This is a genomic window from Burkholderia contaminans, from assembly GCF_029633825.1.
Classification (GTDB): domain Bacteria; phylum Pseudomonadota; class Gammaproteobacteria; order Burkholderiales; family Burkholderiaceae; genus Burkholderia; species Burkholderia contaminans.
The window spans coordinates 2,520,846-2,577,700 of sequence record NZ_CP090640.1 but is presented as its reverse complement, the minus strand read 5'-3'; the positions used below and the strand labels follow the sequence as shown (position 1 = coordinate 2,577,700).

The 56,855-nt window shown below is 69.3% G+C and carries 46 protein-coding genes and 3 pseudogenes (1 of these 49 only partly in view); 14 read left to right on the top strand and 35 right to left on the bottom strand.

Annotated elements, in window-relative coordinates; all coding sequences use genetic code 11:
• Positions 1-92: 92 nt before the first annotated feature.
• Positions 93-1,442: a cytochrome-c peroxidase gene (locus tag LXE91_RS11995; RefSeq protein ID WP_039347451.1), complete on the bottom strand. Its 1,350-nt coding sequence runs from the start codon at positions 1,440-1,442 to the stop codon at positions 93-95.
• A 221-nt stretch (positions 1,443-1,663) separates the two neighbouring features.
• Between LXE91_RS11995 and LXE91_RS11990 the strand changes: the two genes are divergently transcribed.
• Positions 1,664-3,250, top strand: coding sequence for an acid phosphatase (locus LXE91_RS11990; RefSeq protein ID WP_039347454.1), 1,587 nt, complete (start codon positions 1,664-1,666; stop codon positions 3,248-3,250).
• Between the two features lie 113 nt (positions 3,251-3,363).
• Here LXE91_RS11990 and LXE91_RS11985 read toward each other — a convergent pair whose 3' ends face one another.
• The 6 genes from LXE91_RS11985 to LXE91_RS11960 are packed head-to-tail and all read right to left on the bottom strand — an operon-like array spanning position 3,364 to position 9,068.
• Positions 3,364-4,902: an alginate export family protein gene (locus LXE91_RS11985; RefSeq protein WP_039347456.1), complete on the bottom strand. Its 1,539-nt coding sequence runs from the start codon at positions 4,900-4,902 to the stop codon at positions 3,364-3,366.
• Positions 4,899-5,597 (bottom strand): YoaK family protein, encoded by a 699-nt coding sequence (locus LXE91_RS11980; RefSeq protein ID WP_039347459.1) that lies wholly within the window; start codon positions 5,595-5,597, stop codon positions 4,899-4,901. Before LXE91_RS11980 ends, LXE91_RS11985 begins: the two co-directional genes overlap by 4 nt.
• Positions 5,594-6,508 carry a VOC family protein gene (locus tag LXE91_RS11975; protein ID WP_039347461.1) on the bottom strand — a complete coding sequence of 305 codons (915 nt, stop codon included), beginning with the start codon at positions 6,506-6,508 and terminating at the stop codon, positions 5,594-5,596. Before LXE91_RS11975 ends, LXE91_RS11980 begins: the two co-directional genes overlap by 4 nt.
• A gap of 26 nt (positions 6,509-6,534) precedes the next feature.
• Positions 6,535-6,987: a DoxX family protein gene (locus LXE91_RS11970; RefSeq protein ID WP_039347465.1), complete on the bottom strand. Its 453-nt coding sequence runs from the start codon at positions 6,985-6,987 to the stop codon at positions 6,535-6,537.
• Between the two features lies 1 nt (position 6,988).
• Positions 6,989-8,881, bottom strand: a complete 1,893-nt coding sequence (locus LXE91_RS11965; RefSeq protein WP_039347467.1) for an amidohydrolase — start codon at positions 8,879-8,881, stop codon at positions 6,989-6,991.
• A gap of 19 nt (positions 8,882-8,900) precedes the next feature.
• Positions 8,901-9,068: a DUF1427 family protein gene (locus LXE91_RS11960; RefSeq protein WP_039347470.1), complete on the bottom strand. Its 168-nt coding sequence runs from the start codon at positions 9,066-9,068 to the stop codon at positions 8,901-8,903.
• A gap of 99 nt (positions 9,069-9,167) precedes the next feature.
• Between LXE91_RS11960 and LXE91_RS11955 the strand changes: the two genes are divergently transcribed.
• The gene (locus LXE91_RS11955) at positions 9,168-10,091 is read left to right on the top strand and encodes a LysR family transcriptional regulator (protein WP_039347858.1); all 924 of its coding nucleotides are present in this window, start codon (positions 9,168-9,170) and stop codon (positions 10,089-10,091) included.
• A gap of 99 nt (positions 10,092-10,190) precedes the next feature.
• Here LXE91_RS11955 and LXE91_RS11950 read toward each other — a convergent pair whose 3' ends face one another.
• Positions 10,191-10,877 carry a hydrolase gene (locus LXE91_RS11950; protein WP_039347475.1) on the bottom strand — a complete coding sequence of 229 codons (687 nt, stop codon included), beginning with the start codon at positions 10,875-10,877 and terminating at the stop codon, positions 10,191-10,193.
• A 287-nt stretch (positions 10,878-11,164) separates the two neighbouring features.
• On the opposite strand from LXE91_RS11950, the gene LXE91_RS11945 reads away from it, so the two are divergent.
• The 4 genes from LXE91_RS11945 to LXE91_RS11930 are packed head-to-tail and all read left to right on the top strand — an operon-like array spanning position 11,165 to position 14,398.
• A complete protein-coding gene (locus tag LXE91_RS11945) occupies positions 11,165-11,425 on the top strand; it encodes a XapX domain-containing protein (protein ID WP_039347478.1) in 261 nt (86 codons plus the stop codon).
• 25 nt (positions 11,426-11,450) lie between these two features.
• Positions 11,451-13,031, top strand: coding sequence for a Na+/H+ antiporter (locus LXE91_RS11940; RefSeq protein ID WP_039347480.1), 1,581 nt, complete (start codon positions 11,451-11,453; stop codon positions 13,029-13,031).
• A 58-nt stretch (positions 13,032-13,089) separates the two neighbouring features.
• Entirely contained in the window at positions 13,090-13,482 is a 393-nt protein-coding gene (locus LXE91_RS11935; protein ID WP_039347482.1) for an OsmC family protein, read from the top strand.
• A gap of 31 nt (positions 13,483-13,513) precedes the next feature.
• The gene (locus LXE91_RS11930) at positions 13,514-14,398 is read left to right on the top strand and encodes a pirin family protein (protein WP_039347484.1); all 885 of its coding nucleotides are present in this window, start codon (positions 13,514-13,516) and stop codon (positions 14,396-14,398) included.
• A 75-nt stretch (positions 14,399-14,473) separates the two neighbouring features.
• Here LXE91_RS11930 and LXE91_RS11925 read toward each other — a convergent pair whose 3' ends face one another.
• The 9 genes and pseudogenes from LXE91_RS11925 to bcsB all read right to left on the bottom strand — a co-directional run bounded on the left by LXE91_RS11925 (position 14,474) and on the right by bcsB (position 29,145).
• Positions 14,474-14,671, bottom strand: a complete 198-nt coding sequence (locus LXE91_RS11925; protein WP_039347487.1) for a hypothetical protein — start codon at positions 14,669-14,671, stop codon at positions 14,474-14,476.
• Complete coding sequence (gene bcsG / locus LXE91_RS11920; protein WP_039347491.1) at positions 14,653-16,209, bottom strand: cellulose biosynthesis protein BcsG; 1,557 nt, start codon at positions 16,207-16,209, stop codon at positions 14,653-14,655. Before bcsG ends, LXE91_RS11925 begins: the two co-directional genes overlap by 19 nt.
• A 27-nt stretch (positions 16,210-16,236) precedes the next feature.
• A complete protein-coding gene (gene bcsA / locus LXE91_RS11915; RefSeq protein WP_039347861.1) occupies positions 16,237-18,774 on the bottom strand; it encodes a UDP-forming cellulose synthase catalytic subunit in 2,538 nt (845 codons plus the stop codon).
• Positions 18,771-19,551, bottom strand: a pseudogene (bcsQ, locus tag LXE91_RS11910) (cellulose biosynthesis protein BcsQ). The gene bcsA and the pseudogene bcsQ overlap by 4 nt, the downstream one beginning before the upstream one ends.
• Positions 19,548-19,766 carry a hypothetical protein gene (locus tag LXE91_RS11905; RefSeq protein WP_039347498.1) on the bottom strand — a complete coding sequence of 73 codons (219 nt, stop codon included), beginning with the start codon at positions 19,764-19,766 and terminating at the stop codon, positions 19,548-19,550. Before LXE91_RS11905 ends, bcsQ begins: the two are co-directional and overlap by 4 nt.
• Positions 19,763-21,730 carry a cellulose biosynthesis protein BcsE gene (gene bcsE / locus LXE91_RS11900; RefSeq protein ID WP_039347500.1) on the bottom strand — a complete coding sequence of 656 codons (1,968 nt, stop codon included), beginning with the start codon at positions 21,728-21,730 and terminating at the stop codon, positions 19,763-19,765. Before bcsE ends, LXE91_RS11905 begins: the two co-directional genes overlap by 4 nt.
• A 17-nt stretch (positions 21,731-21,747) precedes the next feature.
• A pseudogene (locus tag LXE91_RS11895) lies at positions 21,748-25,627 on the bottom strand (cellulose synthase subunit BcsC-related outer membrane protein).
• Entirely contained in the window at positions 25,612-26,832 is a 1,221-nt protein-coding gene (gene bcsZ, locus LXE91_RS11890) for a cellulose synthase complex periplasmic endoglucanase BcsZ (protein ID WP_278068082.1), read from the bottom strand. The pseudogene LXE91_RS11895 and the gene bcsZ overlap by 16 nt, the downstream one beginning before the upstream one ends.
• 3 nt (positions 26,833-26,835) lie before the next feature.
• Entirely contained in the window at positions 26,836-29,145 is a 2,310-nt protein-coding gene (gene bcsB, locus LXE91_RS11885) for a cellulose biosynthesis cyclic di-GMP-binding regulatory protein BcsB (protein ID WP_039347507.1), read from the bottom strand.
• Between the two features lie 480 nt (positions 29,146-29,625).
• Here bcsB and LXE91_RS11880 point away from each other — a divergent pair, with 480 nt between their 5' ends.
• Positions 29,626-30,648, top strand: a complete 1,023-nt coding sequence (locus LXE91_RS11880; RefSeq protein ID WP_039347510.1) for a sensor domain-containing diguanylate cyclase — start codon at positions 29,626-29,628, stop codon at positions 30,646-30,648.
• A gap of 80 nt (positions 30,649-30,728) precedes the next feature.
• On the opposite strand, the gene LXE91_RS11875 is transcribed toward LXE91_RS11880, so the two are convergent.
• The 4 genes and pseudogenes from LXE91_RS11875 to LXE91_RS11860 form a co-directional block, all read right to left on the bottom strand.
• Complete coding sequence (locus tag LXE91_RS11875; RefSeq protein ID WP_039347512.1) at positions 30,729-31,181, bottom strand: hypothetical protein; 453 nt, start codon at positions 31,179-31,181, stop codon at positions 30,729-30,731.
• A pseudogene (locus tag LXE91_RS11870) lies at positions 31,181-32,591 on the bottom strand (phosphatase PAP2/dual specificity phosphatase family protein). The gene LXE91_RS11875 and the pseudogene LXE91_RS11870 overlap by 1 nt, the downstream one beginning before the upstream one ends.
• Complete coding sequence (locus LXE91_RS11865) at positions 32,588-34,357, bottom strand: bifunctional alpha/beta hydrolase/class I SAM-dependent methyltransferase (protein ID WP_039347516.1); 1,770 nt, start codon at positions 34,355-34,357, stop codon at positions 32,588-32,590. The pseudogene LXE91_RS11870 and the gene LXE91_RS11865 overlap by 4 nt, the downstream one beginning before the upstream one ends.
• A gap of 81 nt (positions 34,358-34,438) precedes the next feature.
• Entirely contained in the window at positions 34,439-35,044 is a 606-nt protein-coding gene (locus tag LXE91_RS11860) for a CDP-alcohol phosphatidyltransferase family protein (protein WP_039347518.1), read from the bottom strand.
• Between the two features lie 456 nt (positions 35,045-35,500).
• Here LXE91_RS11860 and LXE91_RS11855 point away from each other — a divergent pair, with 456 nt between their 5' ends.
• Entirely contained in the window at positions 35,501-36,133 is a 633-nt protein-coding gene (locus LXE91_RS11855) for a lysophospholipid acyltransferase family protein (RefSeq protein WP_039347521.1), read from the top strand.
• Between the two features lie 37 nt (positions 36,134-36,170).
• Positions 36,171-37,100: a phosphatidate cytidylyltransferase gene (locus LXE91_RS11850; RefSeq protein ID WP_039347524.1), complete on the top strand. Its 930-nt coding sequence runs from the start codon at positions 36,171-36,173 to the stop codon at positions 37,098-37,100.
• A gap of 42 nt (positions 37,101-37,142) precedes the next feature.
• Here LXE91_RS11850 and LXE91_RS11845 read toward each other — a convergent pair whose 3' ends face one another.
• The 5 genes from LXE91_RS11845 to LXE91_RS11825 all read right to left on the bottom strand — a co-directional run bounded on the left by LXE91_RS11845 (position 37,143) and on the right by LXE91_RS11825 (position 42,263).
• Positions 37,143-37,946, bottom strand: a complete 804-nt coding sequence (locus tag LXE91_RS11845; RefSeq protein WP_039347865.1) for a hypothetical protein — start codon at positions 37,944-37,946, stop codon at positions 37,143-37,145.
• A gap of 62 nt (positions 37,947-38,008) precedes the next feature.
• Positions 38,009-38,680: a DUF1266 domain-containing protein gene (locus tag LXE91_RS11840; RefSeq protein WP_039347868.1), complete on the bottom strand. Its 672-nt coding sequence runs from the start codon at positions 38,678-38,680 to the stop codon at positions 38,009-38,011.
• Positions 38,681-38,693: 13 nt separating this feature from the next.
• Positions 38,694-39,914 carry a hypothetical protein gene (locus LXE91_RS11835; RefSeq protein WP_052760101.1) on the bottom strand — a complete coding sequence of 407 codons (1,221 nt, stop codon included), beginning with the start codon at positions 39,912-39,914 and terminating at the stop codon, positions 38,694-38,696.
• On the bottom strand, positions 39,911-41,587 hold the full coding sequence (locus tag LXE91_RS11830; protein WP_278068081.1) for a hypothetical protein: 1,677 nt from the start codon (positions 41,585-41,587) through the stop codon (positions 39,911-39,913). Before LXE91_RS11830 ends, LXE91_RS11835 begins: the two co-directional genes overlap by 4 nt.
• Before the next feature lie 22 nt (positions 41,588-41,609).
• Positions 41,610-42,263: a hypothetical protein gene (locus LXE91_RS11825; RefSeq protein WP_278068080.1), complete on the bottom strand. Its 654-nt coding sequence runs from the start codon at positions 42,261-42,263 to the stop codon at positions 41,610-41,612.
• Positions 42,264-42,478: 215 nt separating this feature from the next.
• Here LXE91_RS11825 and LXE91_RS11820 point away from each other — a divergent pair, with 215 nt between their 5' ends.
• Both LXE91_RS11820 and LXE91_RS11815 read left to right on the top strand, forming a co-directional pair.
• Entirely contained in the window at positions 42,479-43,276 is a 798-nt protein-coding gene (locus LXE91_RS11820; protein ID WP_039347530.1) for a response regulator transcription factor, read from the top strand.
• A 176-nt stretch (positions 43,277-43,452) separates the two neighbouring features.
• The gene (locus tag LXE91_RS11815; protein ID WP_039347532.1) at positions 43,453-44,274 is read left to right on the top strand and encodes a carbon-nitrogen hydrolase family protein; all 822 of its coding nucleotides are present in this window, start codon (positions 43,453-43,455) and stop codon (positions 44,272-44,274) included.
• Positions 44,275-44,304: 30 nt separating this feature from the next.
• On the opposite strand, the gene LXE91_RS11810 is transcribed toward LXE91_RS11815, so the two are convergent.
• Genes LXE91_RS11810 through LXE91_RS11800 form a run of 3 tightly spaced genes read right to left on the bottom strand, consistent with a single transcriptional unit; the run spans position 44,305 to position 47,313 of the window.
• The gene (locus tag LXE91_RS11810; RefSeq protein ID WP_039347535.1) at positions 44,305-44,616 is read right to left on the bottom strand and encodes an AtuA-related protein; all 312 of its coding nucleotides are present in this window, start codon (positions 44,614-44,616) and stop codon (positions 44,305-44,307) included.
• Positions 44,616-45,974: an acyclic terpene utilization AtuA family protein gene (locus LXE91_RS11805; RefSeq protein WP_039347538.1), complete on the bottom strand. Its 1,359-nt coding sequence runs from the start codon at positions 45,972-45,974 to the stop codon at positions 44,616-44,618. Before LXE91_RS11805 ends, LXE91_RS11810 begins: the two co-directional genes overlap by 1 nt.
• A gap of 40 nt (positions 45,975-46,014) precedes the next feature.
• Entirely contained in the window at positions 46,015-47,313 is a 1,299-nt protein-coding gene (locus LXE91_RS11800) for a CitMHS family transporter (protein WP_039347541.1), read from the bottom strand.
• A gap of 97 nt (positions 47,314-47,410) precedes the next feature.
• Here LXE91_RS11800 and LXE91_RS11795 point away from each other — a divergent pair, with 97 nt between their 5' ends.
• A complete protein-coding gene (locus LXE91_RS11795; protein WP_039347543.1) occupies positions 47,411-48,307 on the top strand; it encodes a LysR family transcriptional regulator in 897 nt (298 codons plus the stop codon).
• 42 nt (positions 48,308-48,349) lie between these two features.
• Here LXE91_RS11795 and LXE91_RS11790 read toward each other — a convergent pair whose 3' ends face one another.
• Entirely contained in the window at positions 48,350-48,934 is a 585-nt protein-coding gene (locus LXE91_RS11790) for a flavin reductase family protein (RefSeq protein ID WP_039347547.1), read from the bottom strand.
• A gap of 132 nt (positions 48,935-49,066) precedes the next feature.
• Entirely contained in the window at positions 49,067-49,492 is a 426-nt protein-coding gene (locus LXE91_RS11785; protein ID WP_039347550.1) for a VOC family protein, read from the bottom strand.
• A 112-nt stretch (positions 49,493-49,604) separates the two neighbouring features.
• Here LXE91_RS11785 and LXE91_RS11780 point away from each other — a divergent pair, with 112 nt between their 5' ends.
• Positions 49,605-50,480, top strand: a complete 876-nt coding sequence (locus tag LXE91_RS11780; protein WP_039347553.1) for a LysR family transcriptional regulator — start codon at positions 49,605-49,607, stop codon at positions 50,478-50,480.
• 15 nt (positions 50,481-50,495) lie between these two features.
• Here LXE91_RS11780 and LXE91_RS11775 read toward each other — a convergent pair whose 3' ends face one another.
• Genes LXE91_RS11775 through LXE91_RS11760 form a run of 4 tightly spaced genes read right to left on the bottom strand, consistent with a single transcriptional unit; the run spans position 50,496 to position 55,469 of the window.
• On the bottom strand, positions 50,496-51,275 hold the full coding sequence (locus LXE91_RS11775) for a hypothetical protein (protein ID WP_039347556.1): 780 nt from the start codon (positions 51,273-51,275) through the stop codon (positions 50,496-50,498).
• 55 nt (positions 51,276-51,330) lie between these two features.
• Positions 51,331-53,916, bottom strand: a complete 2,586-nt coding sequence (locus LXE91_RS11770; protein ID WP_039347559.1) for a TonB-dependent siderophore receptor — start codon at positions 53,914-53,916, stop codon at positions 51,331-51,333.
• Positions 53,917-53,969: 53 nt separating this feature from the next.
• Complete coding sequence (locus tag LXE91_RS11765) at positions 53,970-54,956, bottom strand: FecR domain-containing protein (protein ID WP_039347562.1); 987 nt, start codon at positions 54,954-54,956, stop codon at positions 53,970-53,972.
• A gap of 3 nt (positions 54,957-54,959) precedes the next feature.
• Positions 54,960-55,469, bottom strand: a complete 510-nt coding sequence (locus LXE91_RS11760) for a sigma-70 family RNA polymerase sigma factor (protein ID WP_039347565.1) — start codon at positions 55,467-55,469, stop codon at positions 54,960-54,962.
• 564 nt (positions 55,470-56,033) lie between these two features.
• Between LXE91_RS11760 and LXE91_RS11755 the strand changes: the two genes are divergently transcribed.
• Positions 56,034-56,855: the 5' portion of a porin gene (locus LXE91_RS11755; protein WP_039347568.1), read on the top strand. It continues 339 nt past the right edge of the window; only the first 822 of its 1,161 coding nucleotides appear in the window; it begins with the start codon at positions 56,034-56,036; its stop codon lies beyond the right edge, outside the window.

Sequence of the window (56,855 nt, the reverse complement as noted above, 5' to 3'; positions counted from 1 at the left end):
GTGCATGCCGGCAAACCGGGGGCCGGCCATCCGGCACGCACACTGCGCCTGTCAGCGAGCGAGGATAGCATGCGTGCCGTCGACGCCGCCTTCTAGTGGCCGGCCGGCGCGGCCGTCTGCTGATATCCGTCAGTCAGCGTACCCAGGAACGCGATCACGTCCTTGATCTCGGCCGCGTTCAGCGCCGGCTGGTCGCCGCGCTTGCGATCGAACGGCGCTTCGCGGTTGATGTTCGGCCAGTAGCGCTTGGGCAGGTCGTCGTAGATCTGCACCTTGCCGTTCACGACCGGATAGAACTTCTCCGGATGGATGTCGCGCTCGACGTAGAAGCGCATCACGTCCTCGAGCGAGTGGTACACGCCGTTGTGGAAGAACGTCTTGCGCAGCGCGACGTTGCGCAACGACGGCGTGCGGAACAAGCCGCAGAATTCGTCGCGGCCCTTCAGATCGGTACGCTCGGGGCCGCACGCGCCGAGATCGTGGAAACGCGGGTCGTGATTGACGGGCAGCGCGCGGTTGCGCGGCACCGCGATCGCGATCAGCCCGAAATCGCTGAACTGCGGCGGCCCGCCTTCGAGCGTGCGCTGACTGATGTGGCAGCTCGCGCAGTTGCCCTTCTTCTCGTCGTTGAACAGCTGCAGCCCGCGCAGTTCAGCAGGCGTGAGCTGCGCGTGGCCGGCCAGATACGCGTCGTACTTGCTCGTGTACGGATCGAACAGCGCCGGCTGTTGCTGGAAAGCGTCGAGCGCACGCAGCACCGCGTCGAAGGTCGCCTGGTCGTTGCCGAGTACCTGGTCGCCGAATGCCTTGCGGAACGCATCCGCATAAGGTGCGGCGCGAACCGCCTTCGCGACCCTTGCCGGCGAGCTGCTCATCTCGAATGGCGACGTGAGCGGAATGCGCGCCTGCGCATCGCGCGTGTCGACGCGACCGTCCCAGGTCAACCCGCCGGTCGGACCCGCGTCGATGCTTTCGTCACCTTCGTCCGGCGAATCGTGGAAGTGCTCGCTGAACGGCGGGATACCGCGCAGGTACTTCAACGACGGCACGGCACGAAAGCCCGTGCGGTGCATGTCGTCGCCGCCGAGCTGTACCGACAGCGCGTTCGGCGGCCCGAACGCATGCTCGGCGCTATGACACGACGCGCATGCGAGCTTGCCGGACCCGGACAGCGAAGGATCGAAGAACAGCTGCTTGCCGAGCGCCGTCATCTGCTTGACGCCCTCGAATACCTGCGCACGCGTCTGCGGCTGGCTGGCCGGCGCGACCGCGGGAGCGGCCGGAGCCGCTTGCGCCGCCGGCACGACGGACGCGGCCGGCGTATTCGCGCCGGGACGCGCATCGCAACCGGCGAGCGCCGCGAGCCCTGCGGCCAGCGCCAGCGCGGCCGCGGCAGGGGTCAACGATCGCGCGAACGCGAGGGGTTTCAGAAGGCTGTGCATCGTCGTTCTTCTTGTAGCGGTGGGCAATCGGCCGGAGCTTATGTCAGTTCCATGACCGTTGCATGACGTTCAACCGACAGTCAATTGAAAGCGCCCCTACACCCGGCTGTCAAATCGGTTCCAGATAATGCGCGCAGCCGGTCGGTGTCTCGCAGTGCCTGCACCGGCCGTACGTCAACCCGGTTCCCACACGCGACAAACAACGAAAGAGAGAACATCGCATGAAGAAGCACGCCTGGATTCGCTATACGCCGATCGCCCTCGCGGCCGCGCTCAGCCTGACCGCCTGCGGCGGCGACGATGTCACGCAGCAAGGCCTGTCGGCCGTCAAGAACGTTGTCGTGATCTACGCGGAAAACCGCAGCTTCGACAACCTGTATGGCAACTTCCCCGGCGCGAACGGCCTGCAGAACGCGACGGCCGCGAACTCGGTGCAAAAGGATCGCGACGGCTCGACGATGGCGACGCTGCCGAAGATCTGGGGCGGCCTGACCGCGACCGGCATCACGCCGGCGGTGACCGAGGCGATGACGGCGAACCTGCCGAACGCGCCGTTCGCGATCGACGATCCGAACGGCTTCAACCAGTCGATGAGCATCGCGACGCGCGACATCGTGCACCGCTTCTATCAGGACCAGATGCAGATCAACGGCGGCAAGAACGACATGTACGCCGCATGGACCGACGCGGGCGGCCTGACGATGGGTCACTACACGGCCGATCCGTCGAAGCTGCCGCTGTGGAAGATCGCGCAGCAGTACGTGCTGGCCGACAACTTCTTCATGGGCGCGTTCGGCGGCTCGTTCCTGAACCACCAGTACCTGGTCTGCGCGTGCGCGCCGTACTACCCGAACGCCGACAAGAGCCCGGCGGCCGGCAAGATCGCCGTGCTGAACGCCGACGGCAAGTCGCTGAAGGTCGCGACGAACTCGCCGGCCTCCGCGCTGAGCGGCCCGCCGAAGTTCGTCAACGACGGTGCGCTGACGCCCGACTTCTACGGCATCAACACGATGCAGCCGGCGTATCAGCCGAGCGGCAACAAGGCGGCTACGGGCGGCGACCCGCTGCTCGCCGACCCGGCCAATCCGTCGACGATGCCGCCGCAGACGGCGACCAACATCGGCGACCTGATGACCAACGCGGGCGTGTCGTGGGCATGGTATTCCGGCGCGTGGGGCCAGGCGCTGCAGGCGAGCCAGAACGGCACGTCGAACGTGATCTACGGTGCCGATCTGTCGACGCCGAACTTCCAGCCGCACCACCAGCCGTTCAACTACTTCGCGAACCAGGCGCCGGGCACCGCAAGCCGCGCGCAGCACCTGCTCGACGGCGGCGCGAACGGCGCCGAGTTCATCAAGGCGATCGATGCGGGCACGCTGCCGCAGGTCACGTTCTACAAGCCGCAGGGCAACCTGAACGAGCACCCGGGCTACACGGACGTCACCTCGGGCGACCAGCACATCGCCGACGTGATCGCGCACCTGCAGGCAAGCCCGCAGTGGAAGAACATGGTCGTGGTCGTCACGTACGACGAAAACGGCGGCTTCTGGGATCACGCGACGCCGCCGAATGCCGACCGCTGGGGCCCGGGCACCCGCATCCCGGCGCTGATCGTGTCGCCGTACGCGAAGAAGGGCTTCGTCGACCATACGCAATACGACACGGGCTCGATCCTGCGCTTCATCACGCGCCGCTTCTCGCTGCCGCGCCTCGCGGGCCTGCAACAGCGCGACGACGCGCTGAAGGCGAACGGTGCGCAGCCGATGGGCGACCTGACGAACGCGCTGCAACTGTCGCCGAACCTGTAACCGCATCGCCATCACCGCAAACGGGCCGGCCACGTCGCCGGCCCGGACGAACGAAGGGCAGCCCCGCGGGGCTGCCCTTTTTCATGCCGCGTGCGGGTTGCCGCGCGCCGCCGTCACCAGCCGTACTTCAACTCGACGCCGACGTAGTCGGCGTTGTGCCCGCCCGCCTGGCGGATCGCGTCGCCGACCTGGAAATGCACGGCCTCGATCGCACCGATCAGATTCGCGGCGATCGTCCAGTCCGCGCGCAGCTGCACGTACATCCCGGTCCACAACCCGCCCTTGCCCGCCGTGCCCGGCACCGGGATGTTCGGCTGCTGATAGACGGCGTCGCCGGTCGTCTCGCGCCACTGGAAGCCGAGCGCACCGAGCAGCGACAGGTTCGCCGACGGCTTCAGCGTCACGGACGGCTTCACGTGAATCAGGTTCGCGTAACTCGTATAGCTGGCCAGCGTGAAGTAATAGCCGTTCGGAAACAGCGGGTTGAAGGTGCTCACACGGCCGTCGTGCGGATGCCGGTCGCCCGACGCCGCGTCGACCTGCAGCGCGATGCGCGGCGACCACGGCGCATCGAGCTTGTAGCCGGCGATCGAACCGACGGCCCACGCCCCGATCGTCGCGTTGCCGATCTTGCCGGTCTGCAGCATCGTTTCGAGATCCCAGTCGAAGCGCCCCAGTGTGCCCGTGTAGCGCACGTCCCACACGTCGCGATGCTCGGGACCGCTCGCGTCGAGGAACCGCGCGTTGTTGCGGTTGTAGCGCGACCAATAGCCGGACAGGTCGCCCGGCCCGACCGACTGCCGCTCGACGCGCACGCCGCTGAACGTGAGATCGCGATTCGACACGTCGTCGAAATCGGACGCGTTGCGGTTCTGCACCGGCTGCGTCGCATAGCCGATGAAGCGCCACTTCTGGTACTCGTACACGGCCCAGACCGCATCGAACGCCTGCCGTACGTTCGGGCCGTCGCGCGTGGCGATGAAACGCTGCAAGTCGAACGCCATCTCCTGCCGGCCGACGCGGAACTTGAACGTGCCGCCGCCGAGCGCGCCCGTGTAGGTCGCGAACGCCTGCTCGAGATCGAGCGGGTTCTTGTCGACCGGCGACACCGTGTTCTTGCCGAACGCGCGGGCGTCCTGCAACTGCACGAAGAACTGCCAGTGCTGGCCGAGATGCGCATCGGCATGCACTTCGATTCGCTGGATCAGGTAGGTATCCGATTGCGCGGAGCCGATCCCGAACAGCGGCGCGTCATTGGTCTCGAGACGCTCGCGCAGGTTCACGCCGAGCGACAGATAGGAGGCCGGATCGTTGCCGAGCGGAATGTATTTCAGGCCGTCGAGCGGCGCGCGCGGCACGCACGGATTCGCGAGCACCGACCAGTCTTCCTGCCAGCGGTTGAACAGCACCACGGGGCGCTTGGCCGTGCAGGTCGATGCGGCGGCAGCGGTTGTCGTTGCCGATGTCGTTGGCGTTGCCGATGACGCGGCCGGCACCGGCTCCTGCACCGGCGTGGAAGCCGGCGTCGATGCCGCCGCCGTTTGCGCGCATGCCGCGTCGGCGCCCGCGAGCAGCAGCCCCGCGACGATCGACACGCGCGCGGCCCGTGCGGTATGCCGACCGTGATGTCTCCTCCCGCCCCGCTCGATCATGCGCGCTCCTGTGTGGTGGTACCCGCCGTTGGTGCCGCGCACAGGGCAAGCGTCGCGAGCGCGCCGACCGGCGCGAGCAGCGCGAGGAACCCGACGAAGCGGAATCCGAGCGCGCCGCATGCGGCGCCGAGCGCGAACGCGACGATCGCCGGCAGCATCTTGCCGAAGCGCGCGCGTGCCGCCGCGCGCGCGGCATCGGCGGTGCCGGCCGACAGCAGGTCGACCGCGTCGAGGATCGCCTGCGTCACGTTGCCGGTCATCACCGTGTTCGGCACGCCGCCGGCGCGCGCAATCACGCGCGGATGCGCGTTCTGCACGCCCATCGCGAACGTGCCGACGATGCCGGCCACGAGCGCCGAAAGGCTGTCGGGCTGCGTGACGGGCGTCGCCCACACGCCCGCCGCACAGAAGCCGAGCAGCAGCACGGCCTGGACCGCATGCAGCGCGCGCGTGCCCTGCCAGGCGGGCCGCCCGGACATCGACCGCGCGATCAGGCTGCTCGCGATTACGCCGCACACGAATGCGGGAAACACACTGAGCTTCAACACGACACCCTGGCCGAAGCCCGCGATGCCCGCGCCGATCAGCACGAAGTTGCCCGTCACGTGTGCCGTGAACAGCCCGAACAGCGCGACGAAGCTCAGCGTGTCGACGAAGCCGGCCACCGCGGCAAGGATCGTGTCCTCGTGCTTCATCGCGCCGCGCTCGCGTGGATTTCGGCGACGTAGCCGCCCGGGAACTGCACGAGCGCCGCGTCGCGGCCGTCCGACGTGAACGGCGGCACGAGCACGGTCACGCCGGCTGCCTTGGCCTTCTCCAGCGTCGCGCCGAGATCGTGCACTTCGTAGCCGGTCATTTCGCGGCCGAACGGGTAAGGCAGGTGGCCGTCGTTCACGAGCACGGTCATCTTGCCGAAGCCCGATTCGATGCGGATGCGGCGGTACGTGTCGTTCGGCCGGCCGATCTCGATGCCCGGCGCCTTGAGGGTGTCGGACACCACCTTGCCGTTCGAGAATTTCACGAAATCGTGCACCAGCTTGTGCACGCTTTCCGGCGATACGTACACGCGGTTCTCGGGCACCGTCTCGAGCACGTCGTAACGCGGCGCTTCGGTATGCCAATAGAGTTGCATGTTCAGGGTGCCGGCCCAGCGGACGATCGCGTCGCGCCCGATCGGATCGGGAAACGTGTCGACGATCACGTCCGCGCCGTGCGCGCGCGCCGTCTTCATCGCGACGTCCATGTCGGTGACGAGATAACCGGTGCGCTCCGAGCAGAACGGATACGGGATCGGCGTCTTGAAGCCGAACACCGAGATCGTGCCGACCGGTGTGAGCACGAGCTGCGACATCGTCTGGCTCGGCGTGGGCGTGACCTGGAACACGCCCTGCTTCGATTTCCTGCCGCCGAACGTCGCGACGAAGCTGTCGGTGAAGCGGTCGAAGTCTTCCGGTGCCACGCACACGTGCGTCGTGTCGTATTGCGGGCCGACGGCCACCGTCGGCGTGGCCGCCGGCGGCACCGGCGGCTTCGCGAACGCCACCGGCGCGACGGCAAGACCGCCCGCGAGCAGCGCGGCGAGCAGCACGGAACGAATGGATTTCATCACGGGATTCCCTGGTTGTTGCATTGTCATCGGATGGAGCGGCCGTCATCGGCCGGTTGCCGTGCATCGTCGAGCACGGTCGCAAGCACGAGGGCCGCGATCAGCCCAAGATGCTCGAAAAAGCTGTTGAGCGCCATGAAATTTTCGGCACCCGAATGGTTCCAGAAATCGTTCGCCACGACCATCGCGACCAGCGTCAGCATGCCGAGCGCGCCGGCGCCGAGCCACGTGAAGCGGCGAAACACCACGCACAACGAGCCGACGATCTCGACCACGATCGCCAGCGCCGCCCACAACGCGGCCGGCTGCAGGCCGAAATGCGCCTGCTCGGCCACCGCGTCGCCGAAGTGCATCGCCTTGTTGACGCCGCCGATGAGGAACGCGGAAACGAGCGCCAGACGCGCGAGCGGCAGGACCCACGGCTGCGACAGCAGCGCGCGGATCCATGCCGGGTTGCCATGGGCTGTGCGCGCCGTCATGTCAGACCGCCCAGCACGAGCAGCCGAACGCGCCCCAGAAACCCTTCGCGTCCGACGTCGGCAACGCGCGGCTCCACGCACTAGCATGCGCATGGCCGTGCATGCCGCACGCGCTCGCGCAACCGCACATCGCCGCGGCGGCCGCCGCGCGCTGCAGCGGTGCGCCATCGCGCTGCGTCGCGCCCCAGCCACCGTAGCCGCCGTAGGCGCGCACCGGCGACCAGTCCGGCATCGCCGGCGGAATCGGCGCGTCGTGCGACGCGAACGGCCCCGCCCCCCACACGATCCGGCCGCCCACCACCGTCAGCAGCGCCGTCGTATCGACGATATCGTCCTCCGCGCACGTGAAGAAATCGCGATCCGGGACCATCAGGTCGGCCAGTTGCCCGACCGCGATACGCCCTTTCTTGCCCTCTTCGTTCGAGAACCACGTCACGTACTCGGTCCACATGCGCAGTGCAGTTTCCCGATCGAGCAGGTTGCGCTGCGGATACAGGCGCATCCCGCCCACCGTCTTGCCCGTCACGAGCCACGCGAGCGACACCCACGGGTTGTACGACGCCACGCGCGTCGCGTCGGTGCCGGCCGACACCTTGAGGCCTTTCGACAGCATCTTCGCGACCGGCGGCGTCGCTTCGGCCGCCTGCGCGCCGTAGCGCTCGACGAAGTACTCGCCCTGGTACGCCATCCGGTGCTGCACCGCGATGCCGCCGCCCAGCGCCGCGATCCGGTCCATCGACTTCTCGGAGATCGTTTCCGCGTGATCGAAGAACCAGTTCAGCCCTTCGAGCGGGATGTCCTCGTTGACCTTCTCGAACACGTCGAGCGCGCGGCTGATCGTTTCGTCGTAGGTCGCATGCATGCGCCACGGCCAGCGGTTCTGCGCAAGCACGCGCACCACGCCTTCGAGATCGTCTTCCATCTGGGCCGGCAGGTCCGGGCGCGCGACGCGGAAATCCTCGAAGTCGGCTGCCGAGAACACCAGCATCTCGCCCGCGCCGTTGTGACGGAAGTAATCGGTGCCGTCGTGGTACTTGCTGCTCTTCGTCCAGTTGACGAAGTCTTCCTTCTCCGCATTCGGCTTCTGCGTGAACAGGTTGTACGCGATGCGGATCGTCATCTCGCCCGCGTCATGCAGCTTGCGGATCACTTCGTAATCGTCCGGGTAATTCTGCGAGCCGCCGCCTGCATCGATCACGCCCGTCACGCCGAGCCGGTTCAGCTCGCGCATGAAGTGACGCGTCGAGTTGTATTGATACTCGAACGGCAGCTTCGGGCCTTTCGCGAGCGTCGCGTAGAGGATCGTCGCGTTCGGGTTCGCGAGCAGCAGGCCCGTCGGATTGCCCGCGGCATCGCGCAGGATCGTGCCGCCCGGCGGCTCGGGCGTGTCCTTCGTATAACCCACGACACGCAGCGCGGCCGCGTTCAGCAGCGCACGGTCGTACAAATGCAGGATGAACACCGGCGTATCGGGCGCGACCGCGTTGAGCTCGTCGATCGTCGGCAGGCGCTTCTCGGCGAACTGGTGTTCGGTGAAGCCGCCGACCACGCGCACCCACTGCGGCGCCGGCGTGATCGCGACCTGCTGCTTGAGCATCTCCATCGCGACCGCGAGCGAGCGCACGCCGTCCCAGCGCAGCTCCATGTTGTAGTTCAGGCCGCCACGGATCACGTGGCAATGGTTGTCGGTCAGGCCCGGCAGCGCCGGGCGGCAGCCGAGGTCGACCACCTTCGTCGCACGGCCCGCGAGCGGCACGATCTCCGCGTCGCTGCCGACCGCGACGAAGCGGCCGTCCTTGATCGCGACCGCGGTGGCGACGGGGTTCGCACGGTCGAGCGTCGTGATGCGGCCGTTGTGCAGGATCAGATCCGGCTGATTATCAGTTGCACTCATTAAAATGTCCTCGATACGATCAGAAGCCGAGCCAGTGCCGGATGGCGCCGATGGCCTGCGAGCCGATCAGCATGCCGGCGAGGCCGATCAGCGCAATGAGCGGCGGCGCCGGCGAGCGCACCTTGATCACGCTGTACACGACGCCGACCAGCACGCCGGCCGACAGCGACAATAGATAAGATTCCATAACGATTATTCTCCCCGGCCGGATTAGAATGAGCCGCATCGCGCCGGCCGCATGCTGCGCCGCCGTATCCACCTCGCTTCCCTGCCACTCTGCCCGACCATGCAACACCTTCCTGATCTCGAAGCCTGGGCCATCTTCGCGCGCGTCGCGGAGCTCGGTTCGTTCGCCAAAGCCGCTGAGCTCCTCGGCGTGTCGCAACCGACCGTCTCGAAGGCGATCGCGCGGCTCGAAAAACGCCTCGGCGCGATGCTGCTGTACCGCACGTCGCGCAAGCTGTCGCTCACGCCGACCGGCGAACTGCTGCGCGACCGTGCGATCCGCCTGCTCGCCGATGCGGAACTGATCGAGAGCGAGGCGTCCGCGCAAGCGCTCGAACCGCACGGCCTCGTGCGCGTGAATGCGCCGATGTCGTTCGGGCTGCACCACCTGTCGCCGGTGCTGCCCGCGTTTCTCGAACGCTATCCGCGCGTCGACATCGACCTCGTGCTCACCGACCACATCGTCGACATCGTGTCCGGCGGGTTCGACGTCGCGATCCGGATCGCCGAGCTGAGCGATTCGTCGCTGCGCTCGCGCCGCCTGTGCGCGGTGCGCCGTCCGCTCGTCGCGTCGCCGGCGTATCTGGCCCGGCATGGCCGGCCCGCGCATCCGCGCGACATCGAGAAGCACGTGTGCCTCACCTACACCAACCTGCCGACGCCCGAGCACTGGCGCTTTCGCCACCCGGCCTCGGGCGACGAATTCGGCGTGAACGTGCACGGACGCATCCGCACCAACAACGCCGACGTGATCGTCCCCGCACTGATCGCCGGCCACGGCCTCGCGCTTCAGCCCGAGTTCCTGGTGTGGGACGAACTGCAGCGCGGCATACTCGAAGAAGTCATGCATGACTGGAGGATCGCCGACGTCAACGTCAACCTGATGACGCCGCCCGGCATGCTGCGTGCCGCGCGCGTGACGGTGCTGCTCGATTTCCTCGCCGAACATTTCTCGCACGCGCCGTGGGCGCTGCCGGAGGCCTGAGCGGGCGGCGGCCGGCGGATCGCCGCGCGCCGCCGCCTGCATCGGAGGCATCGCGCGCAGCCGGTCGCCCGCCGCCGGTCGCGCGCAGCCGGTCGCCCGTTACTTCGCCGGCACGGCCGGGATCGACTCGTGCGGCGTCGCGGTACGCTGCGCGGCCTTGTGAACCATCGTGTACGCGTAGTCGACGCCCATCCCGTACGCGCCCGAATGCTCCCTCACGACCGCCATCACCGCGTCGTACGTGTCGCGACGCGCCCAGTCGCGCTGCCACTCGAGAATGACCTGCTGCCAGGTCACGGGCACCGCGCCGGCCTGCACCATCCGCTGCATCGCGAAATCGTGCGCGGCCTGCGACGTGCCGCCCGAAGCGTCGGCCACCATGTAGATCTCGTAACCGCCTTCGAGCATCGCGCACAGCGCGAACGTCGTATTGCAGACTTCGGTCCACAGACCCGACACGATCACCTTCTTGCGGCCGTTCGCGGCCAGTGCGTCGCGCACCTTCTGGTCGTCCCACGAGTTCATCGACGTGCGTTCGAGCGTCTTCTGGTTCGGAAAGACGTCGAGCAGTTCGGGATAGGTATGACCGGAGAACGCCTCGGTCTCGACCGTCGTGATCGTGGTCGGGATATTGAACGCCTTCGCGGCCTTCGCGAGGCCGACCACGTTGTTCTTCAGCGCCTGGCGATCGATCGACTGCACACCGAATGCCATCTGCGGCTGCTGGTCGATGAAGATCAGCTGGCTGTTCTGCGGAGTAAGTACTTCGAGCTTCGGGTTGCTCATGGCGTGATCATCCTTGGAACGGGAAGGGGAATCTTGCCTCGCCGCGAACGCGGGAGGATTCGAGTTGGGTACGACGCTTGATCTGCTTCGTCCGTCTCGATTCATTAAAACCGCAATCCGCTGACACGAACATCCAAAAAATGGAATCACATGGATTCCAGAATAGGTGGTCGCCCAAGGGCAATCCGCCCTTTTTTTCTGCACGTAAACCCGATACGCTTCGAGTGACCTCGACGATGCACTCGTCGCCATCCGTCGTTCGATCACGAGACCACGAGACGCCCATCATGAAAGCCTATGCCCTGTCGCTGCTCGCCGGTGTCCTCGCCGGCGCCATCTACGGCACGATCGGCGTGAATTCGCCGGCCCCGCCGATCATCGCGCTCACCGGCCTGCTCGGCATGCTCGCCGGCGAACAGATCCTGCCGGTCGCGCGACGCATGCTCGCGGGCCACCGGCTGAACACCGCTTGGCGCGACGCGAAGTGCAGCCAGCACATGTTCGGCGCGCTGCCCGGCGGCACCACGAACGACCGCAAGCCGTCGTGATGCAATCGCTCATCACCTCCCGCGCATGACCAACGTCGAGCTGTTCCATTACCTGCTGCTGTTGATCTGCGGTGCCGGCGCGCTCACGTGGCTCGCCGAACGGATTTCGATTCCACCGGCCGTCGTGCTGCTGCTCGGCGGCTGCGTGGTCGCGGTGGCCGGCAAGCGCGTGCCCGACATGGACCCGGCGCTGCTGCTCGCGGCCGTGCTGCCGCCGCTGCTGATGTCGAGCGGGTTCTACACCGCGTGGAAGGAATTCCGGCAGGAGCTTGCGTCGATCGCATCGCTCGCGCTCGGCGCGGTGGTGTTCACGACCGTCGCGGTCGCGTTCGCCGTGCATGCGGTGAACCCCGCGCTGCCGTGGGCCGCGTGCTTCACGCTCGGTGCGATCGTGTCGCCGCCCGATGCGGTCGCCGCGAAGGCAATCCTGCAGCGCCACCCGCTGCCCGCGCGGCTCGTCGCGGTGCTCGAAGGCGAAAGCCTCGTCAACGATGCGTCGGGCCTGCTGCTGTACCAGATGGCCGTATCGGCCGCGCTCGCCGTGTCGATCACGGCCGCAAGCGCCACCGGCCTGTTCTTCTCGCTCACGCTGATCGGCATCGCGGTCGGTCTCGCGTGCGGCCATGCGATGAGCTGGGTGCTGCCGCGCCTGCGCGATCCGATGCTCGGCATCGTCGTGACCTTCGCGATGGCGTGGGGCAGCTACGGGATCGCGGAAGCCGTCGACGGCTCGGGCGTGCTGTCGGTCGTCACCTGCGGCCTCGTGCTCGGCGTGCGCCAGCATCGCGTATTCGACGCCGACATGCGGATCAAGGCGAAGGCGACCTGGGAAGCGATCGTGTTCGTGCTCGACGCGCTCGTGTTCATCCTGATCGGCCTCGCGCTGCATGCGATCCTCGCGCGCGTGAACCACGAAGGCGCGGTGCTGATGGCCGGCCTGCGCGTCGCACTGCCCGCCACCGCCGCGGCGATCGCCGCGCGCATCGTGTGGGTGTTCGTCGCGATGTGGCTGCCGGGCCGCCTGCGCGCGCCGCGTGCCGGCCGCGCGCCGTGGTCGTGGCGTGAAGCCGTCGTGCTCGGCTGGTCGGGCATGCGCGGTGTCGTGAGCCTCGCGGCCGCGATCGCGCTGCCCGCCAATTTCCCCGGCCGCGACCTGATCCTGTTCAGCACGTTCCTGCTGATCATCGCCACGCTCGTCGTGCAGGGCGGCACGCTCGCGCCGCTGATCCGCGTGCTGAAGCTGCGCCCGGCCGCGCGGCACACGATGTCGGAGCATGCGGTGCGCGCGCATACGTTCGGCGCGGCGCTCGCCGAGCTCGACGCGCGCGAGCAGCGCGGCTCGACCCTAGAACGCGCATCGCTCGACCGGCTGCTGACCGAGTACCGCAGCCGCGTCGCGTTCAACGAACGCGCGCACCGCGACGGCGCGCAGCCTGCGGACGTGCGCGCGCGAATGCTGCGCGTCGAGCTCGAGCTGGTGGGCGTGTCGCGCGACGCGCTGCTCGACCTGCATCGCGACGGCCGGGTCGACGACGCAGTGCTGCACCGCATAGAATCCGAGCTGGATTTCGAGGAACTGCGGCTGCAGCGCCTGCTCGAACCCTGAGCGTGCGGCCATGCATGGCCGCACGCCAGCCGATCCCCCTTCCCCACATGGAATTGCAATGAGCGAACTGTCCGTCGAAGCGAGCATCGGCTCCGTCGATTACCTGGTCCATTTCACCGACGGCGTCCATCAGTGGCGTGCCGACGAACCCGTATCGCTCGGCGGCGGCGATACCGCGCCGACGCCCGTCGCGCTGCTGCTGTCGAGCCTCGGCGCATGCACCGCGATCACGCTGAAGATGTACGCGCAGCGCAAGGACTGGCCGCTCACCGAAGTGCACGTGAAGCTCGCGCACGAATCGGGCAGCGCGGGCAGCACGATCGTGCGCCGCATCACGCTCGAAGGCGACCTGTCCGGCGAACAGCGCGAACGCCTGCTGCAGATCGCGAACGCGTGCCCGGTGCACAAGATCCTCACGCACCCGATCACCATCGACACGGCGATCGCCTGACGCGCGCCGCCCCGACCACAAGACCCCCACCATGTCCGTTTCGATCAAGACCCTGCTCACGCCGCGCGAAAGCGACATCGGCAACCTCGTCGTGCGCCGCGTGCTGCCCGCGCGCGCCGCCCGCCTCGTCGGCCCGTTCATCTTCTTCGACGAGATGGGGCCGGCCGTGCTGCCGGCCGGCAGCGGCATCGATGTGCTGCCGCATCCGCACATCGGCCTCGCGACCGTCACCTACCTGTTCGACGGTTCGCTGATGCACCACGACAGCCTCGGCTTCCGGCAGAAGATCGTACCGGGCGACGTGAACTGGATGACCGCCGGCCGCGGCATCGTGCACTCGGAGCGCTCGCCCGACGAAGACCGGCCGCGCGATCAGCCGGTCCACGGGATCCAGACCTGGGTCGCGCTGCCGGTCGAGCATGAAGACACTGCGCCCGCGTTCGTCCATCACGCGGCCGACACGCTGCCGTCGTTCACGCGCGGCGGTGCAAGCGTGCGCGTGATAGCGGGCACCGCGTTCGGGCTCACGTCGCCGGTCGCCGTGTTCTCGCCCACGCTCTATGCCTATGCGGAATTCGCGGCAGGCGGCACGCTGGCGCTCGATGCGGAACATGAGGAGCGCGGCGTGTATCTCGTCGACGGCGATCTCTCGATCGACGGTACGCCGCTCACGGCCGCGACGATGGCCGTGCTGGAGCCGGGCGCGACCGTGGCGCTGGCGAGCACGAACGGCGCACGCGTGATGCTGCTCGGCGGCGCGCATCTGCCGGGCGAGCGGTTCATCGAATGGAATTTCGTGTCGAGCGCGCGCGCGAAGATCGATGCGGCCCGTGCGGCGTGGGCCGATCAGACCTTCGGCAAGGTGCCGGGCGAAGAAAACGAGTGGACGCGCCAGCCGGAACGCAAGGCGCAGTAACGTAACGAGGCGCAGCAAGCGTTCGCCCGCAGGCAAGCAACGCAACGGCCGGCCCGCATGCCGGCCGTTGTGCGTTTACCGCTTCAAACCCATCAGCTTCGCGAGCGTCGGCCAGCGGTCGAGCGATTCGATGAACGCGCGGCGCGCCTGCTCGTCGACGTAGCGCTCGGGATCGAGCGCGGGCAGATGCCGCGCGAGGCCGAGCACGTCGTTCGGTTGCGACAGGCGATCATCGTCGCTTTCGGCGGGAAGAATTACTGTTCGTCGATCCATACGCCATCCGGAGTTTTCACCGAGTAGCCCGCGGCCGTCTGCATCGTCACCGTGCCCTCGTTCTCGCCCACCATCCGCGTGCGCGGCAGGTCGGCCGCGTACTGCGCGAGCGTCGTGCCCGGCTTGAACGGGCTGTTCGACACGAGGTTCGACAGCAGTTGCGCGAGCGCGAGGAAGCTGGTCGGCTGGTCGATCACGGTCGTCGCGCCGTGGTTGCCGGCAAAGCCGACGAGCCGCACGCCGACCGGCCCGTGCACGATGCGCGGCGTCGGAATCTCGCGCAGCCCCGCGACCTGGTTCTTGTCGCCGCGCAGCGCGGCGCCGTGCTCGGGCACGAACACGATCACCGCGCGACGGCCCGACTGCGCGATCAGGTCGGCGAGGTGATCGAAGTCGTCCATCAGCTTTGTCACGCGCTGCGGATACGAGTCGATGCTCGTCAGCGCGCTGCCGACGACGCGGTTGCCGTCGTGCAGGCTGATCGTGTTGTAGTACAGCGCGACCGGGCCCGGCACCGACGCGCGCTGCGCATACCAGTTCGCGAGCGTCGCGTAGTCGCTCTTGATCTCCGAGCCGTCGAACGCGTGCATCGCGACGGGCGCGGCCGCGTTCGACACCGGCGGCGCGTCGGGCACGCCGATGTTGTCGTGGATCACCTGCAGGAAGTTGTCGAAGTGACCGTCGTGGTTCAGCAGCGACTGCACCTTGTAGCCCGCGCTCGCCAGTTGCGAGAACAGGTAGCACTGCTGCGGCGCGGGCTTGTACAGGTCCGCATGAGCCTCCTGCCCGCAGCTCGCGCGCAGCACGCGGATCGCGGCCGGCCCGCTGTAGCTCGCGGCCGTGCTGAAGTTGTTGAACAGGTAGTCGAAGTGACTCAGCATCGGGTGGTTGCGCGCCTTTGCGGCGTCGAGGTCGTCCCACGACAGCGAGCAGATGTGCAGCACGATCACGTCGAACTGCGCGGCCGGATCGTTGCCGAGATGGCCGAACGCGACCTGCCGCTGCGATTCCTGCGTGCGGAACGTCGCGAGCGCGGCGTTGTGATCCTCCGGCTGGCCGGCGAGCGTCGTGCCCGTCGCGTTCGCCTGCTGCGGCAGCGGTGCGACGACGCGCGCCATCAGCCCGCTGCCGGCCTGCCACAGCGGCATCACGATCAGCACGGCCAGCACGAACGTCGCGACGCGCAGCCAGCGATTGACGATGAAGTAGACGATCAGCGCGCCGGCCACCGTCAGCAGCAGCACCGGCGGCAGCAGGCGCGGCAGCAGCTCCATCCAGTACTCGAGGCGGAACGTGCTCACTTCGCGCGCGGCCTCGGCGAGCCGGGCGAGCGGCGGCGCATGCATCTCGCGCGCGAGCAGCGGCACCGCGATCGCGATCGCCACGACTTGCCGGACGATGCGCCACGCGCGCCGCCGGATCGGTGCGCTCGCCGCGAGCGCCACCGCGAACGCGAGGTTCGCGAGCCAGAAAGGCTGCAGGTGCCCGGTCGCGAACAGCGCGAACTTCAGGATGAAATACAGATTCCAGAACGTCATCTAACCCACTCCATGATGAGCGCCGCGTCAGTCGCGCGCCCGATCGAGTTTCGGCGCCAGCATGGCCAGCAGGCCGCGCGCCGCACCCTTCCACATCCGTACGTTGCCGTCGAGGCCGATCCGCAACACTTCCTTCAGCCCGCCGAGCGGCGTGTCGACCCGCTGGCCTTCATTCCAGTCGAGCCACGCGTCCGCGCGGCCGAACGTGCATTGCACAAGCTGGCGCTCCTGTTCGAGCGTGAGTTCGTCGAAGCTCACGCCGACATGGGTCGGCGTCACGCGGCTCACGCGCACCGGGAACGGGAACGGCCGGTCGCCGCGCGTCACGCACACCGTCAGCGTGTCGCCGACGGCAAGCGGGAGCCCCGGCACCGCTTCGAGGCCGAGGCCGCCGGTCGAGTAGTCGCTCGTGAAGCACGCGGCCGTCGAGCCGTCGGCGAGCAGCAGCATGGCCGGCACGCGCATCGCGATCCGGTGCGTGACGCGCACCTGCCTGGTTTCGCGCGCCACGGCCAGCGCCGCGCCGAGCATCGCGAGGTTGTACACGGTCCACCCGAGCGTGATCAGGATCGTCGATGCCTCGTCGCCCTGGTCGACCGCGAGCCGCCACAGGCCGGCGAGGATCGCGAGCACGTTCAGCCCGAACAGCACCAGGTACGGCTTCGACGTCGACCAGTCGACGTAGCCTTCGTCGATCTTGCCGCCCTTGTCGGTCACGTTGAACTTGCCGTGCTTCGGGCTGAAGAACGCGACGGTGGTCGGCAGCGCGATGTACCACGCGAGCACCGACTCGTAGACTTCGGCCCAGAACGAATGGCGGTAGCGCCCCTGCATCCGCGAGTTCGCGACGTTCGCGAGCACGAGATACGGGATCACGTAGCTCGCGAGCGCGAGCGCCGATGCGTTGATGAAGTACAGGTGGAAGAACAGGTACGCGAGCGGGATCGTCAGGAACACCAGCCGCGGAATCCCGTAGAAGAAGTGCAGCATCGCGTTGCCGTAGCAGATCCGCTGGATGAGGCCAAGCCCGCGCCCGAGGAACGGGTTGTCGATGCGGAAGATCTGCGCCATCCCGCGCGCCCAGCGCGTGCGCTGCTTCACGTGGCCCGCGAGGCTTTCGGTCGCGAGGCCTGCCGCCTGCACGGTCGGCAGGTACGCCGACGTATAGCCGCGCCGGTGCAGCTTGAGCGCCGTGTGCGCATCCTCGGTCACGGTCTCGACCGCGACGCCGCCCACCTCTTCCAGCGCGCTGCGCTTGAGCACCGCGCACGAGCCGCAGAAGAACGTCGCGTTCCACAGGTCGTTGCCCGACTGCACGAGGCCGTAGAACAGGTTGCCCTCGTTCGGGATCTCGCGGAACGTGCCGAGGTTGCGCTCGAACGGATCGGGCGAGAAGAAATGGTGCGGCGTCTGCACGAGCGCGCACTTCGGGTCGCGCAGGAACACGCCCATCGTGGTCTGCAGGAACGAGCGCGTCGGCACGTGATCGCAGTCGAAGATCGCGATGTATTCGCCATGCGTCTTCGGCAGCGCGCGGTTGATGTTGCCGGCCTTCGCGTGGCGGTTGTCGTCGCGCGTCACGTAGTCGATGCCGGCCGCGCGCGCAAACGCCTCGAATTCGGGGCGCTTGCCGTCGTCGAGCAGATACACGCGCAGCTTCGCGCTCGGCCAGTCGATGCTCTGCGCGGCAAAGACGGTCGGCTTCACGACCGACAGCGGCTCGTTGTAGGTCGGGATGTAGATGTCGACGGTCGGCCAGGTGTCGGGATCGTCGGGCAGCGGCACGATCGGCCGGTCGAGCGGCCAGGCGGTCTGCACGAAGCCCAGCAGCAGGATCATCCACGTATAGGCTTCCGCGCCGTACAGCAGGTAGCCGGCGACGGCCTCGACCGGGCTGCGGAAATCGAGCGTCTGCGAGGTGCGCCACCACATGTAGCGCAACGTCGCGAGCAGTGCGAGCGACGCGAGCGCGAGCGTCGGCAGATGGCCCGGCAGGCGGCGCAGCGCGAGCGCCAGCACCGCGACGATCGCGAAGAACGCGAACTGCGCGCCCGGCATCAGCGGCGACATCCCGGCCGCGGCCCACAGCAGCGCGCCGGCGACCAGCAGCAGCGGCGCGAGCCAGCGGCGCCGGCCGACGCCGTTCGCACGCGCATCGAGCCAGCCGCCCCAGCGCACCCACGGCAGGCGCGCGAGCATCGCATCGATGCGTCGGCCGACCGCGCGCCCGGCCACGTAAACCGGCACGACATACTTGTCGAACCACGCGAGCGGATCGCGCGCGGGCCGGCCGTCCGCCGCACGCGGCGCACGCACGATCGCGCGCCACAGCCATTCGCGCGGGCTGAGCGGCTGCAGCACGCCCCACTCCTGCGCGAGCCGCAGGGACGCGACGCGCACCCAGCGGCGCACGTGATCCGGCCGGCCCGGCGGCGGCGCATGGAAGAACAGCCGCACGACCCAGTCGACCAGCGTGCGTTGCGCCGGCAACCCGATGCCGCGCGCGAGCCAGTCGGCCGCACGACGGCCGAGCGCACGCAGGCGCAGCGCGAAGCCCGCGTTCATCGCGCCGCTCCACGGCGACCGGCGGCGCCTGCCGCCAGCCACGTATCGACCCAGTTCGCGACGCCGTTCAGGTCGTGCGACGCCTGCGAATACGGCGCGTCGTCGAAGATCCAGCTGCCGCGCGCGAGCGCTTCGGGCACGGCCGCATCGACGTGGATGCGCTGCTCGAGCATCGACGTCGGCCCCGCGACCGCGCGCAGCATGCCGAGCGCGTCGCGCTGCATGTCGCGCGCCGGATTCAGCCGGTTCACGACGATCTGCAGCTCGCCGCCGCCGGCGCGCAGCGCACCGAGCCGCGCCGCCGTCGTCGCACACGCGGTCGGCTCGGGCGGCACGACGACGAGCGTCAGGTCCGCGCGGCGAATCGCCTGTTCGGCCTGCGTCGACGGATAGCGCGCGGTGTCGATCAGCACGACACCGTCGGCCGGCAGCCCGATCTCGTCGAGCGCGCGCGACAGCCACGCAGGATCGGCCGCGAGCCGCGCATCGCACGCGGCGGCGCCGGCCGCATCGACCTGCCCGTACGGGACGAACAGCACGCCGTCGGCGTTGCGCCAGGTATGCGCATGCCACGGCTCGCCGCCGCCGAGCAACACTCTGCGCGAGGCCATGCTCGGCCAGCGAGTCGAGGCCGAGCGTCGCGCCCATCAGGTTCTGTGCATCGAATTCGATGGCGACGACCGGCCGGCCGCGGCGCGCGAGCAGCACCGCGAGCGCGGCCGTGAGCGTCGTGCGGCCTGCGCCGCCCGTCGTCGACGTAATGGCGATCGTCTTCATCGGGCCGCCTCGCTGCCACGCTCGCCGCGCTCCGCATCGGGCAGCAGCCGCCCGCGCAGCGCGACAGGCACGAGTTCGCAGGGCACCGCGTCACGCCGGTCGATGCCGCGCGGCGCATGAAAACCGCGGCCGATGCCGAGGTGCTGCGCGACGATCCACACCGGCACCGCGATCACGATGCCGACGATGAAACCGATGACGATTTCGGCAATCATGCGACTCCCTCCTTGCGCAGCGGCATCGCGCTGCGGACGGCGCTGCGCTTGCGCGCGGCGGAAATGACGGGTTCCGGCGCCGATGCATCGACAGCCGCGGCCGTCGGTGTCGCACCGATCGCCTCGAGCGCGACGATCGTATCGATCGCGTCGATCGCGCGGCTCACTTCGCTCGCGTCGGGCAACGCCGCGCCGAGGTCGGTGCGCGCGGGCGATGTACGCGTCGCGCCCGCCGGCTGCGTGGCCGCGAACAGGTCACTGTAGTCGGCAATCGGCGCGCGCCGGTTCTCCGCCTTCAGCGCATTGAGCTCGGTGTCGATGCTGCCGTGCCCGAGGCATACGACGCGGTCGGACAGCGTGTCGACCGGCACGTCGAAGATGCGCGCGAGCGCGTCCTCCGCATCGGCCGGTTCGCATGCGAACAGGAACACGTACAGGTGCGCGGCATCGGCCGTCACGACGTCGCCCGCGCGGCGCGGCTTGCAATGGCGCAACGCGTCGACGTGCGACACGCCCGGCAGCAGCGCGATCTTCGCGAGCGTGTGCGGCAGCGCGAGCACGGCGCCGCGATCGAGCACCGCGCGAATCCGCAGGCAGAACGCGCCGACCGGCAGGTAGCCGAGCACCGAATCGCCGAGCGCGGCCGCGAGCGCCGCACGATAGTCGGCCGCGACGGGCCGCGCATAGAGCTGGCCGCGCAACGCGTGCACGGCGGCCTGCATGCGCGACACCGGCAAATCGCGCGCGACGACGCGGCTCGCGCCGACGCTCAGCACGAGCACCTCGAACTGCTGGCGCAGCACTTCGCCGCGCTCGACGACCGCGATCTTCAGCGCACCGCCGCACTGCCGGCGCAGCGCGTGAACCTCTGCGCACAACGCTTCGAGCTGCGCATGCGAGCGGAACACGAGCACCGCGGTAGCCGCCTGCGCATGCGCGCATGCGGCGACGACGGCCGCGTTGTCTTCGACGATCTCCCAGCCGTCCGGCGCGCGGTTCGTGCCTTCGAGCACCGCGCGGCTGACGACGACGCGATCCTCGTCGCTCGCGATCTTCATCCGGTGCGCGGGCTCGGTCGCGCCGCCGTCGACGTTCGCCGACAGACGGCCGCCCGGCGCGAAGCGCAGCGGCCGCACTTCGCCGGCCGCTAGCGTGTCGCCCGCCCGCCAGAAATCGACGACCCACAGCAGCTCGCCGTGCGTGCGCTGCAACTGCGCGACGCCCGAGCAGATACCGTGGAAACCGCTGCGCGGCGTGCGATCCGCATCGCGGACGAGCGGCGCATCGTCGGAGCGCGCTTCACCGCCCGCACGGGTCGCTTCGGGATCGAGCAGCAGCACCAGCGCGATCCGGCGCGTGCGGCACCAGTCGGCGAGTGCGTGCGCCTCGTCGGCGAGCGCGATCGGGTCGTCCCAGCTGAACCAGCGCTGCGCGCCCTCGATGAAATACAGCGAGCGCGCGCGAAAACCGTAGCGCTTCAGCGCGCGCAGGCCGCCGGTCAGCCGTGCGAACGGACCCGGCGCCGCGCGGCGCGGTGCGTCGGCAATCACGCCGGCGTTGGCACCGTCACCGCCGGCCGGCTCGGTCACCGGCGGCATCGCCAGCACGTTCAGGTTGCGCGGCCAGCCGGCCGGCTGCGCGCCGCCTGCAAAGCCGCGCGCCTGCATCTGTTCGGCGACGTGCACCGCGTCGCGTGCGAGGACGACCGTCACGTCGCGCGTGCGCGCCTGTCGCGCGCTTTCCCACACGAGCGCATCGCAGGCCGGCGTGCCGCCGGCCGCATAGATTGCGTACAGGCCGCCGGCTTCCAGTTGCGTCCACGTATCGGGCAAGCCGTCGATCGCGAGCCGGCTCACCGTGCCGGCGCGGCCGCCGGCCGGCCCCGTGCCCAGCAGCGCACGCAGGCGGCCCAGCAGGCCGGCGGTGCCGAGCGCGGGACGAGTGGCATCGAGTTCCGTATTCACGGCGTTCCCCTGGTAACCTAGTAATCCGAATAAAGCCGCACCGGCGTCGGCGTGACGAGCCAGCTGCGTTGCGCGCGCGCGTCGAACGCATAGCGCAGGTACACGAGCGCCGAACTCGGCGCGTAGTCGTGCGACCGGTCGACCTTCAGCTGCGCGCCCACGCTCAGGTGCGGGTTCACGCGGTACTCGACGATCCCGTTGATCCCGTACGAGAACGACACGCCGCGCGTCGAGCTGCCCGCGTACACGAACCCGGCCGCCACCTGCGCGGCCCGCTGGTCCGCCGACATCGGGTAATACAGCGAATCCTTCTCGTAGCTGTTCGAGATCCCGCCCGTGACGGTGAGGTCCCACGACAGCGCATCGTGCCGCCCCGCCCATTCGATCGGCACGCCGAGCGACAGGTAGCGTTGCGGGCTGTAGTAACCGCCCTGCCCGTACGTGTAGTAGCGCAGGTTCTCCGCGTAGTGCCACGCGTTGCCGACGAGCCCGGTGCTGACCTTCATCGTCGCGCGCTCGTACACGGGCACCGTGAAGCCCGTGCGCAGCGTGACTTCCGCGTTGCGTTCGACGTTGCGGCCGGACAGCACGCCCGCGCCGAGTTCCGCGAACAGGTTCGTGCGGCCGACGTCGACCGACGCGCGCAGGTTCACGCCGTCGCGGCGCACGCCGCCCCAGACCGCGCCCGTCCAAGGGTCGCGCATCCCCGAGTACGACAGCACGCTGCTCGTTTCCGGCCGCCGCGACGCATTCACCGAGAAGCTGGCCGGGCCCGCGTCGAAGCGATAGCGCACGCCGCCGACCAGGTAATGCACGGGGAAACCGAGCGGCGACGTGCCGAGATCGAAGCGCCATGCGTCGGTCAGATAGCCGGCGCCGAGCGCGACGCCGGTGGCCGTCTGGTGCAGCGAGCCCGGCGGATTCGCGATCGATGCGGGGGTCAGCGCGTTCTGCGCCTTGAGCGCCGCGTAGCTGCCGAACGTGCTGAGCGAATACGCGTTCGGGTTGCTCGTGTCGAGCGTGCCCGGGTCGAGATGCACGGTATCGATCTGCGCGAACACGTGCCCGTCGTAGCGGATCGGCATCTGGATGTAGATCGGCACCTGCTGCGCGCGATACGACGAGATGCCTTCGTCGCCCGACTTGTATGCGGGCATCCAGCCGGTTTCGATCTCGGGATTGCGCCGCTGCTGGAGATCCGCGAACGCGGCCTGTGCGGGCGTCAGTCCATCACGGCCCGGGCTCACGCCCGTCGCGCGCTCCTGCGCCTGCGACATCCGGTACAGCGACGCCGCATCGTCATAGCGCCCCTGCGCCTCGGCCACGCGGCCGGCCGCGACCGTCACATCGGGGCGCGACGGATACGCGGCATGCAGCCGGTCGGTCACCTGCCCGGCTTCGTCCGGACGCCGCAGCGCATTCAGGCGACGCACGGCCGACAGTTGCGTGTCGACGTCGTCGTCCGGCGTGCGGGCGAGCACCGCCTGCACGCGTGCAAGCGCCGCGGCCCGGTTGCCGCTGTCCTCGTCGATGCGGGCCAGCGCGAGCTGCGTATCCGCATCGTCCGGCATGCGCGCGACGACCGGCGCAAGCGCGGCGCGCGCCGCATCGTAATGGCCTTGCGCGCGTTCGAGATCGGCCAGTTCGAGCGCATAGCGCGTGTCCGCGTGGCCGGCCGGGCTCGCGCGATCGAGCCGCTTGCGCGCCTGCGCGTAGTCCTGCTGCGCGATCGCGTCGTCCGTCTGCCGCAGCACGAGCCGCAGCGACTGGTCCTCGATCCTCGCCGTCTGAGCGGGGGTAAGCGACGGCTCCCGGCGCAGCGTGTCGAGCCACGCGGCAAGCGCGTCGTCGCGCCCCGCGCTGCCGAGCAGGTCGCCGTAGCGCAGCCGCACGTCCGCGTCGGCTTCGCGCGGGTGCGCGGCGATCCAGTCGTGCAGCGGCGCGAGGCCGCGCTCGGGTTCGCCCGCGTCGATCCACTGCGCGCCGATCGCGGCGAGCATGTCGGGATCGTCCGGCGCACTCGCCTGCGCCTGCGCGAGCGACGCGGCAAACGCCGTGCGGTCGCCGCGCGCGAGCGCACCGCGTGCGTCGGCCAGCGCGCTTTTGCGCGTCGAGCTTGCGCGCGAGCGCGCGCATCCCGTCCGAACGGTGCGCATCGTCGACCGGCGCGAGCGCGGCCTGCGCACCCGCGACGTCGTCGAGCGAATTGCGGTACAGCGCGGTTGCATAGCGCATCTCGGGCGTCGCGCCTTGCGCAAGCCCGTCGTCCATCACCGTGCGGCCGAGCTGCGGCAGCCCCATGTCGCGATAGAGGCGTGCGAGTGCGAAGCGCGTCCACGGCGCGTCCGGCGCCGCGCGCACGGCCGCTTCGTAGCGCTGCGCGGCGGGCCCGCGTTCGCCTTTGTCGGCGAGCGCACGCGCCCGTTCGCGAGCAGGTCGGCACGCAGGCCGTCGAGCGTGCGCCGATCGTCGCGGCCCGTCACGCGGCCTTGCAGTGCGTCGAGCAGCGGGCCGATCTGGTCCGCGCGGCCGGTGTTCTCGTACAGCGTGGCCGTGCCGCGCACGGCCGCGAGGTCCGGCGAACGCGCGGCCAGCAACTCGCGCAGCAACGGCTCCGCGCGCGCCCAGTCGCGCTGCGCGAGCAACGCGTCGGCAAGCTGCAGCTTCGCGTCCGGGCTGCCCGGCTGCATCGCGAGTGCCGCGCGTGCGGCGCGTTCTTCGTCCTGCGGACGGCCTGCCGCGGCCGCCGCGCGGCCTTGTGCGAGCAGCCCCAGAACTGCGCGGTGCGCGCGAGGCCCCGCCATTTGCCGCGCTGGTCGGTCGAAAGGGTTGCGGCGCGCGTGAACAACGTGCGCGCTTCGTCGTGCCGCCCTTCGCGCAGGCGCAGCAGGCCAAGCCCGCCGATCGCGTCGGCGTCGTCCGCCCGCGTCCGCGCGGCGCGCGTGAGCAGCGGATCGGCGCCGGCCGTGTCGCCGCGCGCGAGCGCCTGCAGGCCGCGCTGCTGCGCAATGTAGTCGGGATTGCGTTCGAGCTGGCGCTGCGCGTCGCGCTGGCGATCCAGTTCCGCGACGCGATCGACGAATTCGGTATCGTCCGGCACGAGCACGAGATAGGCATGCAGCGCTTCGAGATACGCGGGATCGCTGCCGGCCGACTGCAGCACGCGCCGCCACAGCGCCATCGCCTCCGTATGATCGGCGTCGGTGCGCTTCGCGAGCGCCCGTGCGATCCGGTTCGCCTCGGGCCGCGTGTCGGCGCGCTGGTTCAAAAGCCGCGCGAGCGCCATCGCCGCGCTCGTGTCCTTCGGATCGGCCGCGACCGCGCGGCGCAGCGCGGCGATCGCCGGCTCGCGTCCGCCCGGCGCATTCGACACGATCTGGTAGTACTCGGCGCCGAGTGCACCCGACGGCGCGCCGTTCGGAAACAGCGCGACGATCCGCCGGGCTGCCTCGTCGGCACGGCCGCTGCGCGCGAGCAGGCGGATCTGCGCCATCTCGCCGCGCCCGCTCGTCGCGACGCGGTACTCGTCAGCCACCCGCCGCGTGGCGGGCGCATTCGGCGACTGCGCCTGCAGGCGCGCGAGCGACGCCTGCGCGCCTTTCGCGTCGCCGAGCCGCAACAGCACGCGCACCTGTTCGGCCAGCAGCTCGGGATCGCCCGGCGCGATCAGCAGCCCCTTGCGCAGGGCATCGCGCGCCAGGTCGTCACGATGCTTGGCGCCCCACATCCGCGCGGTGTCGAGCTGACGCTGCGCATCGGCGGACGCGGCTGTCGCCGGCGCCGCGGGTTCGCCATCGGCACGTCCGCGGCGGTGCCCGGCGCCGCCGCGCACACCGACGACGCGAGCCACGCGAATCCCGCGACGTGCGGCGCGGCGCGCTTCAGCGGGCGGCGCACGAGCGGCCTCCCCAGCGGGCGTCGAGCGTGCCGTCCGCGCCGAACCGGTAGCGCCCGTCGCGCCAGCCGAGCCCGAACAGCGTCAGCACGCTCGTGTAGTAACCGGGCGGCGACTGGCGCGCGAGCGTATCGACACGCGCCGCTCGGGCATCCGCGAGCGCGCGCTGGCCGCGTGCGTCGAGGAACGGCACGGCCGCCGCCGAGAACCCGCCGTTGCCGTCGTTCGGCCCGGCGACGCCGGTTGTCGTGTCGACCCTCTCCGGCGGCGCGCCATGCGCGGCGATGTAGTCGGCGAACGGCGCAAAACGCGCGAGCAGCGGCGCGGCGAGCGGATCGGCGCGGTCGAGCATGCCGGCCCACAGATACACGCGGATCGCGTTGTACGCGCTCTCCGCATGCGTGTCGCGATCGGGCCCGAAACCCGTGCCCGCGCGATACAGCGCCCAATCCGGCGAGAAGCCTTTCGGTGCGGTGTCGAGCAGCACGCGGCCGGTGCTGGCGGCGAGCGCGGCCCAGCGCTTGTCGTCGGGCAGGCGCGCGCCGAGCGCACGGATCACCTGCGGCGGCGAATAGCTCGGGTTCACGCGCCACTGGCCGTCGGCGAGCTTGAACCCCGTCGGCCCGGGCAGCAGCGTGAGGCCGAGGCCCGGCACGGTCGCCGTCTCGACGTCGAGCACGCGCTTCGCGAGCAGCGTGCCGCGCGCCGTGTAGCTGCGTTCGTGCCACAGCCGCCCGGCCTCGACGAGCGCATACGCGATCCACAGGTCGGCGTCCGACGCCGCGTTCGCGTCGAGCACGCGCCACGCGCCGTCGGGCGCGCGGCCCCACAGCCACGCGGGCAGGTGCGCGCTCAGGTCGCCCTGCGCGAGATTGTTCTCGGTCCATGCGAGGATCGTGTCGAACATGCGCCGGTCGTTCGCGACCAGCGCGAAGAAAAGTCCATACGCCTGCCCCTCCGATACCGTGCGTGAATCGTCCGAGCCGACGTCGATCACGCGGCCGTCGGCCGAGATGAAATCGCGCTTGAACGCGTCCCAGCGCGGCCACGCCGCGCTGCATCCCGCGTCGGCCGCACCGGCTCCCGCGGCCTGCGCGCGCGTGGCCATCCCGGCCGCCGCGCACGTCATCGCCACCGCCAGCGCGAGTGCCGCGCCGACGCGCCGCGCCGGCCGCATTGCCCGTCGCTTCGCCATTGCCCGCGCCATCCGTTACATCCCCCGTCGACGCGCGGCGATTCTCTGCAGCACGCTGAACACGCCGAGCGCGAGCAGCAGCCCCGCCACGACGCCGACCGCGCCCAGCACGACCGGATGCCGCGCCGCCTGCGTCCACACGCGCGCATACCACGGCACGAACCCGACCACGTAAGGCTCGCCGACGCGCAGGCTGTCGACCTGCCCCGGCCGCACCAGTGCCAGGTCGCCCTGCAGCTGCGACACGAGCCCGGCGTTCTCGAACACGTCGAGCAAATCGCCGAGGCGCGGCTGGTCCGTCGCCGTCAGCGCGACGACGCTGCGCCCCCGGCTGCCCGGCAGCTCGAACCCGGCGAGCGCCGCAAGCGAGCCCGTCTGCTCGATATGCGCGCCGCCTTCGGTGAGACCGACGCCATTGCGCCAGCGCTCCTTCACCGAGAACGCGACGCGCGCGGCGCCTTCGCCGCCCGCGCTGCCCTGCTCGCCGATCACGAGCGGCAGCGCCGAGCGCCAGTGCGCGAGCAGCGGCGACGTGGGCGAGCCGTCGATCACGAGCAGGTCCTTGCTGCCCGACAGCGCGGCGACGTCACCGGGCCGTGCGACCTGCACGCGCAGCGCGGGGAAGCCGGTCCATTCGCCCATGTGGCCGAGCATCGTCAGGTAGGCCTCGAGCTCCTGCTTAGACGGCCGGTCCGGCATCACGACGGCCGTCTGCGACAGGTCGGCGAAGCGCGTGAACGGGAAGCCGCTGTTCGCGAAGAACGCGAGGTTCGGCAACTGGGCGTAATGGACGAAGTGGGAGAAGTCGATCGTCGAATCGGGGTCGATCGCCGCACGCTGCGGCTCGGTCGCGGTGCTCGAGCACAGGCCCGTCTTCTGCGAGTCGAGCGTGAAGCGGAACTGCAGCTGGTTGCCGCTGCCGACCCGGAACGCCGGAATGTCGACGTCGCTCGTCACGCGCCCTTCGGGCACCGACAGCAACGGCAGCTGCATGCGGCCGTGCGCGTCCTCGGCATTGGCCGGCCCGAGCCGGTACGACTTCACGAGCTGGTCGTTGATCTCGACGGCAAGCGTCGAGTTGTCCTGCACCGTCGGCGCCGTATAGCGGTAGCGCAGCGTGATCGGCACGCCCGCGCCGTTCCACGAATGCAGGTCGGACGGCACGCGCAGGTTCAGGCGAATGGCGTCGGGCGACGTGCCGCGCACTTCCAGCTCGCGCGCATCGGATACGAGTTCGCGGAACGTGATCGGCCGGTTCACCGGCAGCCAGCGCGGCGCGTCGTACGGTTTGCGCGGCGCGCCGAGATCGACGTGCGCGACCGTCGCCGACGGCCCCGACAACGCCATGCGGCCCAGCACGAGCGTCGCGACCGCATCGTCGACCTCGGCCGCGGTGCGGCCCGTGACGACGAGCAGCTTGCGCCCCGGCGCGGCCGGGTTGTCGGCCACCGCGAGCAGCGGGCCGTTGATCGACGGCAGCGCGAGGCCGGCCGGCAGCATCGCGGCCGTGCCGATCACCACCGCCTGGTCGTCGGCCGGCAGCCCGGACGATACCGGGAAGCGCGCATGCCGGTAGTCGGCCAGCGCGCCGAACCACGACGCGAGCACGCCCGCGCTGCGCAGCGTCGCCGAATCGGGCGATGCCGGCAGCACGAACGGCAGCCGCACGCGGCCGTTGTCGCGCCGGTCGAAGAACGGCGCGGGCAGCAGCGCGAGATCGTTCGGGAGGCGGACCGGCGATTCGTCGAGGATCAGCTCGCTCTTCGGGCTCACGTCGGCCCACAACGCCGAGTTGGCCGGATCCTCGCAATGGTCGAGCGTGTAGTGCGCGATCAGGCGCAAGCCGATCTGGTTGAAATCCGAGAAGTAGCGGGGATCGATCGGGATTTCCTGCGTGACCGTGCGGCCCGCCTGCGCGGCGTCGAACGGGACGGTCGCGACAACCTCGCCGTTCACCGACACCTTCAGGTGCGACATCGGGAACACCAGCGACGGCGAATACGCATAGGTCAGGCGCAGCCGCGCGCCGGTGACCACGCGATCGAGCCGCACGCCCGCGTTGATCGTGCGTGCGTCGTCGGCGCCGCGCAGGCGCAGCGGATCGAACGCGCCGAGCGACGCGAACGGCAGGCGCACCGTCGTCGCCGGCAAGCCGGCCGCGGTCGCGCTGGCCGCCGCAGGCGCGGCCGCGAGCACCGGCGCGGGTGCAGCGCCGGATGCCGCAGCGACCGGCACGGCCGGCATCGGCGCGGCCGACAGCACGGCGGCATGAAACGCGCCGACCATCGCGGCCGAAATGACGAGCAGCGACACGGCCGGCTTCATGCGGCACTCCGTTTCGTCTGGATCATCCGGTCGTCCGTCGCATCGAAATCGATGCACGCAAAGCAGCTATGCCCGTGAGTGAACATCCCCACTGCTTCCCCTCATATATCTATCTGGCCTGATTCATTTATCGAAACGATGCGGCGATTTCTTTAATCGCGCGTCACCGTGCTACGCGCGCCTGGCACCGGCACACGCCCATTCGTCACACTATCTCAAAAACAGGACAAAACTTACCCCGATTCGCGACGTTGAAGCGAAAAAAACCTCAATCCGGTCGGAAATGCTTCGCGAGAGGGATGAATGGCAAGAATTGCACCGTTGTCGCCCGGCGGGCCGAACGGCATACTGCCGGCGCGGATCGGCCGGCCAGCGGCGGTCCGTTGCAGACCGCCCGGCCTGAACGCGCGGCCGCGAGGCGGCGCGTATGCTACCGCAATCCCGGGCCGCCGGATGTACTTTCGTTCACGGAAAACCGACTTGAATCAAATCGTCCACACTGCCACTCCGTCCCCCGATACGCTGCTGCGCATCATCGCCGCGCAGACCGAGATCGCGAAGCTCGGCCTCGATCTCGGCAGCGTGATGGCCTATGTGGCGGAGCAGGTGCCACGGCTCACCGGCGCGAGCGCCGCCGCGGTCGAATTCGCCGAGGGCGACGACATGGTGTACCGCGCCGCGTCCGGCACGGCCGCCGGGATGCTCGGCCTGCGGCTGCGGCGCTCGGGCAGCCTGTCGGGCCTGTGCGTGCAGCAAGGCGCGTTGCTGCACTGCATCGATTCGGAAACCGACCCGCGCGTCGACCGCGACGCCTGCCGGCGGGTCGGCTTGCGCTCGATGCTCGTGATGCCGCTCACCCATGCCGACACGACCGTCGGCGTGCTGAAGGTAATGTCGCCGGAAGTCGACGGCTTTTCGCCAGCCGACGCGGGGACGCTGCGGCTGACGGCCGACCTGATCGCCGCCGCGATGTTCCACGCGGCGCGCAACGAGGCGAACGAACTGTACCTGCGCGCGACGCACGACGCGCTCACCGGCCTGCCGAACCGCGCGCTGTTCTACGACCGCCTGCGGCAGTCGATGCACACGGCGCTGCGCGCGAACGGCCGGCTCGGCATTCTCAACATCGACATGGACGGGCTGAAGCCGATCAACGACGGATTCGGCCACCGCGCGGGCGACGCGGCGCTGCGCGAGATCGCCACGCGGATGCAGGGGGCGGTGCGGCGCTCGGACACGGTCGCGCGCATCGGCGGCGACGAGTTCGCGGTGATCCTGCCGAACATCGGCAGCCGCGACGATGCGCATGCGCAAAGCACGCGGCTCGCACGCCAGGTCGGCGAACCGTTCGAATTCGAGGGGCGCCCGATGCGGCTCGGCGTCAGCGTCGGGATCGCGCTGCTGCCGGACGACGGCACCGACATGAACGCGCTGATCGAGCATGCGGACCAGGCGATGTATGAAGTGAAGCGCACGCGGTCACGGCGGACGGCGCACGCGTAACGCGTACGCGACGGCGGCTTTCTTGACGAGCCGGCGGCCGGAACGACACCCCGACCGCCCACGGCTGGCTCGAACGGGCGCTAGCCGATCTGCGGAACGGCGATCGCGAGCCCGACCACGAGCCACTGCACGATCGCGACGAGCACACCGGCGCGGCACAGCCCGACCGCACCGCGCACGCGTGCGTCGAGCGCACGTCCGGCCTTCGATGCGTCGATCCAGCCGAGATCCGTGAGCGCGCGGTCGAGCGCCGCGAGCCCGTCGTCGACCGATTCCTCGCCCGCCGCCGCACGCGCGAGCGCGGCGAACAGCCGCCGGTCGATCTCGATCCGCACCGCGTACCACAGCGCCGCGATCCCCGACCCGGTACTGACGACGGCCAGCAGCACGCGGGCGATCGTCGCCGGCGCCCAGCCCGACGCGATCCACCAGCCGGCACCGGCCGCGGCCAGCGCGACCGCGATCGCCCACGCGCCCGCATCGAGCGCGCCGCGCGCGGCGGCGATCCTGAACGGCGCGGACGGGTCGCGCATCACGCGCCTCCCGCGCCGCGACGGCGATCGATCCATTGCTGCAGCACGGCCACGCTGTCGTCCGACCACACCGCATGCGGCCGCACCGCACGCACGGCGGCCAGCGCGTCACGCGCATCGCCGAGCCCGCGTCGCGCCGCGAGCCACGCGGCCGCGCACAGCACGCTGCGCCCGTAGCCGAGCGCGCAGCAAACCAGCACGTCGCGCCCTTCCCCGTGCAGGCGTTCGAGCGCCGCGACGGCCTGCGCGAGTTGCGCGGCCGTCGGCGCGACGAGGTCGAGTTGCGGCACGCTCGCATATGCGAGCGACGACGCATCGATCGACGCCCAGCGCGGCATTTCGGCGGTCAGGTCGACCAGTGCGGTGAAACCGTGGCAGCGCACGTCGCGCGTGGTCGGCGTGCGGCCGATCGAAACGCGTTCGTCGATCCGCACCGGCGCCGGCTGCCGGAACGTCCACAACCGCGAATTGACGAACGCGCCGGCGATCGTCGGCGCGAGCAGCCAGCGAATGACGACCGGGAACCGACCGTGCGCGTCCTTCTGGAATGCGCCGGGCGCGCCGCGCCGGTAGATCCACGCGACACAGGCGAGCGCCAGCGCGACCCACCCTGCCGCCAGCGCCCAGCCGGGCGCGCGCGGCACGCACCCGAGCGCCACGAGCGCGACCGCTGCCGCGCCAAGCGCATAGCGGCGCGCGAGCGCGCGGCCGGCCGCGCCGGGCGATGCATCGGCGCCCGGCAGCCGGCTCCGCGGCATCGCGCAGCGGAAACAGGAACAGCGCGAGACAGCCGACGGCCGCGCCGGTCGGCACGTCGATCGCGTGATGCTGGTAGGTGGTCAGCACCGACACGCCGATCGCCGCGAACCACAGGTGCAGCACGACGCGCGCGAGCGTGCCGCGCAGGTGCTTCGCATAGACGGCCCACAGCACGACGAGCAGCCCGATGTGCAGCGACGGCGCCTGGTTGAACGGCTTGTCGAAGCCCATCAGCAGCGTGAACAACGCACCGGCCACGCCGCCCGCGTCGGGCCGCTCGAACCCGAAGCGCAGCGGCCACGCGATGAAGCACGCGACCGAAATCAGCTGCACGGTCAACAGCCGTTTCACGTGATCGAGCAGGTCGGCGCGGCGCGTCCAGAAGAAGAACGACAGCGCATACAGCAGGTCGATCGACCAGTACGGCACGATCGTCCACGGCACGAACGGGATCGCATGCTCCCAGCCGAACGCGAAGGTCGGCACCCCCGCGCGGCGCGCGGCGAGCCAGTTCGCGAAGCCGTAGGTCGAGAAGAACACGGCCCCCATCACCGCGAGCCAGCCGAAGCGCAGCGCGAACGACGCATCGCGTGCGCCGGCCGCCGTGGCCGGTTCGGCGAGGCCGCTCGCGCCGCCGCCGAGCGCGCTCATGACGCGTCGACCCGCTGCGCGAGACTGACCGTGAAGATGCCCATTTCGTCGATCCGCTGGTCGAGCTTGCGGAAGCCCGCGCGCGCGACGAGCTCGTCCATCTCGGCCTGCGAGCGGCGGCGCATCACCCAGGTCGCTTCGCCGCGGTGGTTGTTCAGCGCACGTGCAATGAACTCGAGCTGCGGATGCCACGGCTGCCCCGTATAGACGAGATAGCCGCCCGGCGGCACGGCCTGCGCGAGCCCGCGCAGCGAGCGTTCGATCAGCGCGTTCTCGCCGAACAGTTCGTAGAGGCCCGACACGATCGCGAGCGTCGGACGCGGCTCGAGCGTCGCGAGCGACGCCTCGTCGAACGCGTCGCCGCGCTCGAAGCGTGCGATCGGCTCGAGGCCGCGCTGCGCGATCAGCACGCGCCCGGCCTCGACGTTCGGCGGGCTGTAGTCGCGCAACGTGATGTCGTCGGGCGCCGCGCCGTCGCGCTCGGCGGCAGACGCGATCGCGTCGAGCACGTAGCGCCCGTGCCCCGCCGCGATGTCGACGATCCGCACCGGCGCGCCGTGGCCGCGCAGGCGGCCGATCGCCGCGCCGATCAGTTCCTGCAGATGCACCTTGCGCTGGCGGATGCCGACCCAGCCCGGCGAATCAAGATAGGTGCGATCGATCAGCGCGCCGATGCCGAGCCGCCCCTGCGCGCGGTTGCGATACACGTAGTCGAGTGTCGAGCCCGAATCGAAGCCGAGCCGCAGCCCGAGCGCGATGCCGTCCGACAGCGCCCCGCCGGCCTTCAGGCCGGCGCGCGTGAGCGCCCAGTACGCACGCGCGAACACATTCGCGGGCGGCCGGCCGAGCGCCGCGTATTCGTCGTGGAACGCGCCGCGCCGGTCGGCGTCGGCGAGCGACACGCGCGGGCTCGGTGCATCGAATTCGCGCAGCACGAAGGCGCGCAGCGGTGCGAGCGCCTGCGCGCGGTCGCGTTCGCCGAGCGTGTCGTGATAGAAGCCCGGCAGCACGATGCGCTCCTTGCGCGCGGCGCCGAGGCGTTCGAAGAAGCGGTCCTGCGGGCCGCGATGCACGACCCAGTCGGCGCCCGAGATCAGCAGCTGCGTCGGCACGGTGATCGCGGCCGCGTCGGCGACGATCCGCTGCGCGGTGTCTTGCAGGTCCAGCAACATGTTGACCGCGATCGGCCGCGTGATCAGCGGATCGGACGCATAGCTCGCGATCCGCTCGGGATCGTGCGTGAGGAATTTCGGCTTCACGTAGCTGTTCACGTAGAACAGCCCGCGCAGCTTGTGCATCAGCCGCAGGCCCGGCCGCGCGAACGGCACGTAGAGCTTGATGTGGAACGCCGGCGACGCGACGACGAGCGCGCGGATCGGCGGCGCATAATCGTGCGCCCAGGTGGCTGCGAGCACCGCGCCGACGCTCTGTCCGACCACCGCCATGTCCTCGATCGCGATGCCGTGCGTGTCGCGGATATGTTCGACGAAGGTCTGCAGGTCGCGCACCGACGCGGCCGCGCTCGGGCTGTAGCCGCGTGCGCCGGGCGAGCGGCCGTGGCCGCGCGCATCCCACGCGAAAAATGCGAAATCGGGCAGGTCGAGTTCGTCGACCAGGTGCGCGACGCGCGCCGAGTGTTCGTGTCCGCGGTGCAGCAACACGATGGCGCCGCGGCAGCGCGGGCCGGTGGCGGGCCAGTGACGATAGAACAGCGTTTCGCCGTCGTGCGTGATGAAGTCGGCCTCGCGGGCCGTGCGTGCGCTCATGCGTTTCTCTCTCGTTTCGTTATTCGAATCTTGGTGCGCCGCCCTCCGGCGCCCGGTACCGCAACTGCCCTGACGACTTTTTCAACCGCCCTTTTCCGCGATGCCGGCCTGCACGCGCCGCACGACGGTCACGATCGACAGCACGATCAGCAGCCGCCACAACCATGCGGCAACGCCGCCGACCGGGAAACCGAGCCCGATCCACAGCGCAAACGCGCCGAGCGCGAGCGCACGGTCGCTCTTGCCGAACGGGCCGTCGTAGCGGCGGCTCACGCCGACCAGCGGGCCGATCAGCCCCGCGCATTCGACGATCACCGCCGTCAGCGCGAACAGCCAGACATCCGCCGGAGCGAACGCCGGAACCGCGAGAAACGGCAGCACCAGCGCGACATCGGACACGACGTCGCCGAGTTCGTTCAGGTAGGCGCCAAGCGTGCTCTTCTGCCCGTGCTCGCGCGCGAGCATCCCGTCGATCGCGTTGAGCGCCATCCGCGCGAACAGCCACAGCGGGATCAGCAGGAACAGCGCGCGGGCAAACACGCCGAGGCCGGCGAGCGCGCCGACGACGATCGAGCCGCCGGCCGCGAACAGCGTGACCTGGTTGGCCGTCACGCCGCGCTCGGCGAGCGAGTTCGCGAACGGGCGCAGACGGTTCTGGAATTTGGGTTTGAGTGCGTAGAGGCTCATCGTTTTATTTGTGCGGCACAGTCGGATACATTTTCCGCCGCCATGCCCCGGGCGGCGAAACGGCCTTGGACGGCCTTCCATGGACGGCCCTAATCGTCGCCGAGCGGCCCCGATGCGTCAAGCACGCGCCCGGCCCGCACGCGCGGCGCCAATCTGGCGTTTTTGACGGAAACTCGCGATAATCCGCTGGCCCGAGCGCGGCGAGATCTATTCGAACTGCAAACGGGCACTCGTGCAACAGCCGATTATCACGCAGCCGACCGGCGCATTCGCCGCGACGCAACAGCGGGTGACGGCGAATCGTCCGATTATCGCGGACCTGCGACAGGCAGCCACGAATTTGAAAAAATTTAAACAAGGGCCGTCCGGCGCGCATCCTGCCGCGCCGGCATTCCGGGGTCCCGCCCGCCGCTCACGAGCAGCGGGCCATGCAGGCAGGCAGGAGGCGCAGCGCCGATGAACATCCTCAACGTCTGGCAGCGCGATTTCCTGCTGTCCATCGTGCGGCTCGTCGCCGGCGCGTATCCGGTCTGGCATCAGGCGCCGCCGTCCCCGACGCAGAAGATCTACTTCTCGAACCACACGAGCCACATCGACACGCTCGCGATCCTCGCCGCGCTGCCGCGCAACGTGCGCACGGTCGTGCGGCCGGTCGCCGCGCGCGACTACTGGGACAGCAGCGACATGAAGCGCCACATCGCGCAGAAGCTGCTGAACGTCGTGCTGATCGATCGCCACCGCGAATCCGGCGGCGACCCGCTCGACCCCGTGCGCGATGCGCTCAAGCAGGGCCATTCGATCATCATCTTCCCGGAAGGCACGCGCGGCGCCGAGATCCTGCCGCAGCCGTTCAAGAGCGGGCTGTTCCACCTCGCGACCGAGTTCCCGGATGTGGCGCTCGCGCCCGTCTATCTCGAGAACCTGCAGCGGATCATGCCGAAGGGCGCGATCTGGCCGGTGCCGCTGATCTGCAAGGTGCACTTCGGCGCGAACGAACAGCGCGGCGCCGACGAGGACAAGCCGACGTTCCTCGCCCGCATGCGCGACGCGGTCGTCGCGCTCGCGCCGCCGCAGCGGCCGGCCGGCTGAACGCGGCGCCCTCTTCTTCCCTTTCCGGATATCAACCATGCGAACCATTTTCTGGGAACTGGTCGCGGGCGTCACGGGCGTGCTCGTCGTCGCGACCGTGATCGGCGCGATCCTCGGCGCACGCAGCGGCGGCACGAGCGCGACCATCGTCAACCTGAACCAGCGCATCCGCGCATGGTGGGCGATGATCGCGATCATGGCCATCGCGATCGGCCTCGGCAACAACATCACGTATCTCGTTTTCGCGGTGCTGTCCTACCTGACGCTGCGCGAATTCATCACGCTCACCCCCACCACGCCGAGCGACCATACGACGCTCTTCATCGCGTTCTTCATCGCGATTCCCGTGCAATACCTGCTGCTCGGGATCAACTGGTACGGGATGTATTCGATCTTCGTGCCCGTACACCTGTTCTTCGCGATGTCGCTCGTGTCGGCGCTCACGCAGGACACGCGCGAATTCCTGAGCCGCAACGCGAAGATCAACTGGGCGCTGATGGTATGCGTGTACGGGTTGAGCCATGCGCCGGCCGTGCTGATCCTCGACATTCCGCACTACGCGGGGCAGAACGCGCTGCTGCTGTTCTTCTTCCTGTTCGTCGTGCAGATCAGCGACGTGCTGCAGTACGTGGTCGGCAAGCTGTTCGGCAAGCGCAAGATCGCGCCGCAGCTGTCGCCGTCGAAGACGATCGAGGGTTTCGTCGGCGGCGGTCTGCTCGCCACGCTGTGCGGCGCATCGCTGTATCGCGTGACGCCGTTCAGCTTCGGGTCGGCGTTCGGCATCTCGCTCGCGATCGTGATCGCGGGCTTCGTCGGCGGCCTCGTGCTGTCGGCCGTCAAGCGCTCGCTCGGCACCAAGGACTGGGGCTCGATGATCGCGGGCCACGGCGGGATGCTCGATCGCGTCGACTCGATCTGCTTCGCCGCGCCGGTGTTCTTCCACCTCGTGCGATATCTGTACGTGTGATGCGCGGGCGGCGCAACGCCGCCCGTTCCTGCGCGCGAAGGATCAGTACCCTTCGCGCAATGCCTTCGGCACGACGTAGCGGCCACGCGCCGCGTCGAACTTCACCGTATGGCGCGCGCGGATCGCCCTGTCGCCGCGCGTGCCCGTTTCCGTGACCGTCAACGGATAGACGTCGCCGGCGCCGGTCGTGTCGGGCGCGATCTCGAAGCGACGTTCCTCGCAGCGGGCCCGCGCGTTCGCACATTCGGTCGACTCGGCGTTGTCGAGCGCCTCGTCGATGCGCGCCGCCGCCAGCACCAGCGCATTGCCGACCGGCAGCCAGATCGCGCGGAAGCGTTGAGAATAGCCTTGCCGCGTGTCGCTTTCGCCGATGACGAAACCGAAAAGGTGCGGCCCGAGCCGCTCGATGCGCACGGTGCCCGGCTCGCCGCGCCCGCCCGACGCGATCTCCGTTTTCTTCATGACCGGCTCGAGCGTCTTGCCGTCCGCCGCCGGTTTCAGCACGTACAGGTCGATCGTGCCAGTCGTCGCATCCGAATCCATGCCAGGCATCCCGTTCTGCACCGCCGCCTCGGTCTCGCCGCACATCGCGAGCAGGGTGCGCGGGCCGTCGGCCGTTGCCACACGCAGCGAACCGCAAGGCGCGTAGACAACGTCGTCCCCATCCGCCTGCCAGCCCTTGCGGTCCGCGCGCCAGTTGCCGTAAGTGTCGTGGATGAACGCGCGCAGCACAGGGTCGGCGACAGCCGGTTGGATCGCGTGCGCCGCAGCCGGCAACACGAACGCAGGCACCGTGCACGCGACGGACAGCACCAGGCGTCGCACCAGGGGATGAACGGATGAAATCATGTCTGTGTCGATAGCGATAAAAAGCGATGCCCGGGCAAACGACCAGCGGTATCCACGCATCAACGCGGTTGCGCGACCGGCTCGGGATCGAACGCCGCCAGCCCCGGCCACGGCGCCTGCCCCCACGCACCGTCACCCGGTGCGAGCCAGCGTTGCAGCGTCGCATCGTCGAACGCCTTGCCAAACGGATCGGCGCGAAATCCGGCCACCCACTGCTTGCGGCCCGCGACGTAGGCGTGGCCGAAATCCGCCCAACTGTCGAAACAGTCCTGGGCGCGCTGCGCGTTGAGCAACAACACGCGCCAGGCTGTGTCCCGTTCGGCCCAGCCCATCAGCATCGCCACGCGCGCGAGGAACGCCATCCGCGCACAGGCGAACGCAAGCGCCGCGCGCGGGTCGTCGGTCGGCTGCAGCGCATGCAGGTCGGCGCGAAACCACTGCGTCTCGAGCACACGCGCCAGATGTGCGCGCGCATCGTCGTCCGTCGCGTCGGTGCGCAACTCCATCTGGTGCAGCATCTGGGCACGCAGGAACTTGCGCGACGTATCGTTCAGGTGGCTCGTGTCCGCGTCGTCGAAACCCGAGAATCCCGTCGCGTCCACGTACGGATGCGCGAGCAGCAGCGCCCAGTGCTTGCGGGCCGGCAACGCCGAATAGCGCCCACCGCGCTGGCGAAAGTAGCGCACGATACGCCACAGCACGAACAGGGCAATGATCACCTTGAATGTCATGGTCTTCGCCCCGTCATTGCGCGACACCGACGCCACGCGGCGCGACGTAACCGGGCCAGTGCACGTCCTCGGTTGCGAAGGCTGCCGGCACGGCGTCCTTGAATGCGGACGGCACCGCCGGCCCCAGCGTCGCGCGCACCGCGTAACGCACCGAACCGGCACGCGGCGGCCGCGCCTGCAGCAGTTCAGGCTGCCGCGCGGCGACCAGCCACTCGACGGTCGGCGTCGGCTCGGCGAGCCGCCCGAACAATTGCGGATGGCGCGCGACGAGGCGCGCTTGCGACGCGGCATCCGTCACGTCCTCGATCCGGCACCACCCCGACGGCGTATGGACGACACCGAGCGCGATGCAGTCGGGCGGCGTGCGATCCGTCGTCCCCAGCGCATTGAGGCAGGCCAGCACGTCGTCGACGTAGCGCTCGACCGGCGGCCGGTTCTGCTTGCCCTTGACCTGATCGACGTCGAGGCCACCGTCCGCCCGCACCTCGACGCTGATCGTGATGTGCGGCTGGCCGCCCGCATCCCGGAAGCTCAGCAACCGCAGCCGGCGCGCTTCGATCGCTTCCGCATAGCGCCCGCCGTAGCCGCCCGCCAGCGCTTGCCGGTCCGCGAACTGGCCGAGGCAATGGCGCATCACGTAGCTCTCGAACGCCATTTCGGCGCGCAGCAGCGGGCTGTCGGGCAGGAATTCGACAAAGCGCCCGTTCGCGGTTTCGCACCACGTGCGCAGCGCATCGGGCTGGCTCTCGCGCCAGCCGCGCGCGATCCGGGACGCCATCTCCGCATGCTCGCGTTCCCACATCGCGAGCGCCTGGGGGCAGTTGACACGGTCGAGCTTGCCTTCGAGCCCGGTTCCCTTGCGCGACTCGAGAAACTCGACGAGCGTGGTTTCGAGTGCGAGGAGACGCGGATCGGACGGGTCGACCCAGACGACGGGTGCCTGCCGGCCGGCGTCGGCTTCGCCGATCGTCTTCGCGCCGGGCCCGAAGCGCCGTACGACCCACGCCGGCGGTGCGGCCTGGCCGAGCGCCTGCCGCGCATCGTCGAGCGAGCCGATCGTGCGCGCGGGCTCGAAGTTCGCGACGACATGCCGGTAGAAATGGTTGAGCAGCCACGCGCGCACCGCGTCGGCGTCGCCCCGCGCGGTGCTGCGCGCGGCAATCGCCGCTTTCAGCGCATCGGCGTTCAGCGCGTTGCGTGGCGCGTAGCCGGCCCGCCGATCGGCGGCCGTCATTGCCAGAACTTCCACCAGCGCTTGTTCGGCGCGGCGGTCGCTGAATCCGGCGAGGCCGGCGCATCGGCCTCCCGTATCCGTCGCTCGATCACGTCTTCCATCAGGTCGAGCGGTTCGGCGGCGTGCCGGTTTCCGGCGAGCACGCGCTCGTAGAAATACTTCACATCGGACCGGCGGCCCAGTTCGTATGCCGCGTCGGCGGCCCGGAGCAGCACGTCCAGATCGCGCGACGCATCGGCCTGCCCGCGCGCGGCGTCGTACAGCGCCAACGCCTGGTCCGGATGCGACGCCGCCATGTGGGATGCGAACACCAAGCGGGCAATCAGCGCCTCGTCGGGCAGGCTGCCGTCGACCTGGTCGTGTTCCCGTTGCCAGCCGACGAGGCGTTCAAGCCAGATCGGCAGTTCGTTGCAACGATCGAGGCGATACAGCGCGCGCACGACGTCGCGCACGTACCAGTTCGGGTCATGCCGGCTGAAACCGTATTCGGCTGCGTAATGCCAGAGCTGCTCGGCGGCCTCGACCATCTCGTCGTCCTTGCCCTGGCAGGCGAGCACATAGCGGACACCGGAGTAATGCTCGGCAAACGAGCTCGCCGCAATCCCGTTGCGATGCAGGACCAGCGCCTCGTCGTAGCGATCCTCGTCGCGGTAGAGAATCGCGAGGTTGTTGCAGAGCATCGAATACAGGTGCGCACACGCGTCGTACGGGTGCCCTTTGCCGGTCTCGAAGTAGCGCTCCATGCACGCGCGGCCCTGCTCGTAGGCGGCGATCCGCAGGCGCTGAAGGTCGGCACGCACCGGCGCCTGTTCCGCGGCCGGCAGCGCATCGATCGCCTCCTCGGCCAGGTCCTCGACCTGGACCGAGAATACGTAGCTCCACAAGCCGCTGCGCAGCGACGGCGGCAGCGGCAGTTTGAGCGCGGCGGCGACGCCCAGCGCGCCAATGCGCGCCAGGGTCAGCATGATCGCAGTGCGGTTGTCGTGCATCTCGCCTTCCTGCGCGGCGGCGAGCAGGCGCGCGGCCTGGGTCGTCGCGTCGATGCGGCCGGTTTCGCCGTCGTAGACCGCCGCGAGCCGCGCGATCCACGGATGGCCGGGCGCGCGACGCAGCGCGACCTCGCGCGCGGCGTCGGCCACCGCGTAACGCAACGCATCGCCGTCGAGCGAGCCGAACGAGGCAAAGATCTCGCCGTGCGTCGGCGAACGTGCGGCCAGCGCGTCGGGCCGTTCCGCGCCGAGTTCGACGAGCCGCTCGAGCGTCGGCGCGAAACCCGCCGCGCGCATTGCGCACAGCGGCCACCAGACCGACGTGTCGGTCGGCTCGGCGAGGCGTGCATGGACGATCCGCCCCACCCGGTCGAGCATGCTGCTTTCGAGCTGGTACACGTGGAAGAACGCACGGCGCCCCGCGTCGTCGAAGCGGCCGGCCTCGAGCAGCCACGGCAGCTCGTATTCGATGAAATCGTCCCCGCCGTCCGACTCGAGGCTGTAACGCGCCATCTCGCAACGCGCGAGCGCACCGTCGAGATCGCCTTGCGCGTATGCCGCTCGCGCAGCAAGCCGCGCGAGCCTCACCTCGGCCTCGCGGCGCGGCGGCAGTGCCCAGTCGGCGATGCGCGACTCGACGGCCTGGCGAATCGTGTCGAACTGCAGCGGCGCAATCTCGATCATCGCGTGGCCGATCCGCAGCCAGTCATCGGCATCGATGTCCCGGTCCGCGCTCTGCCGACGCGACGGCCGCCACCGCGGCCTCGGCCGCCGCCCGCGCGTCGTCGTCCCGGCCGAGCCGCCGCAGCGCCCACGCACGCAGGCATTGCCGGTTCGCCTCGTCCCACGCGCGAAACGCGGCCCGGTCGGCAAGCGCGCCATTCAATGCATGCCGCAGTTCGATCGCGTCGAGCGCGTGCTCCGCGTGATCGTATTCGAGCGTATCGAGAATGCGGGCGCGGACGAAGCGATCGGCATCGAGCGTCGGAGACGTGCGCACGACGTCGTGCATCTCGCCGATCGCGTGCGTGACGGCGTCGTTCTCGCCCAGGTGCCGGGCGACCTGCAGCCGGTACAGCGCGAGCTGCATGCGGATATCGGGCCGCGCGTCGGGTGGCGCCGCGTCATGCACGGCCGCGCCGTCGTCGTCGAGCACGGCGCGCGCCGCAGCCGGATCGCCGGCGTGCATCCAGAGTGTGTGCAGGCGTGCGATCGCGTCGAGCGAATCGGCACGCAACGGCTGGGCCCGCAGTCTTGCCGCAAGGTCGCTCTCGCGGCTCGAGTCGCTTTCTTCGAGGTCGGCTTCGAGCCGATTCATCAACGTGTCGAGCGGCTGGCCCGTCAAAGGCATCGTGGTCATATCGTTATCGATCTTGGAATTGGTATGGGCACTGGGAGTCGACGTCTGCTCCCTCTCGGAATCGCGATAGCTTATCAGGAGACGGGGGCGGTGCGCGGCCTCGCCATCCGCGTCGTCCGGCGTTACGATCTCGTACTTCATTCCCGGATCCGGTCGATGCGTACGGCGCGACGGCACGATGCGCCCCGACCGGTCCCGCCCGCCCCGGAACACGCATGAACCTCACGTTGCAGGATGTCGCATGGCACCGCTCGGTCGGGCGGCTCATCGAGTCGCTCGACCAGCCGGGCTTCTGGCTGGCGCTGATCCGGCTGATCGAGGAATACGTCGCGGTCGACAGCTGGGTCGCGCTCACGTTCGGCGACGGCCGCCCGCACGTGTTCGCCGAATGCCCGTACGAAGGCGGCGGCCCCGACCCGCTGTTCCGCGACTACGTGCAGGGGCTGTACCAGCTCGACCCGTTCTACATCGCGAACCGCGACGCGCCGAAGAGCGGCCTGTTCCGGCTGTCCGACGTCGCGCCCGAATGCTTCCGCGATACCGAGTACTACACGCTCTATTTCACGCACAACGTCGTCGAGGACGAGGTGCAGTTCAACGTCGTGCTCGACGATGCACGCACGCTGTGCCTGTCGCTCGGCAGCAAGCGGCGCTTCAGCCCCGAGCAGGTGGCGCTGCTCGACCTGATCCGGCCGTGGGTGGCCGGGCTGATGCGGCAGCGGCTCGCGTTCGAGCCGGCGTCCATCGAAGCCGCGGTACCGCCGCGAGCCGGCACCCGTGCGCAGGACGGCTTCGAGCGCGCCATGGCGCGGCTCGGCACGCCGCTCACCGCGCGCGAACTCGACGTGATCCGGCTGATCCTGAGCGGCCGCTCGAACAAGGAAGTCGCAATCAAGCTGGCGATATCGGCCGAAACGGTCAAGGTCCATCGCCGCAACATCTACGGGAAGCTCGCCATCAACTCGCAATCGGAGCTGTTCTCGCTGTTCCTGAACGCGCAGACCGGCACCTGACGCGCATTTCGCGACGCGCATGTCGATGCCCGCCGGCACCGGCGGCGCCACAGATCAATACCCCTGAAGGGTTAACGCGCCGGCGGGATGGGAAATCCGCCGCTTCGGCGCATACTGGGGCCTCCTTACCACCCTTCCGGCGCCACCGGCGACGGGCCCCTGCTACCGACATCGCCATGAAACTGAAGCTCGACATCGTCCAGCTCGCCGGTCGCGACGGCGACACGCACTACAACCTGCAACGCACGCTCGACGCGATCGCAACCTGCGCACCGGGCACCGACATCGTGATGTTTCCGGAAGCGCAGCTCACCGGCTTCCTCGATCCGTCGAATCTTGCGGAATGCGCCGAGCCGCTCGACGGCCCGAGCGTCGGCGCGGTCATTGCAGCCGCGCGCGCACGCGATGTGGCAGTCGTGGTCGGGCTGATCGAGAACGACGGCGGCCGCTTCTACAACACGACCGTATTCGTCACGCCGGACGGCATCGCGCTGCGCTATCGCAAGACGCATCTGTGGGTGAGCGAGCGCGGCGTCGTGCTGCCCGGCGACCGTTTCGCGACGATCGAATGGCGCGGCGTGCGGATCGGCCTGCTGATCTGCTACGACAACGAATTTCCCGAAACCGGCCGCGCGCTCGCCGCGCTCGGCGCGGAGCTGATCCTCATCACCGACGGCAACATGGAGCCTTACCGCCCAGTCCACCGCACGTCGGCCACGGCGCGGGCAATGGAGAACCAGGTGTTCGCGGTGGTCGCCAACCGCGTCGGCGGCAGCTCGCACGACGTCGTGTTCGCGGGCGGCAGCCTCGCGGCCGATCCGTTCGGCAACCTAATCTTCGAGGCCGGCAATGCCGAATCGCGTCATGCGGTCGAGCTCGATTTCGACCAGCTCGCCGCGTCGCGCGCGGTCTACGACTATCGCCGGGATCAGCGCCTGCACGTCGCCGGCGAACGCATCGAGCACGCCAACGGCCTGCGCGAACTGCTGATTCCGTAAGCGCGTGCCCGCCTGCGGCGGCGACCTCCGTCACGCCGGGTCGGGCACCTCAATCGCCAGCAGCGCCGAACTGACGGATTTGCCGTGCGCGTCGAGCGCGAGCGAGCGCGTGACACCGCCGCCGAGCGCATCGCGCAACACGAAATTGAATGCGCCGAGCGCCGGCAATTCGTAACGCACGACGTCGCCGTGCACGATGCCCGCGAGCCACGCCTTCACCGCGTCGGCATCGAGATGCGTGCGCAAATGCTCGTAATGACGCGGATCGTGGCAGATGACCGACACGTTCAGCGTATTGCCCTTGTCGCCGGTGCGCGCATGCGCGAGTTCACGCAGTTGCATCAGGCCTCCACGAATGAAAACGACGGCGTCACGGCCGCGCGCGGCAGCAGCACCGACTGCACTGCGATGACCTCGCGCGTCGACTTGAACGCGCCGCCGCCGCCGGCCGGCCCGTTCGTATAGAGCGTCTCGACTTCGTTGCCGATACGCGCCGCTTCGGCGGCGCTCGCCGCACGGCCGGCCACCCGCACGCGCACCTCGGCCGGCTCCCCGCGCGCGGCCGGCGTCGCATCGCCATACAGCGAATCGACACCGATCAGGTCGAAGCGCAACTCGGTCGCGGCGACGCCGGTCATTGCCAGCCGCTCGCGAACGATCTCGCGCGCAAGACGCGCACGTTCGAGCGCGCCCGGGCCGCCGTACGAAATCTGCCCTTCGCCGATCCAGCCGTCGACGTAAGCCACCGATACCTTCAGCGTGTCGGGCCGCGCGGTGCCGCGCCCGCCCGTCACGCGCACGCGATCGATCGCCTCCTCGGCCACGTTGACCTGCGTGAAATCCGCGACGACATCGGGCTGCAGATACCGCGCCGGGTCGTGAATCTCGTAGAGCAGCTGTTCCTTGCAGGTCGCCGCGCTCACGCGGCCGCCCGCGTGCGGCACCTTGGTGATCACGACCGAGCCGTCGGCCGCGACTTCGCCGATCGGAAACCCGAGCCGCGCGAGGTTCGGCACGTCCTTGTAGCCGGGATCGGCGAAATAGCCGCCCGTCACCTGCCCCGCGCACTCGAGCAGGTGGCCGACGACCGTCGCGGCGCCAAGCGTGTCCCAGTCGTCCATCCGCCAGCCGAACGCGTGGATCAGCGGCGCGGCGAACAGCGACGGATCGGCGACGCGCCCGGTCAGCACGACGTCCGCGCCGGCCGCGAGCGCATCGACGATCGGCGCGGCGCCGAGGTACGCGTTCGCGGACACGATGCGGTCGCGATACGCGGCGACGTCGTCGCCCGATTCCTCGAAGCGGAATGCGCCGCGCAGCACCACGTCGAGCACGTCGTCGCCTTCGACCGCCGCGACCTTCAGCTTCGCGAAGCCGAGCGATTGCGCGATCCGTGCGGTGCGCCGCGCAGCCGCACGCGGATTCGCCGCGCCCATGTTCGACACGATGCGCACGCCCTTGGGTGCCGCGACCGGCAGCACCGCGTGCATCCGCGCATCGAGCAGCGGGTCGTAGCCGAGCGCGGGATCCTTGCGCCGCGCCTGCTGCGCGATCGCGATCGTGCGCTCGGCCAGGCATTCGAAGACGAGATAGTCGAGCTGCCCGTGTTCGGCCAGTTCGACCGCGGGCTCGATCCGGTCGCCCGAGTAGCCGGCGCCCGCGCCGATGCGCACGCGCCGTTCAGGTTGCTTTGCTGTCATGTCCGTACCGTCGTCCGGCGGATGTCACCGCCGGGAAAGATCAAAAGACGCCCAGCACGACGCACGCGATCGTCATCACGATCGAGGCGCCGAACAGCAGCGGGAACGTGAACTTCTGGTGCTCGGCCAGCTCGATGCCGCACAGGCCGACGACGAGGAACGTCGCGGGTGTCAGTGGGCTGACCGGGAACCCCGTGGTCATCTGCCCGAGCAACGCGGCCTGCCCGACCTGCACGGCCGGCACGCCGAGCTGGCCGGCCACTTCCGCGATCACGGGCAGCACGCCGAAGTAGAACGAATCGGGATCGAACAGCATGCTGAGCGGCATCGACGCGACGCCGAGCGCCACCGGAATGTGGCCTGCCATCGACGGCGGCACGAAGCCGACCGCCGCCTGCGCCATCGCCTTCAGCATCCCGCTGCCCTGCATGATCCCGGTGAATACGCCGGCCGCGAGCAGGATGCCGGCCATCATCAGCGCGGCGCGCGCGTGCGCGTCGATGCGCTTCCTCTGCATGTCGACGTCCGGGTAGTTCACCATCAGCGCGATGCACAGCCCGACCATGAACATGATCGCGGGCGGGATCTTCTCGCCCATCACGACCATCGTGCCGAGCACGACGAGCGTCAGCACGAGGTTGAACCAGAACAGGTGCGGCCGGCGCAGCGCCTGCTCGTCGGGCGTCAGCTCGCGCTTGGGCAGCGGGATCGACGCATCGTCGCGCGACAGGCCGAGCCGCTTCTCCTCGCGCCGCCCGAGCCAGTACGCGACGCCGAACACGAACACGAGCCCGATCGCCTGCACCGGAATCAGCGGATTGAACAGCGCGGACACCGGCAGGTGCAGCGACGCCGACGCGCGGATCATCGGCCCCGTCCACGGCAGGAAGTTGATGCCCGCGGCCATCGACACCGCGGCGGCCAGCACGCGCCGGTCCATCTTCAGCCGGTCGTACAGCGGCAACACGGCCGGAATCGTCACGAGGAAGCAGACGGCGCCCGAACCGTCGAGGTGGATCAGCAGCGCGAGCAGCGTCGTGCCCATCACGATGCGCGTCGGCCGCGTGCCGACCGCGCGCAGGATGCGGTCGATGATCGGGTCGAGCGTGCCGGCGTCGGTGATCGTCCCGAAATAGAGGATCGCGAACACGAACATCCCGACGACGGGTGCGAGCCCCTTCAGCCCGTCGATGACGAACTTGCTGGTGTGCAGCCCGAAACCGCCGATCAGCGACGCGGCGATCGGCACGATGATCAGCGCGACGAGCGGCGACATCCGCTTCGACAGAATCGCGGCCAGCAGCACGACGATCGTGCCAAGCCCGAGTAACGGCAGCATCCGTGTCTCCTACCTTGTCTTTTGTTGGAGACGAGCGTAAGGTCGGCGCAGCGATAGCACAATTGAAATGATTTGATCGCAGCAATCACGAACCGTTATGGATCTGAATCTCCGCGACATTCGCGCGTTCGTCACCGTCGCGCAGGCCGGCAACTTCACGCGCGCGGCCGCACGCCTGCACCTGTCGCAGCCGGCGCTGACCGTGCAGATTCGCCGGCTCGAGGAGATCGTCGGCGCGCGCCTCTTTGACCGCAACAGCCGCAGCGTCGCGCTCACGCAGACCGGGCGCGAGCTGCTGCCGCTGCTCCAGCGCTCGCTCGACGACATGGAGCGCGTGCTGCGCGATGCGCGTGCGCTCGGCGACGGCGCGAGCGGCACGGTGCGGCTCGCGTGCCTGCCGACCTTCGCGTCCAGCGTGCTGCCCGAGCTGATCCAGTCGTTTCGGCGCGAGGTGCCGCGCGCGGGCTTCGAGATCCGCGACGGCGTCGCGAGCCTCGTCACCGCGCTCGTGCGCAACGAGGAAGCCGATCTCGGCTTGACCGGTGGCGACACCTTCGATGCGTCGCTGGAGGTGCTGTATGCGGGCGCCGACCGGCTCGTCGCCGTGTGCCCGAAGGATCATCCGCTCGCGCGCAAGCGCCGCTTGACCACTGCGGACGTCGCAGCCGTGCCGCTCGTGCTCACCGCACGGGGCACGAGCGTGCGAAGCGTCGTCGATGCCGCGCTGGACGCGGCCGGCTGCACGCCCGACATCGCATGCGAGCCGACCTACATGATGACGGCCGTCGCGATGGTGCGCGGCGGGCTCGGCGTGACGATCCTGCCGGCAACCGCGCGCGAGGTGCGCGCCGAGCCCGAACTGGTCGCGAAGCCGATCGACGACCCGGCGTTCGTGCGGCCGATCGCACTCATCACGAAACGCGGCCGTACGCTGCCGCGCGTCGCGCAGGCATTCGCCGAAGCGATGCTGACGGAACTGAACAAGCGCGCGTGAACTGCGCGCCCGGATCGGCGGAACCGGGCGGCCGCCCGACGCTTACTTCGTGTCCGGATCGACGTGCAGCGATTCGCCGATCGCATAGAAATTGCCGCCCGCGATGTAGTGCAGGCTGCGCAGCGCCGGATCGGCCGATTCGAAATACCAGTGTCCGTCGCGGAACACACGCGTGTCGGACCACGCCGCGACCACCTCGCCGATGAACAGGTCATACGCCTGCTGGTTGTGCGGCTCCGGAATCAGCCTGCACGCCAGCCAGCCCGAACAGCCGGCGACGAACGGCAGGTCGTGGCCTTCGACGTCGAACAGCGTGACACCCGCTTCGCGCAGCTTGTCGGGGCGCTCCGCGAGACTGCGGCTGCCGACCGCATGCGTGAGCTGCAACTGCGCGGCCGTCGGCACCTGGATCACGAACGTGCCGCTGCGCTCGACGAGCTCGCGCGTCTTCGCGGTCTTGTCGAGCACGACCGTCAGCTTCGGCGGCAGGAAGTCCAGCGCGCACGCCCAGGCGGCGGCCATCACGTTGTCGACGCCGTCATGGCGGGCCGACACGAGCACGGTCGGGCCGTGGTTGAGGAGACGGTAGGCCTTCTTCAGCTCCACCGGAGCGATGTGACTGTCCATACGGGTTCCTTGGAGAACGGCTCGCACGAACGGATGTCGTGCGGCGCGGTGCCGGCCGGCGCGTAGCCGCGCAACCGGGCCGAAGGCCGCATTCTCGCACCCAATGTCGATCGGCGCAGACGGCGCCGCCGGTCACTTCGCGAACAACTGGCCGATATCGCGAAACGCCTTGAACTCGAGCGCATTGCCGCACGGGTCGAACAGGAACATCGTCGCCTGTTCGCCGACCTGCCCCTGGAACCGCACATACGGCTCGATCACGAAGGTCACGCCGAACGACTTCAGCCGTTCGGCCAGCGCTTCCCAGCTCGGCCAGTCGAGCACGACCCCGAAATGCGGCACCGGCACGTCGTGACCGTCCACCGCGTTCGTATGCGCGCCTTCCTGCGACGCGGTCTTAGGATGTTCGTGAATCACGAGCTGATGCCCGTAGAAGTCGAAGTCGACCCACTGCGCGCTCGAGCGCCCTTCTGCCAGCCCGAACACACGGCCGTAGAAATCGCGCGCGGCCGGCAGGTCGTAGACGGGAATCGCCAGGTGAAACGGGGAAAGACTCATGATGGCCTCGTGATGGAACGCTCGCGTGGCGCGAGGACGGCACCATGGTAGTCAAGGTCGAGCAGAAATTAAATCAATATATAGTTGCGTCATTCACAAACGAAATCGATGAATGATCCGCGAACTGAAAACCCTCGTCGCCGTCGCCCGGGAAGGCACGTTCGCCGCGGCCGGCAATCGTATCGGGCTCACGCAGGCGGCCGTCAGCGCGCAGATGCAGCGCCTCGAAGCCGAGCTCGGCTTCGCGCTGTTCGACCGGCAAGGCCGGTCGGCGCGGCTCAACGAGATGGGGCATCACGTGCTCGACCAGGCGCAGGCGCTGATCGGCCTGTACGAGAACCTGAGCTCGACGTCGCCCGGCTCGCCGGCCGCCGTGCGCGTGACGATCGGCGCGATCGCATCGGTACAGAGCGCGCTGCTGCCGGCCGCGCTCGCCGATTTCCATCGCCGGCATCCCGCGTGCCGCACGCGCGTGATACCGGGGCTGTCGATCGAACTGGTCAACCGGGTCGATGCGGGCGAGATCGACATGGCCGCGATCATCCGGCCGCCGTTCTCGCTGCAGAGCGACCTGCACTGGACGACCCTCGTGCAGGAACCGTTCCGGCTGATCGTGCCGCGCAGCGTGAAGGGCAAGGACTGGGCCGGGCTGCTCGCGCGCGAGCCGTTCGTGCGCTACGACCGCGCGTCGTTCGGCGGCCGCCAGGTCGACCGCTTTCTGAGGAAGATGCATATCGCGGTGCGCGACACCTGCGAACTCGACGAGCTCGACGCGATCGTCAAGCTGATCGAAAACGGCGTCGGCATCGCGATCGTCCCGCAGACCGCCGTGTATCGCCGCTGGCCGGCCGGCGTGCGCGCGATCGACCTCGGGCATCACACGTTCCACCGCGACATCGGGCTCGTGCATCGCGCGCGGCGCACGATGTCGGAGCCGGCGCAAATGCTCGCGCAACTGATCGAGGCGGCGGCGCGGCAGTCGGCGTAGCGCCGACGGTGAAGATCAGCGCCGCCCGGCCGCCCAGTCGACGGCCGCGTCGAACAGCGCGACCCCGGCCGGCGACAGGTTCACGAACGTGTCGTTGTCGAGAAAGAACATCACGCGGCGCGCCGGTGCGAGCGCTTCGTAGTCCATCGTCGCGCCCTTCTCGTACGCGAAGATCGCGGCCTTGTCGGGCTGGCCGTACACGGTCGCGATCGTGATCGCGCCGAGCCCCGGCTTGCCCCAGCTCATCGGCGCCTGCTTGCCGTACACGTTCGTCGTGCCGGCCGGCAGCCCGGCCGAGATCGGGTGCGGCGCATTGACGAGCCACAGGTAGCGCTCCTTGCCCGTTTCGCCGAAGTCGACGTCGTGACGCTTGCCCGTCATCGCGAGATCGTCGAGCAGGTCGTTCTCCCAGGTCACGAGCGGCTTGTCGAGCGCGCGCCAGCCGGGCCGCACGTTCTTCGACGACACCGTCGACGAGATCACGACGAGATCGGCGTCGCGCGCCGCATCGGGCGTCGACGATTCGTCGATCAGGCGCACCGCGTAGCCGCGTTCGCCGAGATGCTGGACGATGCGTTCGTCGACCTTCAGGTTCGGGCCGCGCAACTGCACGAGCATCGCGACGCGCGTGACGGCCTGCGGCGCATCGGCCGCCAACGCGGGGGCGGCCACCCCTGCGCCGAGGCCCAGGCCCGCGCCGATCGCGAGCACCGAGCCCGCGATCGCGCGCAATGCGCGGCGCCGCGCACCGGCGGCCACGGCGCGCACGGCGCCGGTCTTCATGTTCCGGTTCATCTGGATCTTCTCCGAAGCCGCGCGCCGCCGTGACGGCCGCGCGGCGATTGCATGGTCAGAATTGCAGCGTGGTGAGCAGCGACACCTGTCGCGCATCGCCGATCGCGACGAAGTAACGGTTCGCGCTCGACGGGTAATAGGTGCGATTGAAGAGGTTCTTCACGTTGAGCTGGAACGACAGCTTCTGCTTGCCGATCCGCGTGTCGTACGTGGCGAACGCATCGGCGAGCACATACGACGGCAGCGTGAAGCTGTTCGCCGAATCGCCGGGCCGCGCGCCGACGTAGCGCATGTCCGCGCCGATGCGCAGGTCGTCGCCGCCTGCCACCGTGCCGAAGTCGTAGACGGCCGCGAGCGACGCGGTGTGACGCGCGACGTTCCACAGCTGGTTGCCCGCGTACAGCGGGTCCTCGGTCGTCTTCGCGTCGATGTACGCGTAGCTCGCGATCACGTTCATGCGCTCGCCGATCTTGCCCGACACGTCGAGCTCGATCCCGCGCGAGCGCGCCTTGCCCGACGTGCGCCAGTCGGTCAGCTTGGTCGCGTCGTTGTACTGCGACACGAGCACGTTCTTCTTGTCGATGTTGAAGAGCGCGAGCGTGCCCGTCATCCCGCCCGGCAGGTCGAGCTTGCCGCCCACTTCCCATGCGGTCGCTTCCTCGGGCGGCGTCGCGCCGTCGATGATGTAGCCCGTCATCGGCGCGATCGACGACGAAGGCTTCAGCGATTGCGAATAGCTGCCGTACAGCGAGAACGTGTCGGTCCACTTGTAGACGACACCCGCGCGCGGCAGCCACTTCGAGCCACTGAGATCGGTGTTCGCGACGAACGGCCGGCCGCGCCCCGCGACCTGGTTGTACGTGATGTAGCGCAACCCGCCCGACACGATCCACTTGTCGGTCAGGTGGATCGTGTCTTGCACGAACGCGGACGCATCGTGCAGCGTGTCGGTCTGGTCGCTGTCGCTCGCCGACACCGTGCTCGACGGCGGCAGCAGCCCGTAGACGGGATCGAGATAGCTGAACTGCGTCTTCACGGCCTGCCGCAGCATGTCCTTGCGGTAGATGCGGCGGTATTCGGTATCGAAGCCGACCTGCACGTCGTGCTGCATCCCGCCCAGCATCAGCTTGCCGTTCACGTAGCCGATCCCGTAGCTGTCGGTGCTGAGCGAGCCGTGCGTCGCGTCGTTGCTGCGCGTCATCGTGCCCTTCACCGGATCGACGCCGGTCGTGCGCAACTGGTTCGCGTCGTAGGTCTCGCGGTTGTAGCTGTAGCCGAAATGTGCGCTCCAGTCCGCGTTGAACTGGTGATCGACGCTCAGCTGCGCGAGGTGCGATTCGCCGTCCATGTTGTTGAACGGCTCGTCGATGCGCCGCCGCGCGGGAATGTCGAGCGGCGCGTTGGTGCGCGGGTCGAGCGCGGTGCCGCGATCGAACGGCGTATGGAATTTGCGGTACTGGTACGACACCGCGACCTGCGTATCGCGGCCATACCACGCGAGCGACGGCGCGACGAAGGTCTGCCGGTATTCGCCGAAGTTGCGCCAGTACTGCTCGTTCGACTGATCGACGATCAGCCGGTACGCGAGCCGCGAATCACCGACCGGCCCGGTCGAATCGAAGGTCGCGCTGCCGCCGTTCTTGCCGTGCCCGAACGTCGACGCGCCGAGCGAGATCGCGTTGTAGCGCTTGAGCTGCGGCTGTTTAGTGACGACGTTGACCACGCCGCCCGGGTCCATCAGCCCGTACAGCAGCGACGTCGGCCCCTTCAGCACCTCGACGCTGTCGACCGCCGCGTTGAACGCGCGCCCCTGCACGAGCGGCATCCCGTTCTGCATGATCGAGCCGTCGCGGTTGCCGCCGAAGCCGCGCTTCATGATCGTGTCCTGCGTGCCCGCGAGCGTGTTGCCCTGCGTGATGCCGCTGACGTTGCCGAGCGCGTCGTCGAGATTGCGCGGGCGCTGGTCGCGCAGTACCTGCGCGGGCACGATGTTGACGGCCTGCGCGGTATCGAGCAACGGGATCTCGGAACGCAGCACGCCCGCTTCCTTCGGCGCGCGATAGCTCTCGGCGCGCAGCGCGCTGGTGCGCACATCGATCGCGGGCAACTCGGCGCCCGCCGCAACGCCGGCCGCCGTGGGCCGCGCGACTGAACCGTCCGCGCGCTTCAGCGTGTAACCGCCAGCCGGCTGGCGCAACGCGACGAGCCCCGTGCCGGCGAGCAGGCGGTCGAGCGCGCCGTCGACGTCGAAGCGCCCCTGCACGCCGCCGCTCGTCAGGCCGGCCGTCAATTCGGCGGGAAACGCGAGCAGGATGCCTGCATCGCGACCGAACCGGTTCAGCGCCGCTTCGAGCGGCCCGGCCGGAATGTCGAACGCACGACGCGCCGCGCGCTGCGCGGCCGGCGCCGCATCGGTGTCGGTGTCGGCCAGCGCGGGCAGCGGCAGCAGCGCCGACATCAGGACCGCGCCGGCCAGCCGGCGCGCGAGGCGCCCCTTCGCGGCAGGTGCGGCGGATGCAGCCGGGCGCGACGCGCGCGGCAGATGTCGGGCGGGCGCCGGACGGCGCCGATACGTGAGACGGATGGAAACCATGATCGGGAGGTCGGTGGACGATGGGCCAGTGCTGCTTTCATTACCCATGTCACGTGAACATCGAGAAACAGCTCAGGTCGGCAGAATTTTTTTAAATACGCTCACGAACGGGCCGGCACGACCGTCGCCCAGTAGCGCGTCAGGTAGTGAACGTCGATCGGCAACGTCGCCTTCAGCGTGTCGAGCACGCGCGCGGGATCGTCGAGCGGATAGGTGCCCGACACGCGCAGGTCGGCCACGGCCGCGTCGCAGCGCAGGCTGCCGCGGCGATAGCGGTCGAGCTCGGCGACGAGGTCGGCCAGCCGCATCCGCGACGCGACGAGCATGCCGCCCGTCCACGCGGACGCATACGCATCGAGCGGCGCCGGCGCGTCGATCGCGTCGCGCGTGAAATCCGCGCCCTCTCCGGCCGCGATCACGCGCGCGTCGGCCGTCGCATCGTCGGGCTGCACGCGCACGGCACCGGCGAACACCTCGACGCGGGTCGCGCCGTCGCGCTGCCGCACCGCGAAGCGCGTGCCGAGCGGCCGCAGTTCACCCTGTGCCGTCGCGACGACCAGCGGCCGCGCGGGCACGCGATCGTCGTGGCCGCTCGTCACCATGATCGTGCCGCGCAACAGGCGCAGGCCGCGCGTCGCATCGTCGAAGCGCACGTCGAGCGCCGTGTCGGTATCGAGCACGACCACCGTGCGATCCGCGAGCGTCACCGTGCGCCGCTCGCCGACCGCCGTGCGCAGGTCCGCCGGCCAGATCGCGGCGCGCCGCGCGGGTTCGGCCATCCATGCGGCACCGCCCGCGCACAGCAGCACGGCCAAAGTCTTCACGGCCGCGCGGCGGCGGCCCGCACGCGGCGGCAGCAGCGCCGCCTGCGTGGCCTGCGGGTCGAGCCCGGCCGCGAGCCCGCCGAACCTGCGCTGCATCGCTTCGATATGGCGCCATGCCGCGTCGTGCGCCGGATCCTCGGCGCGCCAGCGCGCGAGCGCGGCGTCGAACGCTTCGTCGGTGCGGCCGGCCTGCCGGTCGACCCACCATTCCACCGCGCGCCGCGCCACCTGCGGCGGCACCGCCGGCGCTCCCGGGGCAGCCATCGGTCAGGCCGCCATCGCGAAGAAGCACTGCGTGCCGGCCTTCACGAGATAGCGCTTCACCGTCGCCAGCGACACGCCGAGTTCGCGCGCGATCTCGGCCTGCGTGAGCCCGTCGAGCTGCGCGAGCAGGAACGCCCGCTTCGCGGCGAGCGGCAGGCCGTCGAGCAACCGGTCGATTTCGAGCAGCGTCTCGAGCACGACGGCCCGCTCCTCCGGCGACGGCGCATGCGCTTCGGGGCGCAGCGCGAGTGCATCGAGATACGCGCGCTCGATCTGCTCGCGCCGCCAGTGGTTGCTCAGCACGCGCTGCGCGACCGTCGTCAGGAACGCGCGCGGCTCGTGGGCACCGATCGGCTCGTCACGCGCAAGCAGGCGCATGAACGTGTCATGCGCGAGATCGGCCGCGCGGTGCGCGCAACCGAGCTTCCGGCTCAACCAGCCGCGCAGCCACGCGTGGTGGCCGGTATAAAGGGCGTCGATTTCTCGATGGAGAGACAGCTTGTCAGCAGACATGGCCGGGTTCCGGAGTGCGCAGGCGTCAACGATTTTGTAAATGAGAATGATTATTATATACAAAACCAGGTCGGCGACCGGCGTTTCGGTGCGCGATGGTGGCTGGCGTGCGCCGGCGGGCAGCGTGGCGCTGTCGGTCGCGCCGGCGTGGCACCCGCACGGCGTTCCCTACATGCAGCGCCAGCGATGAGGCACCGGTCACCCGCCGCGAGGCCGTCGCCGGACGCGCGCGCCGCGTAATTAACACATTCATTACACCCCGGCCAATTCGATCCATTAAATAGTTATTTGACGGATCGATAACAATTTCCCGGCCGCCTCAATTCCGCCCTGGATTGCGCGAAATTATCGCGGGATATGCAAGCCGCAAATGGCGAAATCGCGAAATGCCAATCGATTGATACGCAATTTTCAACAATTCAAATCCCCCGATCGCGGCAATCGGAGGACATCCCTGTCTGCGTCAGGCCACAAAAGAGAATTTCATTTTTGCCGTTTTAATCGGGCTCGGTAGTCTCCTGCCATTCCGGATCACGAACACAAGCCAATGCGCAAGGAGATGACATGAAACGCACGACCCTCTCGCTGATTTCCGTCGCGTCATTCGCGGCGATACCCGCCGCGCATGCGCAGTCGAGCGTCACGCTGTATGGCGTGATCGACACGTCGATCACCTACGTGAACCATGCACAGGGCAAGGACAACGCGTGGATGCTCGGCAACAGCAGCGCGGGCAACCTGGCCGGCAGCCGCTGGGGCGTGAAAGGCACCGAGGATCTCGGCGGCGGGCTGAAGGCGCTGTTCCAGCTCGAGAACGGCTTCGACCCGAGCAACGGCCGGATGGGCCAGGGCGGCCGCATGTTCGGCCGGCAGGCGTTCGTCGGCCTGACGAGCGACCGCTACGGCACGCTCACGTTCGGCCGCCAGTACGATCCGCTCGTCGATCTCGTGCAGGGCATCACCGCCGACAACTATCTCGGCAGCGTGTTCGCGACGGCGGGCGACGTCGACAACTACGACAACAGCTTCCGCGTCGACAACGCGGTGAAGTACACGTCGGCCGTCTATTCGGGCCTGCAGTTCTCGGCGATGTACTCGTTCGGCGGCATCGCCGGCAGCACCGGCGCCGCGAATTCGTATTCGGCCGCCGTGTCGTACAACAACGGCCCGTTCAGCGTCGCGGGCGGCTACTTCCACACGACCAACAGCCCCGCGTCGAACACGCAGCGCAGCGGCTGGACCAGCTCGTCGGACGGCACGTTCGACGGCCCGGTCAACAGCGGCTATGCGAGCGCGCATTCGATCGGCATCGCGCGCGTCGCGGGCCAGTACGTCGCCGGCCCGTTCACGGTCGGCCTCGGCTACAGCAACGCGCAGTACCGCCGC

What these genes read in the sequence shown, in the direction of transcription:
- LXE91_RS11995 (WP_039347451.1), bottom strand. Translation starts at nt 1,442, where the DNA reads ATGCACAGCCTTCTGAAACCCCTCGCGTTCGCGCGATCGTTGACCCCT.
- LXE91_RS11990 (WP_039347454.1), top strand. Translation starts at nt 1,664, where the DNA reads ATGAAGAAGCACGCCTGGATTCGCTATACGCCGATCGCCCTCGCGGCC.
- LXE91_RS11985 (WP_039347456.1), bottom strand. Translation starts at nt 4,902, where the DNA reads ATGATCGAGCGGGGCGGGAGGAGACATCACGGTCGGCATACCGCACGG.
- LXE91_RS11980 (WP_039347459.1), bottom strand. Translation starts at nt 5,597, where the DNA reads ATGAAGCACGAGGACACGATCCTTGCCGCGGTGGCCGGCTTCGTCGAC.
- LXE91_RS11975 (WP_039347461.1), bottom strand. Translation starts at nt 6,508, where the DNA reads ATGAAATCCATTCGTTCCGTGCTGCTCGCCGCGCTGCTCGCGGGCGGT.
- LXE91_RS11970 (WP_039347465.1), bottom strand. Translation starts at nt 6,987, where the DNA reads ATGACGGCGCGCACAGCCCATGGCAACCCGGCATGGATCCGCGCGCTG.
- LXE91_RS11965 (WP_039347467.1), bottom strand. Translation starts at nt 8,881, where the DNA reads ATGAGTGCAACTGATAATCAGCCGGATCTGATCCTGCACAACGGCCGC.
- LXE91_RS11960 (WP_039347470.1), bottom strand. Translation starts at nt 9,068, where the DNA reads ATGGAATCTTATCTATTGTCGCTGTCGGCCGGCGTGCTGGTCGGCGTC.
- LXE91_RS11955 (WP_039347858.1), top strand. Translation starts at nt 9,168, where the DNA reads ATGCAACACCTTCCTGATCTCGAAGCCTGGGCCATCTTCGCGCGCGTC.
- LXE91_RS11950 (WP_039347475.1), bottom strand. Translation starts at nt 10,877, where the DNA reads ATGAGCAACCCGAAGCTCGAAGTACTTACTCCGCAGAACAGCCAGCTG.
- LXE91_RS11945 (WP_039347478.1), top strand. Translation starts at nt 11,165, where the DNA reads ATGAAAGCCTATGCCCTGTCGCTGCTCGCCGGTGTCCTCGCCGGCGCC.
- LXE91_RS11940 (WP_039347480.1), top strand. Translation starts at nt 11,451, where the DNA reads ATGACCAACGTCGAGCTGTTCCATTACCTGCTGCTGTTGATCTGCGGT.
- LXE91_RS11935 (WP_039347482.1), top strand. Translation starts at nt 13,090, where the DNA reads ATGAGCGAACTGTCCGTCGAAGCGAGCATCGGCTCCGTCGATTACCTG.
- LXE91_RS11930 (WP_039347484.1), top strand. Translation starts at nt 13,514, where the DNA reads ATGTCCGTTTCGATCAAGACCCTGCTCACGCCGCGCGAAAGCGACATC.
- LXE91_RS11925 (WP_039347487.1), bottom strand. Translation starts at nt 14,671, where the DNA reads ATGGATCGACGAACAGTAATTCTTCCCGCCGAAAGCGACGATGATCGC.
- bcsG (WP_039347491.1), bottom strand. Translation starts at nt 16,209, where the DNA reads ATGACGTTCTGGAATCTGTATTTCATCCTGAAGTTCGCGCTGTTCGCG.
- bcsA (WP_039347861.1), bottom strand. Translation starts at nt 18,774, where the DNA reads ATGAACGCGGGCTTCGCGCTGCGCCTGCGTGCGCTCGGCCGTCGTGCG.
- LXE91_RS11905 (WP_039347498.1), bottom strand. Translation starts at nt 19,766, where the DNA reads ATGATTGCCGAAATCGTCATCGGTTTCATCGTCGGCATCGTGATCGCG.
- bcsZ (WP_278068082.1), bottom strand. Translation starts at nt 26,832, where the DNA reads ATGGCGCGGGCAATGGCGAAGCGACGGGCAATGCGGCCGGCGCGGCGC.
- bcsB (WP_039347507.1), bottom strand. Translation starts at nt 29,145, where the DNA reads ATGAAGCCGGCCGTGTCGCTGCTCGTCATTTCGGCCGCGATGGTCGGC.
- LXE91_RS11875 (WP_039347512.1), bottom strand. Translation starts at nt 31,181, where the DNA reads ATGCGCGACCCGTCCGCGCCGTTCAGGATCGCCGCCGCGCGCGGCGCG.
- LXE91_RS11865 (WP_039347516.1), bottom strand. Translation starts at nt 34,357, where the DNA reads ATGAGCGCACGCACGGCCCGCGAGGCCGACTTCATCACGCACGACGGC.
- LXE91_RS11860 (WP_039347518.1), bottom strand. Translation starts at nt 35,044, where the DNA reads ATGAGCCTCTACGCACTCAAACCCAAATTCCAGAACCGTCTGCGCCCG.
- LXE91_RS11855 (WP_039347521.1), top strand. Translation starts at nt 35,501, where the DNA reads ATGAACATCCTCAACGTCTGGCAGCGCGATTTCCTGCTGTCCATCGTG.
- LXE91_RS11850 (WP_039347524.1), top strand. Translation starts at nt 36,171, where the DNA reads ATGCGAACCATTTTCTGGGAACTGGTCGCGGGCGTCACGGGCGTGCTC.
- LXE91_RS11840 (WP_039347868.1), bottom strand. Translation starts at nt 38,680, where the DNA reads ATGACATTCAAGGTGATCATTGCCCTGTTCGTGCTGTGGCGTATCGTG.
- LXE91_RS11835 (WP_052760101.1), bottom strand. Translation starts at nt 39,914, where the DNA reads ATGACGGCCGCCGATCGGCGGGCCGGCTACGCGCCACGCAACGCGCTG.
- LXE91_RS11830 (WP_278068081.1), bottom strand. Translation starts at nt 41,587, where the DNA reads ATGATCGAGATTGCGCCGCTGCAGTTCGACACGATTCGCCAGGCCGTC.
- LXE91_RS11825 (WP_278068080.1), bottom strand. Translation starts at nt 42,263, where the DNA reads ATGACCACGATGCCTTTGACGGGCCAGCCGCTCGACACGTTGATGAAT.
- LXE91_RS11820 (WP_039347530.1), top strand. Translation starts at nt 42,479, where the DNA reads ATGAACCTCACGTTGCAGGATGTCGCATGGCACCGCTCGGTCGGGCGG.
- LXE91_RS11815 (WP_039347532.1), top strand. Translation starts at nt 43,453, where the DNA reads ATGAAACTGAAGCTCGACATCGTCCAGCTCGCCGGTCGCGACGGCGAC.
- LXE91_RS11810 (WP_039347535.1), bottom strand. Translation starts at nt 44,616, where the DNA reads ATGCAACTGCGTGAACTCGCGCATGCGCGCACCGGCGACAAGGGCAAT.
- LXE91_RS11805 (WP_039347538.1), bottom strand. Translation starts at nt 45,974, where the DNA reads ATGACAGCAAAGCAACCTGAACGGCGCGTGCGCATCGGCGCGGGCGCC.
- LXE91_RS11800 (WP_039347541.1), bottom strand. Translation starts at nt 47,313, where the DNA reads ATGCTGCCGTTACTCGGGCTTGGCACGATCGTCGTGCTGCTGGCCGCG.
- LXE91_RS11795 (WP_039347543.1), top strand. Translation starts at nt 47,411, where the DNA reads ATGGATCTGAATCTCCGCGACATTCGCGCGTTCGTCACCGTCGCGCAG.
- LXE91_RS11790 (WP_039347547.1), bottom strand. Translation starts at nt 48,934, where the DNA reads ATGGACAGTCACATCGCTCCGGTGGAGCTGAAGAAGGCCTACCGTCTC.
- LXE91_RS11785 (WP_039347550.1), bottom strand. Translation starts at nt 49,492, where the DNA reads ATGAGTCTTTCCCCGTTTCACCTGGCGATTCCCGTCTACGACCTGCCG.
- LXE91_RS11780 (WP_039347553.1), top strand. Translation starts at nt 49,605, where the DNA reads ATGATCCGCGAACTGAAAACCCTCGTCGCCGTCGCCCGGGAAGGCACG.
- LXE91_RS11775 (WP_039347556.1), bottom strand. Translation starts at nt 51,275, where the DNA reads ATGAACCGGAACATGAAGACCGGCGCCGTGCGCGCCGTGGCCGCCGGT.
- LXE91_RS11770 (WP_039347559.1), bottom strand. Translation starts at nt 53,916, where the DNA reads ATGGGTAATGAAAGCAGCACTGGCCCATCGTCCACCGACCTCCCGATC.
- LXE91_RS11765 (WP_039347562.1), bottom strand. Translation starts at nt 54,956, where the DNA reads ATGGCTGCCCCGGGAGCGCCGGCGGTGCCGCCGCAGGTGGCGCGGCGC.
- LXE91_RS11760 (WP_039347565.1), bottom strand. Translation starts at nt 55,469, where the DNA reads ATGTCTGCTGACAAGCTGTCTCTCCATCGAGAAATCGACGCCCTTTAT.